This window comes from Variovorax sp. (genome assembly GCF_035634955.1).
GTDB lineage: Bacteria > Pseudomonadota > Gammaproteobacteria > Burkholderiales > Burkholderiaceae_C > Variovorax.
The window spans coordinates 55,461-111,487 of record NZ_DASQBZ010000021.1 but is presented as its reverse complement, the minus strand read 5'-3'; the positions used below and the strand labels follow the sequence as shown (position 1 = coordinate 111,487).

The 56,027-nt window shown below is 67.8% G+C and carries 54 protein-coding genes and 1 tRNA gene (1 of these 55 only partly in view); 38 read left to right on the top strand and 17 right to left on the bottom strand.

Going from position 1 to position 56,027, the window contains the following annotated elements; genetic code table 11:
* Positions 1–80: 80 nt before the first annotated feature.
* The 22 genes from pnp to VES41_RS11200 all read left to right on the top strand — a co-directional run bounded on the left by pnp (position 81) and on the right by VES41_RS11200 (position 20,913).
* On the top strand, positions 81–2,414 hold the full coding sequence (pnp, locus tag VES41_RS11305; protein ID WP_324816641.1) for a polyribonucleotide nucleotidyltransferase: 2,334 nt from the start codon (positions 81–83) through the stop codon (positions 2,412–2,414).
* A 104-nt stretch (positions 2,415–2,518) separates the two neighbouring features.
* Positions 2,519–3,526, top strand: a complete 1,008-nt coding sequence (locus VES41_RS11300) for an NAD(P)H-quinone oxidoreductase (protein ID WP_324816639.1) — start codon at positions 2,519–2,521, stop codon at positions 3,524–3,526.
* Positions 3,527–3,532: 6 nt separating this feature from the next.
* On the top strand, positions 3,533–4,312 hold the full coding sequence (gene tpiA / locus VES41_RS11295; RefSeq protein WP_324816637.1) for a triose-phosphate isomerase: 780 nt from the start codon (positions 3,533–3,535) through the stop codon (positions 4,310–4,312).
* Between the two features lie 28 nt (positions 4,313–4,340).
* On the top strand, positions 4,341–4,778 hold the full coding sequence (gene secG / locus VES41_RS11290) for a preprotein translocase subunit SecG (protein ID WP_324816636.1): 438 nt from the start codon (positions 4,341–4,343) through the stop codon (positions 4,776–4,778).
* 126 nt (positions 4,779–4,904) lie between these two features.
* Positions 4,905–4,989 (top strand) — tRNA-Leu (locus VES41_RS11285).
* A 55-nt stretch (positions 4,990–5,044) separates the two neighbouring features.
* Positions 5,045–5,404, top strand: a complete 360-nt coding sequence (locus tag VES41_RS11280) for an NADH-quinone oxidoreductase subunit A (RefSeq protein WP_324816635.1) — start codon at positions 5,045–5,047, stop codon at positions 5,402–5,404.
* 15 nt (positions 5,405–5,419) lie between these two features.
* A complete protein-coding gene (locus tag VES41_RS11275; RefSeq protein ID WP_068644562.1) occupies positions 5,420–5,899 on the top strand; it encodes a NuoB/complex I 20 kDa subunit family protein in 480 nt (159 codons plus the stop codon).
* A gap of 24 nt (positions 5,900–5,923) precedes the next feature.
* Positions 5,924–6,532, top strand: a complete 609-nt coding sequence (locus VES41_RS11270) for an NADH-quinone oxidoreductase subunit C (protein WP_324816633.1) — start codon at positions 5,924–5,926, stop codon at positions 6,530–6,532.
* Positions 6,533–6,548: 16 nt separating this feature from the next.
* Complete coding sequence (locus tag VES41_RS11265; RefSeq protein WP_324816631.1) at positions 6,549–7,802, top strand: NADH-quinone oxidoreductase subunit D; 1,254 nt, start codon at positions 6,549–6,551, stop codon at positions 7,800–7,802.
* Positions 7,799–8,338: an NADH-quinone oxidoreductase subunit NuoE gene (gene nuoE / locus VES41_RS11260; protein ID WP_414719099.1), complete on the top strand. Its 540-nt coding sequence runs from the start codon at positions 7,799–7,801 to the stop codon at positions 8,336–8,338. The genes VES41_RS11265 and nuoE overlap by 4 nt, the downstream gene beginning before the upstream one ends.
* Complete coding sequence (nuoF, locus tag VES41_RS11255) at positions 8,338–9,678, top strand: NADH-quinone oxidoreductase subunit NuoF (RefSeq protein ID WP_324816629.1); 1,341 nt, start codon at positions 8,338–8,340, stop codon at positions 9,676–9,678. Before nuoE ends, nuoF begins: the two co-directional genes overlap by 1 nt.
* Before the next feature lie 16 nt (positions 9,679–9,694).
* The gene (nuoG, locus tag VES41_RS11250) at positions 9,695–11,860 is read left to right on the top strand and encodes an NADH-quinone oxidoreductase subunit NuoG (RefSeq protein ID WP_324816628.1); all 2,166 of its coding nucleotides are present in this window, start codon (positions 9,695–9,697) and stop codon (positions 11,858–11,860) included.
* Entirely contained in the window at positions 11,857–12,933 is a 1,077-nt protein-coding gene (gene nuoH, locus VES41_RS11245; protein WP_324816626.1) for an NADH-quinone oxidoreductase subunit NuoH, read from the top strand. Before nuoG ends, nuoH begins: the two co-directional genes overlap by 4 nt.
* A gap of 17 nt (positions 12,934–12,950) precedes the next feature.
* Entirely contained in the window at positions 12,951–13,469 is a 519-nt protein-coding gene (gene nuoI, locus VES41_RS11240) for an NADH-quinone oxidoreductase subunit NuoI (RefSeq protein ID WP_324816624.1), read from the top strand.
* A gap of 38 nt (positions 13,470–13,507) precedes the next feature.
* A complete protein-coding gene (locus VES41_RS11235) occupies positions 13,508–14,170 on the top strand; it encodes an NADH-quinone oxidoreductase subunit J (protein WP_324816622.1) in 663 nt (220 codons plus the stop codon).
* A complete protein-coding gene (nuoK, locus tag VES41_RS11230) occupies positions 14,167–14,475 on the top strand; it encodes an NADH-quinone oxidoreductase subunit NuoK (RefSeq protein ID WP_324816620.1) in 309 nt (102 codons plus the stop codon). The genes VES41_RS11235 and nuoK overlap by 4 nt, the downstream gene beginning before the upstream one ends.
* A gap of 14 nt (positions 14,476–14,489) precedes the next feature.
* On the top strand, positions 14,490–16,523 hold the full coding sequence (gene nuoL, locus VES41_RS11225; RefSeq protein WP_324816619.1) for an NADH-quinone oxidoreductase subunit L: 2,034 nt from the start codon (positions 14,490–14,492) through the stop codon (positions 16,521–16,523).
* A 25-nt stretch (positions 16,524–16,548) separates the two neighbouring features.
* Positions 16,549–18,024 (top strand): NADH-quinone oxidoreductase subunit M, encoded by a 1,476-nt coding sequence (locus tag VES41_RS11220; RefSeq protein ID WP_324816618.1) that lies wholly within the window; start codon positions 16,549–16,551, stop codon positions 18,022–18,024.
* 27 nt (positions 18,025–18,051) lie between these two features.
* Positions 18,052–19,539 carry an NADH-quinone oxidoreductase subunit NuoN gene (nuoN, locus tag VES41_RS11215; RefSeq protein WP_324816616.1) on the top strand — a complete coding sequence of 496 codons (1,488 nt, stop codon included), beginning with the start codon at positions 18,052–18,054 and terminating at the stop codon, positions 19,537–19,539.
* A gap of 10 nt (positions 19,540–19,549) precedes the next feature.
* Positions 19,550–19,858 carry a DUF2818 family protein gene (locus tag VES41_RS11210; protein ID WP_324816614.1) on the top strand — a complete coding sequence of 103 codons (309 nt, stop codon included), beginning with the start codon at positions 19,550–19,552 and terminating at the stop codon, positions 19,856–19,858.
* Between the two features lie 4 nt (positions 19,859–19,862).
* A complete protein-coding gene (locus tag VES41_RS11205; protein ID WP_324816613.1) occupies positions 19,863–20,459 on the top strand; it encodes an NUDIX hydrolase in 597 nt (198 codons plus the stop codon).
* A gap of 10 nt (positions 20,460–20,469) precedes the next feature.
* A complete protein-coding gene (locus tag VES41_RS11200; RefSeq protein WP_324816611.1) occupies positions 20,470–20,913 on the top strand; it encodes a DUF1178 family protein in 444 nt (147 codons plus the stop codon).
* A 69-nt stretch (positions 20,914–20,982) separates the two neighbouring features.
* On the opposite strand, the gene VES41_RS11195 is transcribed toward VES41_RS11200, so the two are convergent.
* Entirely contained in the window at positions 20,983–22,791 is a 1,809-nt protein-coding gene (locus VES41_RS11195; RefSeq protein ID WP_324816610.1) for an ABC transporter transmembrane domain-containing protein, read from the bottom strand.
* 77 nt (positions 22,792–22,868) lie between these two features.
* Here VES41_RS11195 and VES41_RS11190 point away from each other — a divergent pair, with 77 nt between their 5' ends.
* The 10 genes from VES41_RS11190 to VES41_RS11145 all read left to right on the top strand — a co-directional run bounded on the left by VES41_RS11190 (position 22,869) and on the right by VES41_RS11145 (position 33,381).
* Complete coding sequence (locus VES41_RS11190; RefSeq protein WP_324816609.1) at positions 22,869–23,405, top strand: MarR family winged helix-turn-helix transcriptional regulator; 537 nt, start codon at positions 22,869–22,871, stop codon at positions 23,403–23,405.
* On the top strand, positions 23,402–24,943 hold the full coding sequence (locus VES41_RS11185; RefSeq protein ID WP_324816608.1) for an efflux transporter outer membrane subunit: 1,542 nt from the start codon (positions 23,402–23,404) through the stop codon (positions 24,941–24,943). Before VES41_RS11190 ends, VES41_RS11185 begins: the two co-directional genes overlap by 4 nt.
* A 39-nt stretch (positions 24,944–24,982) precedes the next feature.
* Positions 24,983–26,329, top strand: a complete 1,347-nt coding sequence (locus VES41_RS11180; RefSeq protein WP_324816607.1) for an HlyD family efflux transporter periplasmic adaptor subunit — start codon at positions 24,983–24,985, stop codon at positions 26,327–26,329.
* 21 nt (positions 26,330–26,350) lie between these two features.
* Positions 26,351–27,919 (top strand): DHA2 family efflux MFS transporter permease subunit, encoded by a 1,569-nt coding sequence (locus tag VES41_RS11175; RefSeq protein ID WP_324816606.1) that lies wholly within the window; start codon positions 26,351–26,353, stop codon positions 27,917–27,919.
* Between the two features lie 226 nt (positions 27,920–28,145).
* Positions 28,146–28,916, top strand: coding sequence for an ABC transporter ATP-binding protein (locus VES41_RS11170; protein WP_324816604.1), 771 nt, complete (start codon positions 28,146–28,148; stop codon positions 28,914–28,916).
* A 1-nt stretch (position 28,917) separates the two neighbouring features.
* Positions 28,918–29,628: an ABC transporter ATP-binding protein gene (locus VES41_RS11165; protein WP_324816602.1), complete on the top strand. Its 711-nt coding sequence runs from the start codon at positions 28,918–28,920 to the stop codon at positions 29,626–29,628.
* 92 nt (positions 29,629–29,720) lie between these two features.
* The gene (locus tag VES41_RS11160) at positions 29,721–30,917 is read left to right on the top strand and encodes an ABC transporter substrate-binding protein (RefSeq protein ID WP_324816601.1); all 1,197 of its coding nucleotides are present in this window, start codon (positions 29,721–29,723) and stop codon (positions 30,915–30,917) included.
* 120 nt (positions 30,918–31,037) lie between these two features.
* Positions 31,038–31,913: a branched-chain amino acid ABC transporter permease gene (locus VES41_RS11155; RefSeq protein ID WP_324816600.1), complete on the top strand. Its 876-nt coding sequence runs from the start codon at positions 31,038–31,040 to the stop codon at positions 31,911–31,913.
* Positions 31,914–31,929: 16 nt separating this feature from the next.
* Entirely contained in the window at positions 31,930–32,916 is a 987-nt protein-coding gene (locus tag VES41_RS11150) for a branched-chain amino acid ABC transporter permease (RefSeq protein ID WP_324816599.1), read from the top strand.
* A gap of 123 nt (positions 32,917–33,039) precedes the next feature.
* On the top strand, positions 33,040–33,381 hold the full coding sequence (locus tag VES41_RS11145) for a thioredoxin family protein (RefSeq protein WP_324816598.1): 342 nt from the start codon (positions 33,040–33,042) through the stop codon (positions 33,379–33,381).
* A 6-nt stretch (positions 33,382–33,387) separates the two neighbouring features.
* Here VES41_RS11145 and VES41_RS11140 read toward each other — a convergent pair whose 3' ends face one another.
* Positions 33,388–34,512: a lipocalin-like domain-containing protein gene (locus VES41_RS11140; protein ID WP_414719097.1), complete on the bottom strand. Its 1,125-nt coding sequence runs from the start codon at positions 34,510–34,512 to the stop codon at positions 33,388–33,390.
* Positions 34,463–34,750, bottom strand: a complete 288-nt coding sequence (locus tag VES41_RS11135; RefSeq protein WP_324816596.1) for a hypothetical protein — start codon at positions 34,748–34,750, stop codon at positions 34,463–34,465. Before VES41_RS11135 ends, VES41_RS11140 begins: the two co-directional genes overlap by 50 nt.
* A gap of 163 nt (positions 34,751–34,913) precedes the next feature.
* Here VES41_RS11135 and VES41_RS11130 point away from each other — a divergent pair, with 163 nt between their 5' ends.
* Positions 34,914–35,111, top strand: coding sequence for a hypothetical protein (locus VES41_RS11130; protein WP_324816595.1), 198 nt, complete (start codon positions 34,914–34,916; stop codon positions 35,109–35,111).
* 26 nt (positions 35,112–35,137) lie between these two features.
* On the opposite strand, the gene VES41_RS11125 is transcribed toward VES41_RS11130, so the two are convergent.
* From VES41_RS11125 to mutL, 5 genes are all read right to left on the bottom strand, one after another.
* Positions 35,138–37,711 carry an ABC transporter permease gene (locus tag VES41_RS11125; RefSeq protein WP_324816593.1) on the bottom strand — a complete coding sequence of 858 codons (2,574 nt, stop codon included), beginning with the start codon at positions 37,709–37,711 and terminating at the stop codon, positions 35,138–35,140.
* Positions 37,712–37,731: 20 nt separating this feature from the next.
* A complete protein-coding gene (locus tag VES41_RS11120) occupies positions 37,732–38,439 on the bottom strand; it encodes an ABC transporter ATP-binding protein (RefSeq protein WP_414719109.1) in 708 nt (235 codons plus the stop codon).
* Between the two features lie 11 nt (positions 38,440–38,450).
* Complete coding sequence (miaA, locus tag VES41_RS11115; protein WP_324816589.1) at positions 38,451–39,422, bottom strand: tRNA (adenosine(37)-N6)-dimethylallyltransferase MiaA; 972 nt, start codon at positions 39,420–39,422, stop codon at positions 38,451–38,453.
* A 37-nt stretch (positions 39,423–39,459) separates the two neighbouring features.
* Positions 39,460–40,371 carry an alpha/beta hydrolase gene (locus VES41_RS11110; RefSeq protein ID WP_324816587.1) on the bottom strand — a complete coding sequence of 304 codons (912 nt, stop codon included), beginning with the start codon at positions 40,369–40,371 and terminating at the stop codon, positions 39,460–39,462.
* 126 nt (positions 40,372–40,497) lie between these two features.
* Entirely contained in the window at positions 40,498–42,441 is a 1,944-nt protein-coding gene (gene mutL / locus VES41_RS11105; RefSeq protein WP_324816585.1) for a DNA mismatch repair endonuclease MutL, read from the bottom strand.
* A gap of 57 nt (positions 42,442–42,498) precedes the next feature.
* Between mutL and VES41_RS11100 the strand changes: the two genes are divergently transcribed.
* The gene (locus VES41_RS11100) at positions 42,499–43,176 is read left to right on the top strand and encodes a DedA family protein (protein ID WP_324816584.1); all 678 of its coding nucleotides are present in this window, start codon (positions 42,499–42,501) and stop codon (positions 43,174–43,176) included.
* 34 nt (positions 43,177–43,210) lie between these two features.
* Here VES41_RS11100 and VES41_RS11095 read toward each other — a convergent pair whose 3' ends face one another.
* The 7 genes from VES41_RS11095 to VES41_RS11065 form a co-directional block, all read right to left on the bottom strand.
* Entirely contained in the window at positions 43,211–43,531 is a 321-nt protein-coding gene (locus VES41_RS11095; protein WP_324816583.1) for a glycine zipper 2TM domain-containing protein, read from the bottom strand.
* A gap of 150 nt (positions 43,532–43,681) precedes the next feature.
* Entirely contained in the window at positions 43,682–44,437 is a 756-nt protein-coding gene (locus tag VES41_RS11090) for an enoyl-CoA hydratase/isomerase family protein (RefSeq protein WP_324816582.1), read from the bottom strand.
* Between the two features lie 2 nt (positions 44,438–44,439).
* Complete coding sequence (locus VES41_RS11085) at positions 44,440–45,261, bottom strand: enoyl-CoA hydratase (protein WP_324816581.1); 822 nt, start codon at positions 45,259–45,261, stop codon at positions 44,440–44,442.
* Complete coding sequence (locus tag VES41_RS11080; RefSeq protein ID WP_414719108.1) at positions 45,258–46,454, bottom strand: CaiB/BaiF CoA transferase family protein; 1,197 nt, start codon at positions 46,452–46,454, stop codon at positions 45,258–45,260. Before VES41_RS11080 ends, VES41_RS11085 begins: the two co-directional genes overlap by 4 nt.
* A gap of 49 nt (positions 46,455–46,503) precedes the next feature.
* Positions 46,504–47,565 (bottom strand): ABC transporter ATP-binding protein, encoded by a 1,062-nt coding sequence (locus VES41_RS11075; protein ID WP_324816578.1) that lies wholly within the window; start codon positions 47,563–47,565, stop codon positions 46,504–46,506.
* Positions 47,566–47,580: 15 nt separating this feature from the next.
* Positions 47,581–49,302, bottom strand: coding sequence for an iron ABC transporter permease (locus VES41_RS11070; protein ID WP_324816576.1), 1,722 nt, complete (start codon positions 49,300–49,302; stop codon positions 47,581–47,583).
* Positions 49,295–50,347: an ABC transporter substrate-binding protein gene (locus tag VES41_RS11065; protein ID WP_324816575.1), complete on the bottom strand. Its 1,053-nt coding sequence runs from the start codon at positions 50,345–50,347 to the stop codon at positions 49,295–49,297. Before VES41_RS11065 ends, VES41_RS11070 begins: the two co-directional genes overlap by 8 nt.
* Before the next feature lie 137 nt (positions 50,348–50,484).
* On the opposite strand from VES41_RS11065, the gene VES41_RS11060 reads away from it, so the two are divergent.
* From VES41_RS11060 to VES41_RS11050, 3 genes are read left to right on the top strand one after another with little or no spacing between them, the layout of a single operon-like run.
* The gene (locus VES41_RS11060; RefSeq protein ID WP_324816573.1) at positions 50,485–51,480 is read left to right on the top strand and encodes a quinone oxidoreductase; all 996 of its coding nucleotides are present in this window, start codon (positions 50,485–50,487) and stop codon (positions 51,478–51,480) included.
* A complete protein-coding gene (locus VES41_RS11055) occupies positions 51,477–52,235 on the top strand; it encodes a glutathione S-transferase family protein (RefSeq protein WP_324816571.1) in 759 nt (252 codons plus the stop codon). Before VES41_RS11060 ends, VES41_RS11055 begins: the two co-directional genes overlap by 4 nt.
* Before the next feature lie 56 nt (positions 52,236–52,291).
* The gene (locus tag VES41_RS11050) at positions 52,292–53,035 is read left to right on the top strand and encodes a GntR family transcriptional regulator (RefSeq protein ID WP_324816570.1); all 744 of its coding nucleotides are present in this window, start codon (positions 52,292–52,294) and stop codon (positions 53,033–53,035) included.
* A 12-nt stretch (positions 53,036–53,047) separates the two neighbouring features.
* Here the strand turns inward: VES41_RS11050 and VES41_RS11045 are convergent, their stop codons facing one another.
* Together VES41_RS11045 and tsaE are read right to left on the bottom strand one after the other, a co-directional pair.
* Positions 53,048–54,478, bottom strand: coding sequence for an N-acetylmuramoyl-L-alanine amidase (locus VES41_RS11045; protein ID WP_324816569.1), 1,431 nt, complete (start codon positions 54,476–54,478; stop codon positions 53,048–53,050).
* A complete protein-coding gene (gene tsaE / locus VES41_RS11040) occupies positions 54,475–54,978 on the bottom strand; it encodes a tRNA (adenosine(37)-N6)-threonylcarbamoyltransferase complex ATPase subunit type 1 TsaE (protein ID WP_324816567.1) in 504 nt (167 codons plus the stop codon). Before tsaE ends, VES41_RS11045 begins: the two co-directional genes overlap by 4 nt.
* 3 nt (positions 54,979–54,981) lie before the next feature.
* Here tsaE and queG point away from each other — a divergent pair, with 3 nt between their 5' ends.
* On the top strand, positions 54,982–56,027 hold the 5' portion of the coding sequence (gene queG / locus VES41_RS11035) for a tRNA epoxyqueuosine(34) reductase QueG (protein ID WP_414719107.1). The gene runs 4 nt beyond the window's last position; only the first 1,046 of its 1,050 coding nucleotides appear in the window; it begins with the start codon at positions 54,982–54,984; its stop codon lies beyond the right edge, outside the window.

Here is a 56,027-nt window from a genome sequence, read left to right as displayed (position 1 = left end):
GCTGGAATGGCATCGTGTTCTGGGCAAGCTGCTCCGGCCCCGCAGGCTCTTGCCGAGCCTGCCCACATCAAGGAGCAAACATGAGCCTCTTCAACAAAGTCACCAAGTCGTTCCAGTGGGGCGACAAGACGGTCGTCATGGAAACCGGCGAGATCGCCCGCCAGGCCGGCGGCGCCGTGGTGGTGGACATCGACGGCACCGTGGTGCTGGCCACGGTGGTCGCCTCCAAGAACCCGAAGCCGGGTCAGGACTTCTTCCCGCTGACGGTCGACTACATCGAGAAGACCTACGCGGCCGGCAAGATCCCGGGCAGCTTCTTCAAGCGCGAAGCCAAGCCCAGCGAGCTCGAGACCCTGACCAGCCGCCTGATCGACCGTCCGATCCGCCCGCTGTTCCCCGAGGGCTTCCTCAACGAAGTGCACGTGGTCGTCCACACGCTGTCGCTCAACCCCGAAGTCGACGCCGACATCGCCGCACTGATCGGCGTGAGCGCCGCCCTGTCGGTTTCCGGCATTCCCTTCAACGGCCCGATCGGCGCCGCGCGCGTGGGCTACATCAACGGCCAGTACGTGCTCAACCCCGGCAAGACGGCGCGCCTGGATTCGCAGATGGACCTGGTCGTCGCCGGCACCGAAGTCGCCGTGCTGATGGTCGAGTCCGAGGCGCAGCAGCTGTCGGAAGAAATCATGCTCGGCGCCGTGATGTTCGGCCACGAGCAGGCCCGCGTGGCCATCGAGGCCATCCACGCGCTGACCCGCGACGCCGGCAAGCCGATGTGGGACTGGCAGCCGCCGGCCAAGGACGAGGCTTTCATCGGCCGCGTCACCGCCCTGGCCGAGGAAAAGCTGCGTGCCGCCTACCAGGTGCGCAGCAAGCAGGGCCGCACCCAGGCGCTGCGCCAGGCCCAGGCCGACGTCCTGGCCGCGCTCGGCGCGTCGGGCGAGACGTTCGATGCCGTCAAGGTCGGCGACCTGATGTTCGAACTCGAAGCCAAGATCGTGCGCAGCCAGATCCTGGCCGGCGAGCCGCGCATCGACGGTCGCGACACCCGTACCGTGCGCCCGATCGAGATCCGCAATGCAGTGCTGCCGCGCACGCACGGCTCGGCCCTGTTCACGCGTGGCGAAACGCAGGCGCTGGTCGTCACGACGCTGGGCACCGAGCGTGATGCACAGCGCATCGACGCGCTGGCCGGCGAATACGAGGACAACTTCCTGTTCCACTACAACATGCCTCCCTTCGCCACCGGCGAAGTGGGTCGCATGGGCTCGACCAAGCGCCGCGAAGTCGGCCACGGCCGGCTGGCCAAGCGCGCCCTGGTGGCGGTGCTGCCGAAGAAGGACGAGTTCCCCTACACCATCCGCGTCGTCTCGGAGATCACCGAGTCGAACGGTTCCTCGTCGATGGCGTCGGTCTGTGGCGGCTGCCTGTCGATGATGGACGCCGGCGTGCCGCTGAAGGCGCACGTGGCGGGCATCGCCATGGGCCTGATCAAGGAAGACAACCGCTTCGCGGTGCTCACCGACATCCTGGGCGACGAGGACCACCTCGGCGACATGGACTTCAAGGTGGCCGGTACGACCAACGGCATCACCGCGCTGCAGATGGACATCAAGATCCAGGGCATCAACAACGAGATCATGCGCGTGGCGCTGGCACAGGCCAAGGAAGCGCGCATGCACATCCTGGGCAAGATGCAGGAGGCCATGGGCGAAGCCAAGACGGAGATCTCCAGCTTCGCGCCCAAGCTCTACACGATGAAGATCAACCCCGAGAAGATCCGCGACGTGATCGGCAAGGGTGGCTCGGTGATCCGCGCGCTGACCGAGGAGACCGGCACGCAGATCAACATCGACGAGGACGGCACCATCACCATCGCCGCCACCGACGGCGCGAAGGCCGAGGAGGCCAAGCGCCGCATCGAGCAGATCACCGCCGAAGTGGAAATCGGCAAGGTCTACGAAGGCCCGGTCACCAAGATCCTGGACTTCGGCGCGCTGATCAACCTGCTGCCCGGCAAGGACGGCCTGCTGCACATCAGCCAGATTGCGCACGAACGCGTCGAGAAGGTCACTGACTACCTGAGCGAAGGTCAGATCGTGAAGGTCAAGGTGCTCGAGACGGACGACAAGGGCCGCGTCAAGCTGTCGATGAAGGCGCTCGCGGAGCGCCCGGCCGGCATGCCCGAGGACGGGTATCGTGGCGACCGCGGCGACCGGGGTGATCGGGGTGATCGGGGTGATCGGGGTGATCGGGGCGATCGCGGTGATCGCGGCGAGCGCCGTGAACGCCCGCAGCGCGAAGACCGCCAGCCGCGCTTCGCCGGCAACGCCGGTGAAGCCCCCGAAGGCCCGGCCGGCGAGCAGCAGACGCTGCCGCGCAGCGAAGCCCATCCGGGCGAGCAGCAAGGCTGAAGCGGCGGGTCCCGTCGATTCGACGGGGCTGCGCGCATGCCTTCTTTGCCAACCCCAGGCCGCCCGCGCGAGAATCCGCCGGCGGCCTTGTCGCCAGAGAGATCATGAAAGCCATCGAGATTGCGTCCTATGGTGCACCCGACGTGCTGCGCCAGGTCGAGCGCCCGGATCCGACCGCGGGTGCCGGCGAACTGTTGATCCGCGTCGCTGCCAGCGGCGTGAACCGGCCCGACGTGCTGCAGCGCAAGGGCCACTACCCGGTGCCGCCGGGCGCCTCGGACCTGCCCGGTCTCGAAGTGGCCGGCGAAATCGTCGACGGCGACGCCGCTGCGATGCGCGAAGCCGGCCTCAAGGTCGGTGACCGCGTCTGCGCCCTGGTGGCTGGCGGCGGCTATGCGCAGCTGTGCGTGGCGCCGGTGGCGCAGTGCCTGCCGGTGCCCAAGGGCTGGAGCGACATCGAGGCAGCTTCGCTGCCCGAGACCTTCTTCACCGTGTGGAGCAACGTGTTCGACCGCGGCCGCCTGCAGAAGGGCGAGACCCTGCTGGTGCAGGGCGGCTCCAGCGGCATCGGCGTGACCGCCATCCAGCTTGGCAAGGCGCTGGGCGCGACGGTGATCGTCACCGCCGGCAGCGACGACAAGTGCGAGGCCTGCAAGCGCCTGGGTGCCGACCATGCCATCAACTACCGCGACACCGACTTTGCCGAGGAGGTCAAGCGACTCACCGGCGGCAAGGGCGCCGATGTGATCCTCGACATGGTTGCAGGCGACTACGTGGCGCGCGAAGTCACCTGCCTGGCCGACGACGGCCGGCTGGTGATCATCGCCATCCAGGGTGGCGTGAAGAGCGGGTTCGATGCCGGCCACGTGCTGCGCCGGCGCCTGACGATTACCGGGTCGACGCTGCGGCCGCGCCCGGTGGCCTTCAAAGGCGCCATCGCCAAGGCGCTGCGCGAGACGGTGTGGCCGCTTTTGGAGAGTGGCGCGGTGCGTCCGGTGATCCACAGCACGTTCGCCGCGGGCGGCGAGCCCACCGGCGCCAGCCAAGCCCACGTGCTGATGGAGTCGAATCAGCACATCGGCAAGATCGTCCTGGATTGGCAGGGGGCCTGACGACCCATGACGATGCACAAGAAAAAGCTGGTCGCCGGCAACTGGAAGATGAACGGCACCCTTGCCGCCAACGAGGCGCTGGTGAAGGCGCTGGTGGGCGGCCTGGACAGCCCGGCCTGCGACGTTGCCGTCTGCGTGCCTGCGCCGTACCTGTCCCAGGTTCAGTCGCTGGCCAAGGACAGCGCGATCGCGCTGGGCGCCCAGGACGTTTCCGCCCACGCCAGCGGGGCCTTCACCGGCGAGCAGTCGGCGGGCATGCTGCAGGAGTTCGGCGTGCGCTACGCCATCGTCGGCCATTCGGAGCGCCGCCAATACCACGGCGAGAGCGACGAGGCGGTGTCGGCCAAGGCGGCCATGGCGTTGCGGCATGGCATCACTCCGATCGTGTGCGTGGGCGAGACCCTGCAACAGCGCGAGGCGGGCCAGACCGACGAGGTCGTCAAGCGCCAGCTGGCCGCGGTGATCCATGACAACGGCCACTGCATCAGCGAGATCGTGGTGGCATACGAGCCGGTGTGGGCCATCGGGACCGGCAAGACCGCCACGCCCGAGCAGGCGCAGGCGGTCCACCATCTGCTGCGCGCCCAACTGCACCATGCGGCGGGCGACCATGCGGCAGGCATCCGCATCCTCTACGGCGGCAGCATGAATGCCGCCAATGCCGCGCAACTGTTGGCGCAACCCGACATCGACGGCGGACTGATCGGCGGCGCGTCCCTCAAGGCGCCCGACTTTCTGCAGATCATCGCCGCGGCGAACCAGGCCATGTCCGCGCCGCGCGCATGAGAGAAAAAGAAATCCGGAGTAAGAACGAATGAACGTGATGATGAATGTGCTGGTCGGCATCCAGATGCTGTCCGCCCTGGCCATGATCGGCCTGATCCTCCTGCAGCATGGCAAGGGCGCCGACATGGGCGCCGCCTTCGGCAGCGGCAGCTCCGGCAGCCTGTTCGGCGCCAGTGGCAGCGCGAACTTCCTGTCGCGCACCACGGCTGTGCTGGCGGTCGTGTTCTTCTGCTGCACGCTGGGCCTGGCCTACCTGGGCCATTCCCGCCCTGCCGCCGGCGGTGACAGCCTGCTCGAGCGCGCGGCGACCCAGCCGGCCGTGCCCGCGCCTGCGCCGGCCGCTCCCGCATCGGAAATTCCGTCGAACGCAGCGCCTTCCGCCGCGCCGGCGCCGGCCGATGCCACGAAGCCGGCAGGCGCCGCCGCCCCCGCGGCCGGCAGCGCCGACCAGATTCCGAGCAAGTGATGGTGTGATCTTGTGTGCAGTCGTGACGGAACGACTGTATTTCAGGGTAAACTCTAAAGCTGCCCGGAAAGCCAACGCCCAGAGTTAACACCTTGGGTCCTCATGCCATCCGGGCATACACAGACAGCCGTCGTGGTGAAATTGGTAGACACGCTATCTTGAGGGGGTAGTGGCGAAAGCTGTGCGAGTTCGAGTCTCGCCGACGGCACCAAATATCACTGGCAGGGAAGTCTTTCCTGCCAGTGGCAAGCGGTAAAGAACCCCCGATGACCCTCGATTCCTATCTCCCCGTCCTCTTGTTCATCCTGGTCGGAGTCGGTGTAGGAGTCGCACCGCAGCTCATCGGCTTCCTCCTGGGCCCCAATCGCCCGGACGACAAGAAGAACTCCCCATACGAATGCGGCTTCGAGGCTTTCGAAGATGCCCGCATGAAGTTCGATGTGCGCTACTACCTGGTCGCCATCCTCTTCATCCTGTTCGATCTTGAAATTGCATTTCTCTTTCCCTGGGCAATCGCGCTCAAGGAAATCGGCGCCGTCGGCTTCTGGGCCATGATGATTTTCCTGGCCATCCTCGTCGTGGGCTTCGTCTACGAGTGGAAGAAGGGCGCGCTGGACTGGGAATGACGAGGAACTACGCAAATGGCCATTGAAGGCGTCCTGAAGGAAGGCTTTGTCACCACCACGTACGACACGGTGGTGAACTGGGCCAAGACCGGCTCTTTGTGGCCGATGACATTCGGCCTGGCATGCTGTGCCGTCGAGATGATGCACGCGGGCGCTGCCCGCTACGACATCGACCGCTTCGGCATGCTGTTCCGCCCGAGCCCGCGCCAGTCCGACCTGATGATCGTGGCCGGCACGCTGTGCAACAAGATGGCGCCGGCGCTGCGCAAGGTCTACGACCAGATGCCCGAGCCGCGCTGGGTCCTGTCCATGGGGTCGTGCGCGAACGGCGGCGGCTACTACCACTACAGCTATTCGGTGGTGCGCGGCTGCGATCGCATCGTGCCCGTCGACGTCTACGTTCCCGGGTGCCCCCCGACGGCGGAAGCGCTGCTGTACGGAATCATCCAGTTGCAGCAGAAGATCCGCCGCACCAACACGATTGCGCGCGCCTGAGGGCCCCGCGCAAGGATGCCGATGATGAGCGATTTCGCAATTTCCCCCGAGGCCCTGCAGGCCACCCTCACCGAGGTGCTTGGCGCCAAGGCCAAGCGCGTGAGCGTGGCGCTGGGCGAGGTCAGCGTGGTGGTCGGCGCTGCCGACTACCTCGAGGTCGCGCGCATGCTGCGCGACGCGCCCGGCTGCCGCTTCGAGCAGCTGATCGACCTGTGCGGCATGGACTATTCCAGCTGGCGCGATGGCGAATGGGATGGCCTGCGCTTCGGCGTGGTCAGCCACCTGCTGTCGGTCAGTCTCAACCAGCGCGTGCGCCTGACGGTGTTCGCGCCCGACGACGACCTGCCGGTCGTCGATTCGGTCAGTGCCGTTTGGAACGCCGCGGTGTGGTTCGAGCGCGAGGCCTTTGACCTGTACGGCATCGTGTTCGAAGGCCACGAAGACCTGCGCCGGATCCTGACGGACTACGGCTTCATCGGCCACCCCTTCCGCAAGGACTTCCCGGTCTCGGGCCATGTCGAGATGCGCTACGACCCCGAGCAGCGGCGCGTGATCTACCAACCGGTGACCATCGAGCCGCGCGAGGTCACGCCCCGCGTGATTCGCGAAGACAACTACGGCGGTCTGCACTGACCCGCGGCTGAGCTCAATGGCTGAAATCAAGAACTACACACTCAACTTCGGTCCGCAGCATCCTGCAGCCCACGGCGTGCTGCGCCTGGTGCTGGAACTCGACGGCGAAGTCATCCAGCGCGCCGATCCGCACATCGGGCTGCTGCACCGTGCCACCGAGAAGCTGGCCGAGACGCGCACCTTCATCCAGTCGCTGCCCTACATGGACCGGCTGGATTACGTCTCGATGATGAGCAACGAGCACGCCTACTGCCTGGCCATCGAAAAAATGCTCGGGCTGGAAGTGCCGCTGCGCGCGCAGTACATCCGCGTCATGTTCGCCGAGATCACCCGGCTGCTGAACCACTTGCTGTGGCTCGGCGCGCACGGCCTCGATTGCGGCGCGATGAACATGCTCATCTACTGCTTCCGCGAGCGCGAGGACCTGTTCGATCTGTACGAGGCGGTGTCCGGCGCGCGCATGCATGCGGCCTACTTCCGCCCGGGCGGCGTCTACCGCGACCTGCCCGACAGCATGCCGCAGTACAAGGCAAGCAAGATCAGGAACGCCAAGGCGATCGCCAAGCTCAACGAGAACCGCCAGGGCTCGATGCTCGACTTCGTCGACGACTTCTGCAAGCGTTTCCCGAAGATGGTCGACGAGTACGAGACGCTGCTCACCGACAACCGCATCTGGAAGCAGCGCACCGTCGGCATCGGCGTGGTTTCTCCCGAGCGCGCGCTGAACCTGGGCTTCACCGGCGCCATGCTGCGCGGCTCGGGCGTCGAATGGGATCTGCGCAAGAAGCAGCCGTACGACGTGTACGACCGCATGGAGTTCGACGTCCCGGTGGGCAAGACGGGCGACTGCTACGACCGCTATCTGGTGCGTGTCGAGGAGATGCGCCAGGCCAACCGGATCATTGCGCAATGCTCGACCTGGCTGCGCAACAATCCGGGGCCGGTGATCACCGACAACCACAAGGTGGCCCCGCCTTCGCGCGAATCCATGAAGGCCAACATGGAAGAGCTGATCCACCACTTCAAGCTCTTCACTGAAGGCTTCCACGTGCCGCCGGGCGAGGCCTACGCGGCGGTGGAGCACCCGAAGGGCGAGTTCGGCATCTACCTCGTGAGCGACGGTGCCAACAAGCCGTACCGACTGAAGATCCGTGCGCCCGGCTTCGCCCACCTGGCGGCCCTGGACGAGATGTCGCGCGGCCACATGATCGCCGATGCCGTGGCCGTGATCGGCACCATGGACATCGTGTTCGGCGAGATCGATCGATGAGTGAACACATGAATACCGACCAGGCCAGCACCCAGGCGCCGCTGTCGGCGGCGACGCTCGAGCGCTTTGCGCGCGAGGTGGCCAAGTACCCGCCCGGCCAGCAGCAGTCCGCCGTGATGGCCTGCCTGGCGATCGTGCAGCAGCAGGATGGTTTCGTGAGCGTCGCGCGTGAGCGCGAGGTGGCCGAGTACCTCGGCATGCCGCCGATCGCCGTGCACGAGGTCACCACCTTCTACAACATGTACAACCAGCAGCCGCTGGGCAAGTTCAAGCTCAACGTCTGCACCAACCTGCCGTGCCAGCTGCGCGATGGCCAGCGGGCGCTGCATCACCTCGAGAGCAAGCTGGGCATCCGCATGGGCGAGACGACCGCCGATGGCCTGTTCACGCTGCAGCAAAGCGAATGCCTCGGCGCCTGCGCCGACTCGCCGGTGATGCTCGTCAACGACCGCACCATGTGCAGCTTCATGAGCGACGACAAGCTGGACCAGTTGGTCGATGGCCTGCGCGCCAGCGTCGAAGGAAAAGCGTCATGATGAGTGCCGAACAAGTCCTGGCCCAGTTCCAGGCGACGGGGGTGCAGACCTGCTTCCATGATCGCCACATCGAGCCGCAGATCTATGCCGGGCTCGACGGCACCAACTGGCGCCTGGCCGACTACGAGGCGCGCGGCGGCTACAAGGCGCTGCGCAAGATCCTGACCGAGGGCCTGACCCCCGACCAGGTGATCGCCGAGGTCAAGACCTCCGGCCTGCGCGGCCGTGGCGGCGCGGGTTTCCCGACCGGCCTGAAGTGGAGCTTCATGCCGCGCCAGTTCCCCGGGCAGAAGCACCTGGTGTGCAACTCGGACGAGGGCGAGCCGGGCACCTGCAAGGACCGCGACATCCTGCAGTTCAACCCGCACATCGTGATCGAGGGCATGGCCATCGCTGCCTACGCGATGGGCATCAGCATCGGCTACAACTACATCCACGGCGAGATCTTCCAGACCTACGAGCGCTTCGAGGAAGCCCTGGAAGAAGCCCGCGCCGCCGGCTATCTCGGCGACAAGATCATGGGCAGCGGCTTCAATTTCCAGCTGCATGCCGCGCATGGCTTCGGCGCCTACATCTGCGGCGAGGAAACCGCGTTGCTCGAGTCGCTCGAGGGCAAGAAGGGCCAGCCGCGCTTCAAGCCGCCGTTCCCGGCCAGCTTCGGCCTCTATGGCAAGCCGACGACGATCAACAACACCGAGACCTTCGCCGCGGTGCCCTGGATCATCAACAACGGCGGCCAGGCCTACCTTGAATGCGGCAAGCCGAACAACGGCGGCACCAAGATCTACTCGGTCTCGGGCGACGTCGAGCTGCCGGGCAACTACGAAGTGCCGATGGGCACGCCGTTCGCCAAGCTGCTCGAGCTCGCCGGCGGTGTGCGCAAGGGTCGTACGCTCAAGGCGGTGATCCCGGGCGGTTCGTCCGCGCCGGTGCTGCCGGCTTCCATCATGATGGAATGCACGATGGACTACGATTCCATCGCGAAGGCCGGCTCCATGCTGGGCTCGGGCGCGGTCATCGTGATGGACGACAGCCGCTGCATGGTCGAGTCGCTCAAGCGGCTGTCGTACTTCTACATGCACGAGTCCTGCGGCCAGTGCACGCCGTGCCGCGAAGGCACCGGCTGGCTCTGGCGCCTGGTCGACCGCATCCACCGGGGCGAGGGCAAGGCCACCGACATGGACCTGCTCAACTCGGTGGCCGACAACATCCAGGGCCGCACCATCTGCGCATTGGGCGATGCCGCCGCGATGCCGGTGCGCGCCATGATCAAGCACTTCCGGCACGAGTTCGAGGCAATGATCCCCGGCTACGTTCCCAAGGCAACGGCCAAGGTCTGAGACCGGAAAAGAACCCATGGTTGAAATCGAACTCGACGGCAAGAAGGTGGAAGTCGCCGAAGGCAGCATGGTCATGCATGCGGCCGACAAGGCAGGCACCTACATTCCACACTTCTGCTATCACAAGAAGCTTTCCATCGCGGCCAACTGCCGCATGTGCCTGGTCGACATCGAAAAGGCACCCAAGCCGATGCCGGCCTGCGCCACGCCGGTCACGCAGGGCATGATCGTTCGCACCAAGAGCGACAAGGCGATCAAGGCCCAGCAGTCGGTGATGGAGTTCCTGCTCATCAATCACCCGCTCGACTGCCCGATCTGCGACCAGGGCGGCGAATGCCAGCTGCAGGACCTGGCCGTGGGCTACGGCGGCTCGTCCTCGCGCTACGACGAGGAAAAGCGCGTCGTCTTCCACAAGGACGTGGGTCCGCTCATCAGCATGGAAGAGATGAGCCGGTGCATCCACTGCACCCGCTGCGTGCGCTTCGGCCAGGAAGTCGCCGGCGTGATGGAGCTGGGCATGTCGCACCGCGGCGAACATTCCGAGATCGAGACGTTCGTCGGCGACTCGGTCGACTCCGAGCTGTCGGGCAACATGATCGACATCTGCCCGGTCGGTGCGCTGACGAGCAAGCCGTTCCGATACAGCGCCCGCACGTGGGAGCTGTCGCGCCGCAAGTCGGTGAGCCCGCATGATTCCACTGGCGCCAACCTGATCGTGCAGGTCAAGGGTGGCCGCGTGATGCGCGTGGTGCCGCTCGAGAATGAAGACGTCAACGAGTGCTGGATCGCCGATCGCGACCGTTTCTCCTACGAAGCGCTCAACGGCCCCGAGCGCCTCACGCAGCCGATGCTCAAGCAGGGCGGCCAGTGGCAGGCCGTCGACTGGCAGACCGCGCTCGAATACGTGGCCAATGGACTCAAGCAGATCAAGGCCGACCACGGCGCCGCCAGCATTGGCGCGCTGGTGAGCCCGCACAGCACGCTGGAAGAGCTGATCCTGGCCGGCCAACTGGTGCGCGGACTGGGCAGCGACAACATTGATCACCGTTTGCGCCGGGCGCAGTTCGGCGCCGACGAGGGCGTGCGCTGGCTGGGCACTTCCATCGCCTCGCTGTCGACCCTCCAGCGCGTGCTGGTGGTCGGCAGCAATCTGCGCAAGGACCATCCGCTGTTCGCGCAGCGCATCCGCCAGGCGGTGCGCAAGGGCGGGGCGCTCAGCGTGATCACCTCGCAGGACCTGTTCGCCGACCGCGACGCCTGGGCCATCCAGGTGGCACAGGCTGCCGTGGTCGAGGCAGATCAATGGGTTTCCGTGCTCGGCCGCGTTGCCGCCGCCGTGGCGCAATCCAAGGGCGTGGCCGCGCCGTTGGCTGGCGTCGAAGCGGATGACGCCGCGCGCGCCGTTGCCGATTCGCTGCTGGCCGGCGAGCGCAAGGCGGTGCTGCTGGGCAATGCCGCGGCGCACCATGCGCAGGCCGATGCGCTGCTGGCGCTGGCCAACTGGATCGGCGCCGAGACCGGCGCCACGGTGGGCTACCTGACCGAAGCCGCCAACACCGTGGGCGCGCAGTGGGTGGGTGCTCAACCTCAGCGTGACGGCCTCAATGCCGCGCAGATGCTGGCAGGCGGCCTCAAGGCCGCGCTGCTGGTCAACGTCGAGCCCGCGTTCGACGCGGCGGGCGGCGCGGCTGCCGCCGACGGCGTGGCCAAGGCGCAGATGGTCGTGACGCTCAGCCCCTTCAAAGCCAATCTCGACATCAGCGACGTGCTGCTGCCGATCGCGCCGTTCTCCGAGACTCCGGGCACTTTCGTCAACGCCGAAGGCCGCGTGCAGAGCTTCCACGCGGTGGTCAAGCCCATGGGCGAGACCCGGCCGGCATGGAAGGTCCTGCGCGTGCTCGGCAACCTGCTGGGGCTGTCCGGCTTCGAGTATGAGAGCACGGCTGAAGTGCTCCAGGCAGCCGGCGTGGCCGGCCAGGTGCCTGCCAGCCGTCTGGGCAATGCCACCGCGGCCGCGCCGGCGCTGGTCCAGCAGCCTCAGCCCGCTCCGGTGGTTGCAAGCATCTATCAGCTCGACGGCATCGTGCGACGTGCGCCTTCGCTGCAACTGACGGCCGATGCGCGCCGCGCCCGCCAGGCAGGTGCTGCCGCAGGCGCCAACGCCGAGGAGGCCCTGGCATGATCGACTCGATCTACGGCTTCGGCCAAGGCCTGGCTTCTGCAGGCTGGTGGACCGGTATCGCGTGGCCCGTCATCTGGACGCTCATCAAGATCGTCATCGTGGTCATCCCGTTGATGCTGGCGGTGGCCTACCTGACGCTGTGGGAGCGCAAGGCGATCGGCTTCACGCAGATTCGCGTGGGTCCCAACCGCATCGGCCCGATGGGCCTGCTGCAGCCCATCGCCGATGCGCTCAAGCTGATGACCAAGGAGATCATCGCGCCGACGGTGGCCAACAAGGGCCTGTTCTTCCTCGGCCCGATCATGACCATCATGCCGGCGCTCGCCGCGTGGGCGGTCATTCCCTTCGGCCCCGATGTGGCGCTGGCCAACATCAACGCCGGTCTGCTGTTCGTGATGGCCATCACTTCGCTCGAGGTGTATGGCGTGATCATCGCCGGCTGGGCGTCGAACTCGAAGTACGCCTTCCTGGGCGCGCTGCGTGCCTCGGCACAGATGGTGAGCTACGAGATCGCCATGGGCTTCTGCTTCGTGGTGGTCCTGATGGTGACGGCCAGTCTCAACATGACCGACATCGTGACCAGCCAGGGCAAGGGCCACTTCGCCTCGATGGGCGTGGGCTTCCTGTCGTGGAACTGGCTGTCGCTGCTGCCCATCTTCCTCGTGTACTTCATCTCCGGCCTGGCCGAGACCAACCGCCACCCCTTCGACGTGGTGGAAGGCGAGTCGGAAATCGTCGCCGGCCACATGATCGAGTACTCGGGCATGAGCTTCGCCATGTTCTTCCTGGCCGAGTACGCCAACATGTGGCTGGTCTCGATCCTGTGCGTGGTCATGTTCCTCGGCGGCTGGCTGCCTCCGTTCGACTTCCTCTCCTTCATCCCGGGCTGGATCTGGCTGGGCATCAAGACCTTCTGCGTGGTCACGATGTTCCTCTGGGTTCGCTCGACGTTCCCGCGCTTCCGCTATGACCAGATCATGCGCCTGGGCTGGAAGATCTTCATTCCGGTCACCCTGGTGTGGCTGGTGGTGGTCGGTGCCTGGATGCAGACCCCCTTCAACATCTGGAAATGACGGGAAGAACAACCATCATGTCCACGAATTCAAGCATTGCTGCCGCCCCGTTCTCGCTGAAGGACTTCCTCTCGTCCTTCATGCTCGTCGAGCTGTTCAAGGGGCTTGCCGTGACCGGCAAGTACGCCTTCAGCCGCAAGATCACGGTTCAGTTTCCCGAGGAAAAGACGCCTCTGAGCCCGCGCTTTCGCGGCCTGCACGCGTTGCGCCGCTATGAGAACGGCGAAGAGCGCTGCATCGCCTGCAAGCTGTGCGAGGCCGTCTGCCCGGCGCTGGCCATCACGATCGAGTCGGACGTACGCGACGATGGTTCGCGCCGCACCACGCGCTACGACATCGACCTGACCAAGTGCATCTTCTGCGGGTTCTGCGAAGAGAGCTGCCCGGTCGATTCCATCGTCGAGACGCAGATCTTCGAATACCACGGGGAAAAGCGCGGCGACCTGTACTTCACCAAGGACATGCTTCTCGCCGTGGGTGACCGCTACGAGCCCGAAATTGCCGCCGCCAAGGCGGCCGACGCCAAGTACCGCTGACGCGGACCGGCCCTGTCCCCACAAGAAAACGCTCGACCATGGACGTCACGACCGGCCTGTTCTACCTATTTTCAGCGGTGCTGCTGTTCGCAGCCTTCCGCGTCATCACCGCGCGCAACCCCGTGTATTCGGCGCTGTACCTGGTGCTTACCTTCTTCCAGGCGTCGGCCATCTGGCTACTGCTTCGCGCCGAATTCCTCGCCATCACGCTGGTGCTGGTCTACGTTGGCGCGGTGATGGTGCTGTTCCTGTTCGTCGTCATGATGCTGGACATCGACGTCGCCGGGCTGCGCCAGGGGTTCTGGAAGCACTTCCCGCTGGCAGCGGCCGTTGGCGCGGTCATCGCGCTGGAGATGGCCGCCGTGCTGATGGGGGGCTTTCGCATGGATGGCGCACCGCGTGGCGCCGCGCTTGCAGCAGCCCCGGGCGCATCGAACACGCTCGAACTGGGCAAGCTGCTCTACAGCGAATACCTGTATCCGCTCGAGGTTGCCGCGGTGATCCTGCTGGTCGGGATGATCGCCGCCATCGCGCTGACGCTGCGCAAGCGCAAGGACAGCAAGGCCATCAACCCGAGCGACGCCGTGCGCGTCAAGGCACGCGACCGCGTGCGCGTCGTCCAGATGCCGGCCACGCGGGCCGCCCAGAGCGCACCGGCCGAAGCCGCCGCCGATCCGGCACAACCGGGAGCAAAGGCATGACCCTCTCACTCGGACACTTCCTCTCGCTCGGCGCGATCCTGTTCGCGCTGTCGGTGATCGGCATTTTCCTGAACCGCAAGAACCTGATCATCCTGCTGATGGCGATCGAGCTGATGCTGCTCGCCGTCAACATCAACTTCGTGGCCTTCTCGTACTACCTGGGTGACATGCACGGACAAGTCTTCGTGTTCTTCATCCTGACGGTGGCGGCCGCCGAGTCCGCGATCGGGCTGGCGCTGCTGGTGCTGCTGTTCCGCAACCGGTCGACCATCAACGTCGACGAGCTCAACGCGCTCAAGGGCTGAGAGGCAAGACATTCATGAGCGCAACCCTGTCTGCATCCACCCTGCTGGCCGTTCCGCTGGCACCCCTGGTCGGCTCCGTCATCGCCGGAATCTTCGGCACCAAGTTCGGCGGCAACCTGCTGGGCCGGCGTGCCTGCCACTCGGTCACCATCCTTGGCGTGGCGATCGCCTTCGTCATCTCCGCAATGACGCTCTTCAGCGTTGTCGTCGACGGTGCCCGCTTCAACGCCACCATCTATGAATGGATGATGGTCGGCGGCCTGAAGATGGAGGTCGGCTTCCTGGTCGACGGCCTCACCGCGATGATGATGTGCGTCGTCACCTTCGTCTCGCTGATGGTGCACATCTACACCATCGGCTACATGGAGGAAGACGAGGGCTACAACCGTTTCTTCGCCTACATCTCGCTGTTCACCTTCTCGATGCTGATGCTCGTCATGAGCAACAACATGCTCCAGCTGTTCTTCGGCTGGGAGGCGGTGGGCCTGGTGTCGTACCTGCTGATCGGCTTCTGGTACACCAAGCCGACGGCGATCTTCGCCAACATGAAGGCCTTCCTGGTCAACCGCGTGGGTGACTTCGGCTTCATCCTGGGCATCGGCCTGCTGGCCGCCTACGCCGGCTCGCTCAACTACGGCGAGGTGTTCGCCAAGCGCACCGAGCTGGCGGGCCTGACCCTGCCGGGCACCGACTGGATGCTGCTGACGGTGGCCTGCATCTGCCTGTTCATCGGCGCCATGGGCAAGAGCGCGCAGTTTCCGCTGCACGTGTGGCTGCCCGACTCGATGGAAGGCCCGACCCCCATTTCCGCGCTGATCCACGCCGCCACCATGGTGACGGCCGGCATCTTCATGGTGGCGCGCATGTCGCCCCTGTTCGAGCTGTCCGACACGGCGCTGTCGTTCGTGCTGGTGATCGGCGCCATCACGGCGCTGTTCATGGGCTTCCTGGGCATGATCCAGAACGACATCAAGCGCGTGGTCGCGTATTCCACGCTGTCGCAGCTGGGCTACATGACCGTGGCGCTGGGCGCGTCGGCCTATTCGGTCGCGGTGTTCCACCTGATGACGCACGCCTTCTTCAAGGCGCTGTTGTTCCTGGGAGCGGGCTCGGTCATCATCGGCATGCACCACAACCAGGACATCCGGTGGATGGGCGGCTTGCGCAAGTACATGCCGATCACCTGGATCACCTCGCTGGTGGGTTCGCTGGCGCTGATCGGCACGCCGCTGTTCTCGGGCTTCTACTCCAAGGACAGCATCATCGAGGCGGTGCACGAGAGCCACCTGTGGGGCTCGGGCTTTGCCTACTTCGCGGTGCTGTCGGGCGTGTTCATCACGGCCTTCTACTCGTTCCGCATGTACTTCCTGGTCTTCCACGGCAAGGAACGCTACGACCAGAACCCCGACGCCCATCACCATGATGCGCACGACGAGCCCGATCATGGGCATCACGACGAGCACGCGAAGCCGCACGAGTCGCCGTGGGTGGTGACGCTCCCGCTGGTTCTGCTGGCCATCCCGTCCGTGATCATCGGCTACTTCGCGATCGACGCGATGCTCTACGGCGAGTTCTTCAAGGATTCGATCTTCATCGACGCGGCGCGCCACCCGGCGATGCACGAGATGGAAGAGGCCTTCCACGGCCCGATGGCGATGGCGCTGCACGGACTGACCGCCTGGCCGTTCTGGCTGGCCCTCGCCGGCGTGGTGGCGGCCTGGTACATGTACCTGGTCAACCAGGCGGTGCCCGAGGCGATCGCCCGCGCCTTCCGTCCCGTCTACGTGCTGTTCGAGAACAAGTACTACATGGACTGGTTCAACGAGAACGTCATCGCGCGTGCCGCACGCGGCCTGGGCCTGGGCCTGTGGAAGGGCGGCGACCAGGGCCTGATCGACGGCGCGCTCGTCAACGGGTCATGGAAGCTGGTCGGCCGCGTGGCCGGCGTGGTCCGCCGCTTCCAATCGGGTTTCATCTACCACTACGCATTCGCCATGCTGCTCGGCGTGTTCGTGCTGATGTCGTATTTCGTATGGTTCAAGCGATAAGCGGCGGCGCTGGAGAAAAAGAAAAATGGGTTTGCTGAGTCTTGCCATCTGGTTGCCGATCGCCTTCGGCGCCGTGCTGCTCGCCTTCGGTCGCGACGACCGCGCGCCGCTGGTGCGCTGGATCGCGCTTGCCGGTTCGCTGTTGAGCTTCATCGTCACCATCCCGCTGTACACCGGCTTCCAGCTGGGCACGGCGGCGATGCAGTTCGTCGAGCGCGCCCCCTGGATCGCGCGCTTCAACATCAACTACCACCTGGGCGTGGATGGTCTGTCGTTGTGGTTCGTGCTGCTGACGGCGTTCATCACCCTGATCGTCGTGATCTCCGCCTGGCAGGTGATCACCGAGCGCGTCAACCAGTACATGGGCGCGTTCCTGATCCTGTCGGGCCTGATGATCGGCGTGTTCACCGCGCTCGACGGCGTGCTGTTCTACGTGTTCTTCGAAGCCACGCTGATCCCGATGTACCTGATCATCGGCATCTGGGGCGGTCCGAACCGGATCTACGCGGCCTTCAAGTTCTTCCTGTACACGCTGCTGGGCTCTCTCCTGCTGCTGGTCGCGCTGATCTACCTGTACAACGCGGCCGGTGGCAGCTTCGAGATCCTCGACTGGCACCAGGTCAAGCTCAGCGCCCACGCGCAGACGCTGATCTTCTTCGCCCTGTTCGCCGCATTCGCGGTCAAGGTGCCGATGTGGCCGGTGCACACGTGGTTGCCGGACGTGCACGTCGAGGCGCCCACCGGCGGCTCCGCGGTGCTGGCAGCGATCATGCTCAAGTTGGGCGCGTACGGCTTCATCCGGTTCTCGATGCCGATCGCGCCGGATGCCGCCCACGAATGGGCATGGCTGATGATCGCGCTGTCGCTGATCGCGGTGATCTACGTCGGCCTGGTCGCGCTGGTGCAGCAGGACATGAAGAAGCTCGTGGCCTATTCGTCGGTGGCGCACATGGGCTTCGTCACGCTGGGCTTCTTCATCTTCAACGAGCTGGGCGTGGCCGGCGGCATCGTGCAGATGATCGCCCACGGCTTCGTCTCGGGCGCCATGTTCCTGTGCATCGGCGTGCTGTACGACCGGGTGCATTCGCGTCAGATCGCCGACTACGGCGGCGTGGTCAACACCATGCCGAAGTTCGCCGCCTTCGCGCTGCTGTTCGCCATGGCCAACTGCGGCCTGCCGGCTACCGCGGGCTTCGTGGGCGAGTGGATGGTGATCCTGGGTGCCGTCAAGGCCAACTTCTGGATCGGCCTGGGGGCCGCGACCGCGCTGATCTTCGGCGCCGCCTACACGCTGTGGATGTACAAGCGCGTATATCTGGGCCCGATCGGCAACGATCACGTCAAGGAACTGACGGACATCAACGGCCGCGAATTCCTGATGCTGGCCCTGCTGGCGATCGCGGTGCTGTGGATGGGTATCGATCCCAAGCCCTTCACCGACGTGATGGATGCCTCGGTGTCCGAGCTGCTGCGCCACGTGGCGATCTCCAAGCTCCCCTGACGGCCGTGTGACGAACAAGAGAACGAGATGATTGACAAACTCAGCTGGATCGCGGTCTACCCGGAGGTCGTGCTCCTGGTCATGGCCTGCATCATTGCGCTGGTCGACCTGGCGGGCACCGATGCGCGCCGCACCCGCACCTATGTCCTGACCCTCCTCACGCTGGTGGTGGTCGCGTTCCTGACCGGCGCCAACGCCGTCGCGGGCAAGACCATCTTCGGTTTCGGCGGCATGGTGGTCAGCGACCCGATGGGTAACTGGCTCAAGTGCTTCGCCACCCTGGCGCTGATGGTCACGCTGGTCTATGGCCGACCCTATGCGGCGGACCGCGAGATGCTGCGCGGCGGCGAGCTGTTCACCTTGAGCATGCTCGCGCTGCTGGGCATGTTCGTGATGATCTCGGGCAGCAACTTCCTGCTGATCTATCTGGGCCTGGAACTGCTGACGCTGTCGAGCTACGCGCTGGTCGCCCTGCGCCGCGACAACGTCCTGGCGAGCGAGGCGGCCATGAAGTACTTCGTGCTCGGCGCGCTGGCCAGCGGCTTCCTGCTGTATGGGCTGTCGATGGTCTACGGTGCCACCGGCACACTCGACGTCAACGAGGTCTACAAGGTCATCGCCAGCGGCTCGGTCAAGCACCAGGTGCTCGTGTTCGGGCTGGTGTTCATCGTGGCCGGCCTGGCATTCAAGGTGGGCGCGGCGCCGTTCCACATGTGGGTGCCGGACGTCTACCACGGCGCGCCCACTGCGATCACGCTGATGATCGGTGCGGCGCCGGAACTGGCCGCCTTTGCGATCATCATCCGCCTGCTGGTGGAAGGCCTGCTGCCGCTGGCCATCGACTGGCAGCAGATGCTCACGGTGCTGGCTGTCGCCTCGCTGCTGGTGGGCAATTTCGCAGCCATTGCGCAGACCAACCTCAAGCGCATGCTGGCCTATTCGACCATCGCGCAGATGGGCTTCATGCTGCTCGGCCTGGTGGCCGGCGTGGTCAACGACAACACGTACAACGCCCAGTTCGCCTACAGCGCCGCGATGTTCTACGTGATCACCTACGTGCTGACCACTCTGGCGAGCTTCGGCATCATCCTGCTGCTGGCCCGCGAAGGCTTCGAGAGCGAGGAGATCACCGACCTGGCCGGCCTCAACCAGCGCAGTCCGCTGTATGCCGGCGTGATGGCGATCGCCATGTTCTCGCTGGCGGGTATCCCGCCGCTGGTCGGCTTCTACGCCAAGCTGGCCATCCTGCAGGCGCTGATTGCCTCGGGCCAGGCCTTCTACGTCGGCCTGGCCGTGTTCGCGGTGCTGGCTTCGCTGGTCGGTGCGTTCTACTACATCCGCGTCGTCAAGGTCATGTACTTCGACGCGCCGGTCACGGCTGCCACCGTGTCGGCCCCCCGCGACGTGCGCACGGTGCTGACGCTCAATGGTGCGCTCATCCTGGTGCTGGGCATCGTCCCGGGCGGCCTGATGACGCTGTGCGCCAACGCCATCGTGGCCACGCTGGCCACCTGAAGCCCGCGGCGTGACGTCGCTGAATGCGTCGGTCTGGCTGGTGCTGGTGCTTGCACTCGTGGCGGCCAACCTCCCGTTCGTCAACGAGCGGCTGTTCGGCGTGATACCGCTCGGCCCGGCGCGCAAATTGCTCGCCGTGCGCCTGGGTGAACTGGTCGTCCTGTTCTTCCTGGCCGGCGGCGTCGGGCTGCTGTTCGAGCGGCGGCTGGGCCAGATCTATCCGCAGGGCTGGGAGTTCTACGCGGTCTCGGCCTGCCTGTTCCTGGTGCTGGCGTTTCCCGGTTTCACCTGGCGCTACCTGCTCAAACATCGGAACTGAAACCATGAACGACGACGCACACCTGAGGGAAGAACGTACCGACGGCCAGGTGCTGTTCAAGGGGCATTTCCTTGAAGCCCGGCGCGACACGGTCCGCCTGCCGGACGGCCACAGCGCCACGCGCGAATACGTGGTGCATCCGGGCGCTGTCGTGGTGGTGCCGCTGCTGGACGACGGGCGCGTCGTGCTGGAGCGCCAATACCGCTATCCGGTCGAGCGGGTCATGGTGGAGTTCCCGGCCGGCAAGCTGGACGCGGGCGAGGACCCGCTGGCCTGCGGCCAGCGCGAACTGCTCGAGGAAACCGGCTACCGCGCCGCCGAGTGGGCCCATGCAGGTGCGATGCACCTGGCGGTTGCCTATTCCACCGAGATCATCCACATCTACTTTGCCCGCGGCCTGACGGCCGGCGAGCGGCAACTGGACCATGGCGAGTTCCTGGACGTTTTCGCCGCGCCGGTCGAAGAAGTGCTCGGCTGGTGCCGCGATGGCACCCTGACCGACGCCAAGAGCCTGACGTGCGCCCTGTGGCTGAGCCAGCACCTGTCCGGAGCATGGCCACTCGAATGGAAGGCGGTGCCGCCGGGCACTCACGCGGGATAATCGCCCCACCATGAAGGTTCTCAACCTCAAGTGCTCGCACGGCCATGCCTTCGAGGGCTGGTTCGCATCGAACGAGGCGTTCGACGAACAGCAGGGGCGCGGCCTGGTCGAGTGCCCGCTGTGCGGCGACAAGTCCATCGCCAAGCAACTGTCGGCGCCGCGCCTGAACCTCGGGGCGGCCCGGCCCGACGCCGCGCCCGCTCAGGCGTCCGAGGGCGACGTCCAGACGCAGTTGCAGGCGCGCTGGATGAATGCCATGCGCGAACTCATGGCCACGACCGAGGACGTCGGCGAGCGCTTCGCCAGCGAGGCGCGGCGCATCCATCACGGCGAGGCGCCAGAGCGCGGCATTCGCGGCCAGGCATCGCGGGAGGAATCCGAGGCGTTGGCCGACGAGGGCATCGCCGTCATGCAGATCGCCTTGCCGAAAGCCCTCAAGGAAACCCTTCAATAGGCTTCGGCCGCGAGGCTCTGCCGGTGCCGGTCGTGCCGCCGAGATGCCGGTGACCGGCGCCGCGCGCGCTCAGACGCTGAACTGCAATGCGGCCAGGCGCGCGTACACGCCCCGTTGTGCCACCAGCTCGGCATGCGTGCCTTGTTCGACGATGCCGCCATGGTCCAGCACGACGATCCGGTCGGCCTTCTGTACGGTCGCCAGCCGATGCGCGATGACCAGGGTGGTGCGATCCTTCATGGCCGACTCAAGGGCGGCCTGCACCATCCGTTCGCTTTGCGCGTCGAGTGCGCTGGTGGCCTCGTCGAGCAGCAGCAGCGGCGCGTTCTTGAGGATCGCCCGCGCGATGGCGATGCGCTGGCGCTGCCCGCCTGACAGGCGCACCCCGCGCTCGCCCAGGAAGGTGTCGTAGCCCTCGGGCAGCGCCCGCAGGAACTCGTCGGCAAAGGCGGCCCGCGCGGCGGCGTGCACTTCCTCGTCGGTCGCTTCCGGGCGCCCGTACCGGATGTTTTCCAGCGCGCTGGCCGAGAAGATCACCGCGTCCTGCGGCACCAGGCCGATGTGCTCGCGCAGGTCCTGCAGGGCCAGTGCGTCCAGCGGCACGCCGTTGATGCGGATACCGCCTTGCTGCGGGTCGTAGTAGCGCAGCAGCAACTGGAGCACGGTGCTCTTGCCGGCCCCGCTCGACCCGACCAGTGCGACCGTCTCGCCGGCACGCACCTCCAGGCTGAAATCTCGCAATGCCGCCGTTTCGGGGCGGGAAGGGTAGTGGAACGTCACGCCCTCGAACGCCAGCGCGCTGCCGCCGCTGCCCGCAGGCAGTGCGCGCGGATGGGCCGGCGAACGGATGTCCGACTGCGCATGCAGCAATTCCATCAGCCGTTCAGTGGCGCCGGCGGCGCGCAACAGGTCGCCATAGACTTCGCCCAGTACGGCTGCGGAACTGGCCAGGATGATCACGTAGACCACCGTCTGCCCCAGGTGCCCGGCGGTGATGTCGCCATGCAGCACCGCCTGCGTGCCCTGGTAGAGGCCCCACAGCAGCGATGCCGAGGTGGCGATGATCACGAACGCCACCAGCACCGCACGCGCCTTGGCTCGCCGGACCGCGGTGCCGAATGCGCTGCGGGTCGAGGCCTGGAAACGCTGCGCTTCGCGGGCCTCGGCGGTATAGCTCTGCACCACCGGAATCGCATTGAGAACCTCGGCGGCGATGGCGCTGGCGTCTGCCACACGGTCCTGGCTGGCGCGCGACAGTCGCCGCACCCGGCGACCGAACCACATGGTCGGCACCACGATCAGGACGAGGATCAGCAGCACCTGCATCATGACCAGAGGGTTCGTCCAGACGAGCATGGTGAGGGCCCCCACGCCCATCACCGCGTTGCGCAGCCCCATGCTGAGGGAAGAACCCACCACCGTCTGGACCAGTGTGGTGTCGGTGGTGATGCGAGAGAGCACCTCGCCAGTCTGCGTGGTCTCGAAGAAGGCCGGGCTTTGCCGCAGGACGTGGGCGTAGACCGCATTGCGCAGGTCCGCGGTGACCCGCTCGCCCAGCCAGCTGACCGTGAAGAAGCGTGCAGCCGAAAACAGGCCGAGGGCGACAGCCACCGCGAACAGTTCGAGAAAGTGGTTGCCCAGTGCCATCACCTGGGTGCCACGGTCGCCGCTGACGAGGCCGCCGTCGATCAGGCCCCGAAGCGCGATGGGAAACACCAGCGTCGTGACCGCCGCCAGCACCAGGAATAGGCAGGCCAGGCCGATCTGCAGGCGATAGGGCCGCAGGAAGGGGAAGAGCCCGGACAGGGCGCGGGAGGAGCCCTTGCCAGCGCGTTCGCGGGCCGGGGAAGAGGAAGTCACAGGAGCAATGGCGGCCATCGCCGGCATTTTAACCAACGGATGCCGCCACAAAGACGGCCTTGACAATAACTGCCGAGGCAACTAATATACGGGTCATGACTGATGGGAACAACCCGCAAGACACCTCACCGCCGGATGGCGCCGCTCTGAAGCCGATCGATTTCTACACCGCGGAAAACTACCGCGCTGATGAAAGCATCGGTTACATGATGAAGCGCATCCTTTCGGCCCTGTCGCAGACGGTCGAGCTGACCATCTGCGAACCTGGCCGCCCGACGTACCCGCAGTGGGTGCCGCTGCACAAGCTTCATGTCGGCGACGCCAGCACGGTGGCCGAACTGGCGCGCGAATGCGGGCTGGACGCCGGCGCCATGACCCGCCTGCTCGACCGCCTCGAGGCCAAGGGCCTGTGCCGCCGCGTGCGGTCGGTGTCCGACCGCCGGGTGGTCAACATCGAGCTGACGGACGAGGGACGCCATGCGGCCGAAGAAGTGCCGCGCTTCCTGTCGCGTGTGCAGAACGAGTACCTGGCGGGGTTCACCGTCGAGGAATGGCAGCAACTGAAGGGCTACCTGCGCCGCATGCTGGCGAACGCGCAGGCGATCAACGCCCGTGGAGATAAGCAAGAATGAACTTCGACACGTATTCGGAACCCGGGCGCCGCCGCATGACGGTGCTCGCCGCTTCGCTGGCGCTGGCCGTGGCCGCTCTGGCGGGCTGCGCCGACATGTCCGGCATCGACTCGCAGGCCAAGATGCGCGACGCCGCCTCGGTCGGCCTGCAGGATCCTTCGTCCGCCGCAGCGGGCGCCTCCCGCGTGAGCGACATCGCCAGCGCCGAGATCGATGCCCAGTGGTGGCGCGCCTTCGGCGACCCGCAACTCGATGCGCTGATCGACCAGGCCGTGCAGGGCAATCCCGATCTGGGCGTGGCCCGGGCCCGGCTGGCGAAGGCGCAGTCCGCGATCGACGTCGCCCATTCGGCCAGTCTGCCCCAGGTCAATGCCAACCTGGGCATGACACGCCAGAAATTCAGCGAGAACTACACCGTGCCCGAGCCGCTTGCCGGCGCGGTCATCAACAGCGGCTCGCTCACGCTCGACGCCGGCTGGGAGCTGGACTTCTTCGGCAAGAACCGTGCGGCCGTGGCCGCTGCCGTCGGCGCGAGCAATGCCGCACAGGCCGAGGAAGCCGCCGCGCGCATCCTGCTGTCCGCGCGCGTCACCCAGACCTACATCGGGTGGGCGCGCCTGGAGGCACTGCAGACGGTGGCACGCCGCACCCTTGCACAGCGCGAGGAAAACCTCAAGCTGGTGCAGGACCGCGTCAGCGCCGGTCTGGATACGCGGCTGGAGCTGCGCCAGAGCGAGGCCGGCCTGCCCGAGGCTCGCCAGCGCATCGAGGCCCTGGACGAGCAGATCGCCATTGCGCACCACGCGCTGGACGCGCTGGTGGCCCAGCCCGGTGCCACGGCGAAGCTGCAGGCGCCCCAGCTTGACAAGTTCAGCGCGCCTGCCCTGCCTGCGCACATCCCGGCTGACCTGCTCGGGCACCGCGCCGACGTCGTGGCTGCACGCTGGCGCGTCGAGGCCGCCACCCAGGACGCGAGCTACGCCAAGAAGCTGTTCTATCCCAACATCGACCTTGTCGGCTCGGTCGGCTACCAGGCGCTGGGCGTGGACAAGCTGCTCAATGTCTCGAGCCTGATGTGGAGCTTCGGCCCGGCGGTGCGCCTGCCGATCTTCGAAGGCGGCAAGCTGCGCGCCAACCTGCGCGGCAAGGACGCCGACCTGGACGCGGCCATCGAGAGCTACAACGGTACCGTGCTGGATGCCGTGCGCGACGTCTCCGACCAGGTCGTCTCGGTCAAGTCGGTGGTGCGCCAGCAGGAACAGCAGCGCCTGGGCCAGGAGGCCGCCGAAGGCGCCTACGACCTCGCCGTGCAGCGCTATCGCGCCGGCCTGGGCACCTATCTGGACGTGCTGACGGCCGAGAACAGCGTGCTGGCGCAGCGCCGCGACCAGGTCGACCTGGCCGCCCGCGCCCTGACCACGCAGGTGGGCCTGGCGCAGGCACTGGGCGGCGGCTACCGGCCGCAGCCCGGCGACACCGCGCAGGCGCAAACCTCGCCTCAGGCCGCCAACACCTCCGCCACCCCCTTGCAGCGCTGATCGGATCAGCCCGAAACGAATCACAGGAAGAAAAGCATCATGACCGACTCCCAATCCGGAGCGCCCGCCGCCGAACCCGCGGGCAATGGCAAGCGCCGCAAGGCGCTGACGGCGCTCGCCGCCGTCGTGGTCCTGGCCGGCGCAGGCTGGGGCGCGTACGAGTGGCTGGTGGCCAGCCACTACGAGACCACGGACAACGCCTACGTCCAGGGCAATGTGGTGCAGATCACGCCGCAGATCGCCGGCACGGTGATGAGCATCGGCGCCAACGAGACCGACTACGTCAAGTCGGGCCAGACGCTGATCAAGCTCGACCCTGCAGACGCGAAGGTGTCGCTGGAACAGGCCGAGGCAGCACTGGCCCAGACGGTGCGCCAGACGCGCACGCTCTATATGAACAACGGCTCGCTGGCGGCGCAGGTCGCGCTGCGCGAATCGGACATCGTCAAGGCCAGGTCCGACATCGCGCGGGCCGAGGATGACCTCAAGCGCCGCAAGGCCCTGTCGGGCAACGGCGCGGTGTCGAAGGAAGAACTCAACCACGCCGAGACGGCGCTCGCCAACGCCAAGAGCGCCCTGGCGGCGGCTCAGGCCGGCGTCACCGTGGCGCGCGAGCAGCTTGCGAGCAACAAGTCGCTCACCGAAGGCACCAGCGTGGCCGAGCACCCGGGCGTGCTCGCCGCCGCCGCCAAGGTGCGCGAGGCCTACCTGGCCACCCAGCGCGTGAACATCGTGGCCCCGGTCGACGGCTACGTGGCCAAGCGCACCGTCCAGCTCGGCCAGCGCGTGGCCGCCGGCACACCCATGATGTCGGTGGTGCCGCTCAACCAGGTGTGGGTGGACGCGAACTTCAAGGAAGTGCAGCTGCGCAACATCCGCATCGGCCAGCCGGTCAAGCTCACCGCCGACATGTACGGCGGCAAGGTCGAGTACACCGGTCACGTGGCCGGCCTCGGCGTGGGCACCGGCTCGGCCTTCGCGCTGCTGCCGGCGCAGAACGCGACCGGCAACTGGATCAAGGTGGTGCAGCGCGTGCCCGTGCGCATCGAGCTGGACAACAAGGACCTGAAGGCCGACCCGCTGCGCGTGGGTCTGTCGATGGACGTCGAGGTCGACGTGACCGACAAGAGCGGCACCATGCTGGCCGAGACGCCGCGCGCCGCCAGTGCGACGCAGACGGACGTCTACGCCAACGCCGACCAGGGCGCCGACGCCGAGGTGGCCCGCATCATCGCCGCCAACCTGGGCGACAACCCGGCGAAGGCCGCCGCCGCGCCCGGCGCGGCGTCCAACAAGAGCGAGAGCGCGCCCGCGCGCGGCAAGGCGCACGGCGCATCGCCGCTGCATGGCACCTCCGCGCACCCGGGCGAAGTCAACCCGTCCTGATCGAATCGCACGCCAGAGTCGATGTCTTCTCCCGCCAACGTCAACGCCTACGTCCCGCCGCCGCCGCTGGAAGGTTCGGCGCGCGTGTGGGGCACGGTGGCCCTGTCGGCCGCCACCTTCATGAACGTGCTCGACTCGTCGATCGCGAACGTGTCGCTTCCCGCCATCTCGGGCGACCTGGGCGTCAGCGCGACGCAGGGCACCTGGGTCATCACCAGCTTCGCGGTGGCCAACGCCATCGCCGTGCCGCTGACCGGCTTCATGACGCAGCGCTTCGGCCAGGTCCGCCTGTTCGTGGCCAGCATCCTGCTGTTCGTGATCACGTCGTGGCTGTGCGGCCTGGCGCCCAACATGACCTCGTTGATCGCCTTCCGGGCGCTGCAGGGCTTCGTGGCCGGGCCGATGATCCCGCTGTCGCAGACGCTGCTGCTGTCGAGCTATCCACGCGCCAAGGCCGGCATGGCCATGGCGCTGTGGTCCATGACGACGCTGGTCGCGCCGGTGATGGGGCCGCTGCTGGGCGGCTGGATCACCGACAACGTCTCCTGGCCCTGGATCTTCTACATCAACATCCCCGTCGGCATCCTGGCGGCCATCGCCACCCTGGCGATCTACCGTACCCGCGAAAGCCCGACCCGGCGCGTGCCGATCGACACCATCGGGCTGTCCCTGCTGGTGCTGTGGGTGGGCTCGCTGCAACTGATGCTCGACAAGGGCAAGGAACTCGACTGGTTCCATTCCACCCAGATCGTCGCCCTGGCGGTGGTGGCGGTGGTGTGCTTCCTGTTCTTCCTGATCTGGGAGCTGACGGACAAGCACCCGGTCGTCGACCTGTCGCTGTTCAAGCGTCGTAATTTCTGGACCGGCGCGGTGGCCACTGCCATCGCCTACGGCCTGTTCTTCGGCAACGTGGTGCTGCTGCCGCTTTGGCTGCAGCAGTTCATGGGTTACACCGCCACCCAGGCCGGCATGGCGATGGCGCCGGTGGGGCTGCTGGCGATCGTGCTGTCGCCCATCGTCGGCATGACGGTGGGCAAGGTCGACGCCCGGCGCTACGCGACCTTCTCGTTCCTGGTGTTCGCGCTGGTGCTGTGGATGCGCTCGCGCTTCAACACGCAGGCCGACTTCATGACCATCATGATCCCCACATTGGTGCAGGGCGTGGCCATGGCGTTCTTCTTCATCCCGCTGGTGACCATCACGCTGTCGGGCCTGTCGCCCGACCGCATCCCGGCGGCCTCCGGCCTGTCGAACTTCCTGCGCATCACCGGCGGCGCGATGGGAACGTCGATCACTACGACGCTGTGGGAAGACCGCGCAACGCTGCACCACGCGCAACTGGTGGAGTCGGTCACCCACGGCAGCCACGCGACCAGCAGTGCATTGGCCGGCCTCGGCAGCGCCGGTCTCGACTCCGGGCAGGCGCTGGCGCAGGTCAACCAGCTGGTGACCCAGCAGTCGTTCATGCTGGCGACCACCGACATCTTCTACGCGTCGGCGGTGCTGTTCCTGTTCCTGATCCCGCTGGTGTGGCTGTCGCGTCCGCAGCGTGGTGCAGGGGCGAGCGACGCGGCGGCCGGCGCGCACTGACGCCTTCCGGCCGAGGCAACTGTCGTCCGGATGACAGAGCCGGGCGGCGCAGGTGTCGCGGGAAATGCACAGGTTGCGCCGTTGCAGCGCAGCATCCGCATTTGCCCCGATAGGAAAGTGCAACAACACGCCACAACAATGCATTCCGCCGTCGCGCCCTCTGCGCGCCGGCGGAACGCATGAACCACCTTCCAGCCTCCCGCATTCTTCAAGGCGCGCCCACGAGATGAGTGACATCATTCTCGAGACGCGCCAGCTCACCAAGGAATTCAAGGGCTTCACTGCCGTCAGCCGGGTGGATCTGAAGGTGGAGCGCGGTGCCATTCACGCGCTCATCGGGCCGAACGGGGCGGGCAAGACCACCTGCTTCAATCTGCTGACCAAGTTCCTCGAGCCGACCTCGGGCACGATCCTGTTCAACGGGCAGGACATCACGCGCGAGCGGCCGGCGCAGATCGCGCGGCGCGGCATCATCCGTTCATTCCAGATATCGGCGGTGTTCCCGCACCTGACGGTGCTCGAGAACGTGCGCCTGGGCCTGCAACGGCGGCTGGGCACTGCCTTCCATTTCTGGAAGAGCGAGAAGACGCTCACGCCGCTCAACGCACGCGCGCTGGAACTCCTGGCGCAGGTGGGCCTGGAAGATGCGGCACAAGAAGTGACCGTGAACCTGCCCTATGGCCGCAAGCGCGCGCTCGAGATCGCCACCACGCTGGCCATGGAGCCCGAGCTCATGCTGCTGGACGAGCCGACGCAGGGCATGGGCCACGAGGACGTGCACCGCGTGGCGGACCTGATCAAGCGCGTCTCGGCCGGGCGCACCATCCTGATGGTCGAGCACAACATGAGCGTGGTGGCGGACATCGCGGACACCATTTCGGTGCTGCAGCGCGGCGCGGTGCTGGCCGAAGGCAGCTACGCGCAGGTCTCGGCCGATCCGCGGGTGATGGAAGCCTACATGGGCACCACTGAAGGCCAACTCGAGGGAGCCCACTGAAATGGCAGCGCCCGCACTCGAGATCCGCGACCTGCACGCCTGGTATGGCGAGTCGCATGTGCTGCATGGCGTCGACATGGTCGTCCAGCCGGGAGAGGTGGTCACGCTGCTGGGCCGCAACGGCGCCGGGCGGACCAGCACGCTGCGCGCCATCTTGGGCCTGACCGGCAGCCGCAAGGGCCACATCCAGATCAACGGCGTCGAGACGATCGCGATGCCGACGCACCGCATCGCCCACCAGGGCGTGGGCTACTGTCCGGAGGAGCGCGGCATCTTCGCCAGCCTGTCGGCCGAGGAGAACCTGCTGCTGCCGCCGGCACTCAAGGGTGCGGGGCAGGGCATGTCGGTGCCGGAGATCTACGAGATGTTCCCCAACCTGTCGGAACGCCGCCACAGCCCGGGCACGCGCCTGTCCGGCGGGGAGCAGCAGATGCTCGCGGTGGCGCGCATCCTGCGCACGGGCGCGCGCCTGCTGCTGCTCGACGAAATCTCCGAAGGCCTGGCGCCCGTGATCGTCCAGGCGCTGGCGCGCATGATCCATACGCTGCGGGCCAAGGGCTACACCGTCGTCATGGTCGAGCAGAACTTCCGCTTCGCCGCGCCCCTGGCCGATCGCTTCTACGTCATGGAGCACGGCCGCATGGTGGAGACGTTCGGCGCCCGTGAACTCGAGGCCAAGATGCCGGTGCTGCGCGAGTTGCTCGGCGTCTAGGCGGCAAGTCCATTCAACAAGCAGATGCGCCGGTGCGGTGCGTTCCAAAGATTCATCAACCGCTTCCCCATCCATCACAGAGGAGACTCCACATGAAGCGCAATCTCAAAGCCCTGGTCCTTGTCCTGGGCGCCCTCGGAATGGCCAGCCACGCCGTGCAGGCGCAGGAGAAGGTCGTGATCGGCTTCGAGACCGACATGTCCGGCCTGTACGCCGACCTCGAAGGCAAGGGCGGCGCGACGGCCATCCAGATGGCCATCGACGACTTCGGCGGCAAGGCCCTGGGCCAGCCGATCGAGTTGCTGACCGCCGACCACCAGAACAAGGCGGACATCGGCGCATCGAAAGCGCGCGAGTGGATCGACACCGCCGGCGCCACCATGATCTTCCACGGCTCGACCTCGAGCGTCGGCCTGGCCGTCGCCAAGGTGGCCTCGGAGAAGAAGCGCGTGTTCTTCACCAACGGCACCGCGACCTCGGCGCTGACCAACGAGCAGTGCAGCCCGTACATCGTGCACTACGCTTACGACACGGTGGCGCTGGCCAAGGGCACCGGCGCGGCGGTGGTCGAGACGGGCGGCAAGAGCTGGTTCTTCCTGACGGCCGACTATGCCTTCGGCTACGCGCTCGAGGCGGACACCACCAAGGTGATCAAGGCCAAGGGCGGCGAGGTCAAGGGCAGCGTGCGTGCGCCGCTCAACGCTTCGGACTTCTCGTCCTTCCTGCTGCAGGCGCAGAGCTCGGGCGCGCAGGTGCTGGGCCTGGCCAACGCCGGTGGTGACACCGTCAACTCGATCAAGGCGGCCAAGGAATTCGGCATCGACAAGAGCATGAAGCTCGCCGGCCTGCTGGTGTTCCTGACCGACGTCAAGAGCCTGGGCCTGCAGGCTACGCAGGGCCTGCTGCACACCACCAGCTGGTACTGGGACCTCAACGACGAGACGCGCAAGTGGGCTGCGCGCTACGAAGCCAAGACGGGCAACAAGCCGACCGACATCCAGGCGGCCGACTATTCCGCGACCATGGCCTACCTGAACGCCGTGAAGGCCGCCGGCACGACCGATTCCGACAAGGTGATGGCCCAGCTCAAGAAGACGCCGATCAACGACTTCTACGCCAAGGGCACGATCCGCCAGGACGGCCGTATGGTGCACGACATGCTGCTGGTCGAGGCCAAGAAGCCCAGCGAGTCCAAGGGCCCGTGGGACCTGCTGAAGGTGATCAAGACCATCCCCGGCGACCAGGTCTACACGACCAAGGAAGAAAGCAAGTGCGCGCTGTGGAAGTAGCGTAACGATGAAAGGGCCGCCTTCCGGCGGCCGGCCTTCCCGCGCGGCGGCTGCCGCAGCGCCCGCAAGGGCCTGCGGCGGCGCCCCGCCGAACGACAAGACTGCTTTGCCTGCGCACCCATGAACATATCCATGCCCGCCTTGCTCAGCCAGCTCCTGCTGGGGCTGGTCAACGGGTCGTTCTACGCGATCCTCAGCCTCGGGCTGGCGGTGATCTTCGGCCTGCTCAACGTCATCAACTTCGCGCATGGCGCGTTCTTCATGATGGGCGCCATCGCAACCTGGATGGCGATGACCTATTTTGGCGTCAGCTACTGGGTGATGCTGATCGCCGCGCCAATCCTGGTCGGCTTGTTCGGGATGCTGGTCGAACGCGCGCTGCTTCGCTGGATCTACAAGCTCGACCACCTCTACGGGCTGCTGCTCACGCTCGGCATCACGCTGCTGCTGGAGGGCGGCTTCCGTTCGGTCTACGGTGTCTCGGGCCTGGCCTACAGCGCGCCGGAGCAATTGCGCGGCGCCACCAACCTGGGCTTCATGTTCCTGCCGAACTACCGTGCCTGGGTCGTCGTGGCGTCCCTGGTCGTGTGCTTCGCCACCTGGTGGGCGATCGAGAAGACCCGCCTGGGCGCCTACCTGCGCGCGGGCACCGAGAACCCGCGGCTGGTGGAGGCCTTCGGCGTCAACGTGCCGCTGATGGTCACACTGACCTACGGCTTCGGTGTCGCATTGGCGGCCTTCGCCGGCGTGCTGGCCGCCCCGGTGATCCAGGTGTCGCCGCTGATGGGCCAGAACCTGATCATCGTCGTCTTCGCCGTGGTGGTGATCGGCGGCATGGGTTCGATCATGGGCGCCATCCTGACCGGGTTGGGCCTGGGCATCATCGAAGGGCTGACCAAGGTGTTCTATCCCGAGGCTTCGTCCACGGTCGTGTTCCTGTTCATGGTCGTGGTGCTGCTGCTGCGCCCGGCCGGCCTGTTCGGCGCCGACAAGTGAGCGCGAGACAAGATTCATGAAGAAGCTATCCCTCGCACTCTACGCACTGCTGCTGCTTGCGCTGCTGGCTGCCCCGTTCATCGGCTTCTACCCGGTGTTCGTGATGAAGCTGATGTGCTTCGCGCTCTTCGCATCGGCCTTCAACCTGTTGCTGGGCTATACGGGCCTCCTGTCCTTCGGCCATGCGGCCTTCTTCGGCGGCGCCGCCTATGCGGCCGGGCATTCGATGAAGGTGTGGGGCCTCTCGCCGGAGCTCGGCCTGGTCATGGGTACCGCCGTCGGTGCGCTGCTGGGGCTGGTCTTCGGCTGGCTGGCCATTCGCCGCCAGGGCATCTATTTCGCCATGATCACGCTGGCGCTGGCCCAACTCGTCTATTTCATCGCCCTGCAGGCACCCTTCACCCATGGCGAAGACGGCTTGCAGGGCATCCCGCGCGGAAAGCTCTTCGGACTGCTCGACCTGCGCGACGACCTGACGCTGTACTACGTCACGCTGGTCATCGCCGTGGCGGCGTTCCTGCTCATCGCGCGCACCGTGCATTCGCCCTTCGGCCAGGTGCTCAAGGGCATCAAGGAAAACGAGCCGCGCGCGGTCTCCCTGGGCTACGACGTCAACCGTTTCAAGCTGCTGGCCTTCGTGCTGTCGGCGGCCATCGCTGGGCTGGCGGGTTCGCTCAAGGCCCTGGTGCTTGGCTTCGCCACGTTGTCGGACGTGTACTGGTCCACCTCCGGCAGCGTGATCCTGATGACGCTGGTCGGAGGTCTCGGTACATTGTCCGGGCCGCTGGTGGGCTCGGCAGTGGTCGTGCTGGTGGAGAACAAGGTCGGCGACTTCGGCGAACTGATGGCGTCGCTGACTCATGTCGCCTGGTTCCGCACGCTGGGCGAGTCGGTCACCATCGTCACCGGCCTGATCTTCGTGGTGTGCGTGCTGGCGTTCAGGCGCGGCATCATGGGCGAGGCCATCGCCTTCTTCGAAAGGCGCCGCACGCGCGGCGGCTGAGGGGCGGCGCCCGCGCCGCGCGACGACACGCACGCTGGCTCCCGGCCTACCGCGCCCGCGCGGGCCCGCGGCGATAACCGGAACCGGGCTACGCTTGGCGCAGCCATGAACGGAGTAGAAAAAATGAGTTCTGCCGAATACGCCAACGTGGACCTGACGCGGGCCGACGTGGATGCGCGCCGGGGAAACACCGTGCTGGAGTTCGGTGCCAACTGGTGCCCGATCTGCCAGGGCGCGCAGCCGCTGATCGAACAGGCGCTGCAGGGGCGCAACATCGACCGGATCAAGGTCGAGGACGGACCGGGCAGGCCGCTCGGCCGTTCGTTTCGCGTGCGGCTGTGGCCGACGCTCGTGTTCCTGCAGGACGGCGTGGAAGTCGCGCGCGTCGTGCGGCCGAATGCCCCGGACGACATCGCCGGCGCGACGGCGCGCATGGCCGCGTCGGCGCAGCCGCCGGCCGCCTGAGCCCGCCTACATCCGCAACGCCTGCACGTAGCCCGTCATCTCCAGGTACCCGCGCCCGACACGCCGGCCCTGCGCGTCGAGCAGGTCGCACAGGCCTTCCCAATAGACCGTGCCGGTGGAGCCTCTGCTGTCGAGCTCCTGATCGTCGAGCAGCGCGCGCACGGCGAAGCGCCCGGCCGGCGTCAGGACCGACCATTCGACCGGATACTGCGCCTGCGTGGCCGGGCTCTGCCAGCGGCGCACAGGCTCGAACCGGACCTCGTCCGGGCCGAACGCCCGCCGCTGCCCGGCCGCGCTGCGAAAGCTGCCGCCTGCCCAAAGCGCCGCACCGCCGCGGTCGCGCATGACGAAGGCCATCAGCGCGCTGCCGTCATCGAGGTTCATGCCGATCCAGTCCCAGCCCACGGCGCCCGGCGGCAGGTAGCCGTCGCTCCACTCGTGGTCGAGCCAGGCGCGCCCCTGCACGGCGAATTCGCGGCCATCGATCTGCAGGCGGCCACTCGCGGCGAGTTGCGGTTCGCTGTAGTAGTTGCTGAAGGCCTGCGGCTGGGGCCCCTTGCGCGAATGTCCCGCCTCGCCTTGCAGCAGCGGCGGCTGCGTGGGGGCGAAGTCCAGCGCCAATGCGAAGCCTTCGGCCGGGAGCCGCGCCGCGTAGCGGCCGCTGGCCGGATCGCGGTTGAGCCGCCAGTCGCGCAGTTGAACGTCGGTGTCGCCTTCGCTGGCGGAAGCGACACCCATGCCCGCGCGTGCGATGCGCTGGTCGTGCGACTGCCTGCGCGCCTGCAGGTCGGTGACGGCGGCATGCGCAAAGATCAGCTGGCGTGCCGCGAACGCCGAGCGCAGCGACTGCGTGGCCTGCACGCGCGAGCGAAAGAAAGTCAGTTGAAAGCCGAAGGCGCCTTGCGCGTTCGACGCATAGCCGGTGATGTACCACCACTCCGTGCCGAACTCGGGATGACTGCCGAAGTCGCGCGGGAACGCCAGTGCCGTCGCCGGCCGGGGCGTTTCCTGTGCACGCGCAACGGGCAACGCCTGCAGGACGCTGGTGCCTGCGAGTGCCAGCAGCAGGCGCCGCCGGGCTTCACTGCCGCGGCGCGGCGCTGCAGTAGGCGTTGAAATTCTCGGTGGCAAAGCCTTCCTTCCTGGCGAGTTCCCAGGGGCGTTCGCAACGCCCGGCGTGTTCGCACCACTGGTAGCCGGCCGAAGCCATGCAGCCGTGCGAGTCGCGATCCGCGCCGACGCGCGCGCCGGCTGAAGCGGCGGGTGCATTGTTGCCCGTCGCGCAGGCCGCAAGCAGGCTGGCGCCCAGCAATGCCAGCGCGGCACCTGCCGTGCGCAAGCACCCTGGAGTGATTCGATGAGACTTCATGACGTCATTGTCCTCCAGTGCCGAGCGTGCCCGGCGCGCAGCGCAGTCGCGAAAATTTATCTTGCCGCGCGGTCATCCGCAGGCGTGCAAAGGCGTTGAGCATAGTGACCGGCCTCACTTCAACGGTTGCCGGTTTTCTCAACCCCACACCCCACCTCATCCCATGAAGCGCATTCTCATCTCCCTCGTCGCCGCCGCATTCGCACTTGCCGCAGGCGCCTCCTTTGCACAAGCCCCGGCACAGCCCGCCAAGTCCTCGCACACCGCTTCGAAGAGCAAGACCACCAAGCACGCATCGCACAAGAGCGGCAAGAAGCACGCCGCTGCCAAGAAGTCTGCCAAGGCTCCGGTCGCAAGCTGACGCGCACGGAGGGCGCCGCAGCCTTCCTACCAATCTTCTTTCACTGCGAGCACCGCATCGCTGCCGGCCGCGGCGCGGCCCGACAGCCAGGCCGACAGCGTGCCGGCCATCACCACGGCAGCGCACAGCGCGGCCAGGCGAAGCCAGGGAACGGCAAGATCCATGGTCCAGTGAAAGCTCTGTGGATTGACCACGTACACCAGCACGAGCGAGACCGCCAGGCCGAGCGCCAGCCCGGCGAGTGCGCCCACGGCCGTCCACGCCGCGCCTTCGCCGGCCACCACGCCGAGCACTTGCGCGCGGGTGAAGCCCAGGTGGGCCAGCAGCCCGAACTCGCGCCTGCGCGCGAGCACCTGCGCGCTGAAGCTGGCCGCGATGCCGAACAGCCCGATGCCGATGGCCACGGCCTGCAGCCAGTAGGTGACGGCGAAGCTGCGGTCGAAGATGCGCAGCGAACTCGCACGGATGGCGCCGGCCGCGCTCAGTTCGATGGCCTCCGCACTGCCGAGGCGACGGGCCGCCAGCGCGCGCAATGCGGCGATCGCGCTCGCTTCCGAAGCGCCGTCGGCAAGCCACACGGCAATGTCGCTGACGGCGTGTTCGCCGGTGAGCCTTTCGAAGTCGCGCGCCTCCAGCGTGATGGCGCCGAACTGCCGCACGTAGTCACGCCAGACACCGGCGACGAAGAAGCGCGGCGGCGGTCCCCCGTCGGCCGGCGCGAAGGCACGCGCGAGTGGCGCGAACTCGTGCCCGGGCCGCGCGGCGTACAACTCGACCATGGCCTCGCTGACATAGATGCCGATGGCCCCCGGTGGTACAGGCCGCGCGCTGCCCACCAGCGGCAGCGTGCCGGCCGCGTCGCCGTCGAACGTGCGCGCGATCAGGGTCACTGCCGGACGCGTGCTGTCGAGCAGCAGCGAGCGTGTTCTGAGAGTGCCGGTGCGGGCCACACCGGGCAAACCGGCCACGGCCTGCACGAAGGCCGGGTCGAAGGCCGCCGCGTCCAGTGACCCGGAGGCGCTGGCGCCGCTGCCGGCCGCGCGGACATACAACTGCGCCGGCAGCACCGCGTCGAGCCAATGCGCCACGGAATCGCGAAAGCTCGCCACCATCACCGTCAACGCCACGGCCAGGCTCAGACTGGCGACCACGCCGCTGACCGCCACCGCGGCGGTGCCGCGCATGCGGCGCGCGCGCTCCAGCGCGAGCATCGGCAGCAGATGACCGGCAATCCTGGGCGCCAGCCGGTCGTACAGCACCTGGATCAACACCGGCAGCGTTGCGATGCCGCCGACCAGCAGCAGGCCCACGGCAAGGTAGGCGGCCACGGGGACACCGGCGACCGGCGGCGCCAGCGCAAGCAGGCCGCCGGCGATCATCAGCAGCAGCCCGAGCCAGCGCGACAGCCGCGACCCCGCAGCCGCCTGCGTCGCGCCCAGGCCCTTGAGCGTCTGCGCCTCGGGCAGCGCCTGTGCCGCGCGCGCCGGCCACCAGCCGCCCACCAGTGCCGCCAGCAGGCCGAGCAGCCCATACGCCAGGGCCGCCGGCGCGCTGAAGTGCAGCGTCGGCCGGACGCCGGGGAAGTAGCCGCCGCCAAGGTCGCCGGCAAGCAGGCGCAGCGCGAGCGCGGCCAATGCCGTGCCCAGGGCGAGCCCGGCCAAGCTGCCGGCGGCGCCGAGCACGCCCGATTCGAGCAGCACCAGTTGCAGTCGCTCGCGCGGCGTGAGGCCGAGCACGCCCAGCAGCGCGAACTGCTGCGCCCGCTTGGCCACGCTCAGGGCCAGCACCGAGAACACCAGGAAGGCGGCGGTGAACAGTGCCACCAGGGCCAGCACCGTCAGGTTGACGCGATAGGCGCGCGACAGGTTGCTCACGCGTTCAGCGGAATCGCCCGGCTCTGCGACGCTCATGCCCGGCGGCCAGTCGGCCTGGCTCTCGAGCGAGCGCACGAAAGTGGCGCGATCGGTGCCGGGTCGCAGGCGCAGGTCGATGCGGCCGAGTCGCCCCCACGTGGCGAGCAGGTCCTGCGCCGCGCCGATGTCGAGCACCGCCAGGGCAGCGCCGCCGGCGGTCACGTCGCCGGCGATGGCCAGCACATGCTGACGCCCGCCGGCCTCGACCTCGATCCGTGCGGCCTGCGCACCGACGATCTCGCGCGCGGCGGCGTTGAGGAACACTTGGCCCGGAGACAGCACCGCCATTCGGTCGGCGCCGGCGGACAACTGCGGCATCAGGCCCGGCGCGACGCGGCCCACCGCCAGTGCATCGATGCCGATCAGCCGCAGCGGCTTGCGCACGCCGTCGTGCAGCAGTTGCACCTGGGCTTCGAGCACCGGGCTGGCCAGCGCCACCTCCGGCCGCGACGCCACGCGCGCGAACAATTGCTCGTCGAACGTGCCCTGCGCCGCGCGCAGTTCCAGGTCGGGCTGGCCGTTGACCGAGCGCACAGCGCCGGCGAACTCGTCCAGCGCCGAAGCATTGATGAGTTGCACCGAGAAGGCCAGGGCAACGCCCAGCATCACGGCGATCACCGCGGCGCTGCTGCGCCAGGGATGGTGACGCAGTTCGCGCCATGAGAAGGTCCTGAGCAGCGCGAGCATGGCCGGTGCGCCTGGCGTGCTCAGGCGCGCTCGATGCCGGCGGCGCGCAGGTGCAGCACGCGGTCGGCACGCGCCGCGGCGGCTTCGGAGTGCGTCACCAGCACCAGGGCGGCGCCATGCGCGCGCGTCTGGCCGGCCAGCAGTTCCATCACCCGCGCGGCGGTGGCGGGGTCGAGGTTGCCGGTCGGCTCGTCGGCCAGCAGCAGCGCCGGGCGGTGCACCAGCGCCCGCGCGATGGCCACGCGCTGGAGTTGCCCGCCGCTCAGCTGCTGCGGCAGCCGCGCGCCGGTGCCGTCGAGACCCACGGCCTCGAGCATCGCGGCCACGCGCGCCGGGTCCGGCCGGCCCAGGAGCAGCAGCGGCAGCGCCACGTTCTGCGCCACGTCCAGGTGCGGCAGGACATGGAAGGCCTGGAACACGAAGCCCACCGTCTGCCGGCGCCACAGCGCACGCTGGCGCGCGTCGAGCGTGCCCAGGTCGGTGCCGTCGTGCGTGATGCGCCCGGCGTCCCAGTGGTCCAGGCCCGCCATGCAGTTGAGCAGGGTGGACTTGCCCACGCCGGATTCGCCGACGATGGCGACGAACTCGCCCGGCGCCACGTCGAGCGACACGTTCTGGAACACCGCGGCATCGCCGTAGCGCTTGGCGAGGTCGCGCACCGCGAGGCCGCGCGCATTCGTCGCCGCCGCGGCCGGGCCGGCCGCGGCGCCCGGGTCGTGATCGCGCATCGGGTCGGCCTTCATGGCGACTGCAACCTTCCTTGGCGCAGCCAGGCGAGTGCTTGCGCAAGCACCTGGTCCTGTGCATCCGGCGCGCTGGCCTCGACGACATGTCGCTGCGCCATCGAGCGCAGCCACGTGATCTGCCGCTTGGCCAGCTGGCGCGTGGCGGCAATGCCGCGTTCGCGCAGCTCCTGCGCCGGCCAGTCGCCTTCCAGCGCCTCCCATGCCTGCCGGTAGCCGACGCAGCGCATCGAGGGCAGGCCGGCATGCAGGTCGCCGCGCGCACGCAGGCGGCGCACCTCGTCCATCAGTCCGGCCGCGAGCATGGCGTCGAAGCGCATTGCGATCCGTTCGTGAAGCCACGACCGCTCGGCCGCTTCCAGCGAGATCAGCGCAATCGGCGCGGCCTGCGCGGCGTCCGGCGCCTTCGTGGAATGAAAGCTCGACAACGGCCGCCCGCTGGCATGCCATACCTCCAGCGCGCGCTGGATGCGCTGGCTGTCGTTGGGCGAAAGTCGGGCGGCGGTGGCGGCGTCGACGTCGGCAAGGCGCCGGTGCAGCGCCGGCCAGCCGAGTTCGGCCGCATCGCGCTCGATGCGCTTGCGCAGCTCGGGGGTGGCCTGCGGCATCTCGTCGATGCCGTGGACCAGCGCATTGAAGTAGAGCATGGTCCCGCCCACCAGCAGCGGCAGGCGGCCGCGGTCGCGGATCTCGCCCATCAGGCGCGTGGCGTCGCGCACGAAGGCGCCGGCGTTGTAGGCCTCGGTCGGCTCGCGGATGTCGATCAGGTGGTGCGGCACCTGCGCCAATTCGGCGGCGCTCGGCTTGGCCGTGCCGATGTCCATTCCGCGGTAGACCAGCGCCGAGTCGACACTGACGATCTCCACCGGCAACACCCTTGCCAGGGCCAGCGCCGCTGCCGTCTTGCCGCTGGCAGTGGGGCCGGCGATGCCGAGCCAGGATGCGGCGGGAACAGGGCGGGAAGACATCCGCCCGAGATTAACAAAGCGGGCAAGAGCCTCCTGCTCAGCCGGGCAAGCGGGCCGGCGCCCGCGCCTGGACCGGGGCGGGAACGGCCTGGCCGGGGTTCGGGCTGAGCTGGAACAACTGGGCGAGGGCGTCGCGGTATTGCTCGTGACCGACCGAGTTGGTCGTGAAGTGCGAGCCGCCTTGCACCAGCACGAACAACTTGGGCGCGGCGGCGGCCTCGTAGAGCTTGCGGCCGAGCTCGGGGCGAATCAGGCTGTCGAGCGACCCGTGCACCACGAGCAGCGGCGAGCCGATCTGCTTGACCCGCGCCACCGAGTCGAACGGCTGGGTGATGAGCGGGCGGAACGGCAGCCAGCCCCACTTGAACGTGCTGACGACATCGGCGATGGAACTGAACGTGCCTTCAACGATGGTGCCGCTTTCGTCGTTCACCCGCGAGGCCAGCTCGATGCCGATGGCGCCGCCCAGCGAATGGCCGAAGATGTAGCGCTGCTGGTTGGGGTGGTGCGTCGCCAGCCAGCGCCAGGCGGCCAGCGCGTCCTCGGCCGCGGAGGCTTCCGAGGGAAGTTCGTTGGTACTCTTGCCGAAGCCCCGGTAGTCCACCGCCAGCACCGCGAAGCCCAGCTCATGCATGCGCTGCATGCGCGGCGCCGAGCCGGCCACGTTGTAGCGCGCGCCATGCAGGTACAGCAGCACCGGCGTGGCGGGCGACTGCGGTGCCTTGCCGCCGAGCCACAACCCATGCAGCCTGACGGATGCGCCGCCACGCTGCGGCGTGTAGTCGATCCAGACCTCGTCCATGTCCGAGGCCAGGTCGGCAGAATTGCCCCAGCTGCGGTCGCTCGGCTGAAAGATCCACTCGCGCTGGTGCGAATCCAGCGACGAGCAGCCGCCCGCCAGCGCGGCGGACAGCAGGACGGACAGTGCGACAAGGGACCAGCGTTTCATGCGAGGGAGGATGGCGCGGACAGAGCTTACGTGTAGGACGAAAGTCCGACACCGCGCGAGGAATTTACACGCAATGCGTGTGCCAGCGCGACGCGCCTCGCCATGAAACCGAGCACTACGCCCGGATCAGCGCCCGCGCATGAACAGCGCGTCCAGTTCGCGCACCGACAACTGCCGCCAGGTGGGCCGCCCGTGGTTGCATTGGTCGGAGCGCTCGGTCGCCTCCATCTGCCGCAGCAGGGCGTTCATCTCGTCGATCGTGAGCCGGCGGTTCGCGCGCACGGCGCCATGGCAGGCCATGGTGCCGAGCAACTCGTTCTGCGCGCGCTGGACCACGGTGGTGGCGTCATGCTGGGCCAGTTCGGCCAGCACGCCGCGCGCCAGTTCGACTGCATCACCGTCGGCCAGGGCGGCCGGCACGGCCCGCACCGCCAGGGTGCGCGGCGAGAAGGGGGTGATCTCCAGTCCCAGTGTGGGCAGCACCGCGGCGCAGGCCTCGACCGTGGCCACTTCCTGCGGCGTCGCCGCGAAGGTGGCCGGGATCAGCAGCGGCTGGCTGGCGATGGCCGCACCGTCCAGCTGAGTCTTGAGCCGCTCGTACACGATGCGCTCGTGCGCTGCGTGCATGTCGACGATGACGAGGCCCTGCGTGTTTTCCGCCAGGATGTAGATGCCCTGCAGTTGCGCCAGGGCGCGGCCGAGCGGCCATGCGCCGGTGTCGACGGGGGGCGGGGCGGCGCCGGGGTCGGTAGCCGCGGCTGGCCGATTTCCGGTTGCGTCGATCGAGGAGGGTGCCAAGCCGGCGCCTGCCGGAAGCGGCACCACTGCGGCCGGCGCCGACGTCCGGACCGGCCAGAGCGCGTCGCCGTCGCCCCAGCCCTGCCGCTCGGCGGCGAAATGCAGGGCCGACTGCGGCCAGGCGCGCGGCTGTTGCACTGGCGCAGGTGTGGCCACCGGAGCCGGCGTGCCCACGGCTGGCGGTGCCTGCCCCGGCACCGGGTCAACCGGTTGCTGCCCGGCGCGCGGCGCGGCGAGTGCGTCCTCGATGGCATGGCGCACCGCCTGGTGGACTTCGCGGCTGTCGCGAAAGCGCACTTCGATCTTGGTCGGATGCACGTTGACGTCGACCCGTGCCGGATCGATCTCCAGGTACAGCGCATAGACCGGCTGGCGCTGGCCGTGCAGCACGTCCTCGTAGGCGCTGCGAGCGGCATGCATGAGCACCTTGTCACGCACGAAACGCCCGTTGACGTAACAGAACTGCTGGTCGCCCCGGGCGCGCGCGGCGTCCGGGATCCCGGCGCGGCCGCGCATCCGCAACTCGCTGCCGTTGGCCGCGCGCATCACGTGGTCGACCGCGACGCTGCGCAGGGCGAAATCCTCGCCAAGCACGTCGGCCAGGCGCGCATCGAGCGAGGACGCCGGGCGCCATTGCTCGACCAGCTTGCCTTCGTGCCACACCGCAAAGCCGACCTCGGGCCGCGCCAGGGCGTGGCGCCGCACGGCTTCGACGCAATGGGCCAGCTCGGTGGCGTCGGTCTTGAGGAACTTGCGTCGCGCGGGAGTGGCGAAGAAGAGTTCGCGAACTTCGACCGTCGTGCCGGCCGCGCGGGCGATCGGACGCAGCTCTCCGGAGCGGCCGTCGAGCGACCAGCCACCGCCGTCGACGGCGTGCACGCTGCGCGAATGAAGGCTCAAGTCGGCAATGGAATGGATGGCCGCCAGCGCTTCGCCGCGAAAACCCATGGTGCCCACCGTCTCGAGATCGTTCAGGCTGGCGATCTTGCTGGTGGCGTGCCGGCGCAGCGCCAGCACGAGTTCTTCTGCGGGGATGCCGTGGCCGTCGTCCTCCACCGAGATCAGGCGCACGCCGCCGGCCAGCAGGCGCACCACAATCTGCCGCGCGCCAGCGTCGAGCGCGTTGTCGACCAATTCGCGCACCACGGAGGCAGGGCGCTCGACCACCTCGCCGGCCGCGATCTGGCTGACCAGTTCGTCGGGCAGTTCGAGAATCGGCCGACGCGTGGCCGCAGCGGGGGAGGAAGCGGGTGAAGAGGAAAGGGCGCTCACTGCGGCATTCTAGGAGCGAGGGCGCCCCCGCCGCGCGCATCCGGATAATGGCCGTCCATGGAAATCATCGCCTTTCTCGTCGACTTCATCCTGCACGTCGACAAGCACCTGGAAGCCTTCGTCGTCAACTACGGTGCGTGGGTCTATGCGCTGCTGTTCCTGATCGTCTTCGTCGAGACCGGCGTTGTCGTCATGCCGTTCCTGCCGGGCGACTCTCTGCTGTTCATCGTCGGCGCTCTGGCCGGGGCGGGGCTGCTGAACTTGCCGCTCGCTTGCGCGGTGCTGCTGGCGGCCGCGATTCTGGGGGATCAGTGCAACTACAGCATCGGCCGCTACTTCGGGCCGAAGGTATTCCAGTGGGAACAGTCGCGCTTTTTCAACCGGCGCGCATTCGACCAGGCCCATGCGTTCTACGAACGCTACGGCGGCATCACCATTGTGCTGGCGCGCTTCATGCCGTTCATCCGCACGTTCGCGCCTTTCGTGGCCGGCGTGGCGCAGATGAGCCGGGCCAAATTCAGTGCCTACAACGTCGGTGGCGCGATTCTGTGGGTGATGGGCATTGCCACCGCGGGCTATTTCTTCGGCAACCTGCCGTTCGTGCGGCAGCACCTCGAGAAGTTCATCTGGGCGCTGATCATCGTGCCGGGCCTGATTGCCATCTATGGCGCATGGCGTGGGTCGCGAGCCAACCGGGGCGCGACGGCCGTCGGCCCGTCGGCACCCGAAGCCTGAGCGGCTGCGATCAAGCAGCCGCTGCGCTACAGCGTCAGTAGCTCGGCCCGTACGGCGCGCCCGGACGCTCGTAGTAGCCGCGTTGGTAGCCAGGCGCGTACCCCGGTTGGGTCTGGTAGTAGCCGCCGCGGTTGTAGTCGTTGCGACGGCCGATCTCGTTGCCAATCAATGCGCCGGCCGCTGCACCGCCAACGGTCCCGATGGCGTTGCCGCCGCTGACCGCGTTGCCGACAGCGCCGCCGACCACGGCGCCGCCCACGGTGCCGATCTGTTGGCCGCTCGGGCCTGTGGCACAGCCGCCCAGGGCCAGGGCAGCTGCGGCAGCGGTAGAGGCGATCAAGAGTCGTGCATTCATGATGGAATCTCGTTGCTGGGATGGCTTCCATCTTGGGCGCCGGGGCTGGCCGACGCTGTAGGAGCGTGACGGCGCGTCCTGTGCGCCGTAGCGGGACAGCCGGCGTGGGAGCGGTGCCGCTGCAGCGGTCCGCTCGACGCCGTCAGCCCTTCAGCGGCCCTGGAATCGGGGAGTGCGCTTCTCGGCCCAGGCGGCCTGGCCTTCCCGCAGATCCTCCGAACCCATGACGCGCGCAATATCGGCGCGCAGCGCCTGGGGATCGAGTTCGCCGCGCGCGATGGCGTTGAGATGGCGCTTCATCCCTTCGAGCGCGAGCGGTGCCATGCCGGACAAGGTGGCACACAAGCGATTCGCCTCGTCGTCGAGTGCCTCCGGCGTCACCAGGTGGGTGAGGAATCCGATGGCCTTCATCTCGTCGCCGTCGATGCGCTCGGCCGTCAGGAACAGGCGCTTGGCCGCATTGAGCCCGAGCCGGCTGACGTAGCGCTCGAGCCCGCCGCGATAGAAGTGCAGGCCCAGCCGCGCGGCCGGCATGAACATGTCGATGCCATGTGCGCCGAGCCTGAAGTCGCAGGCCAGCGCGAGATCGGTGGCGCCGCCATAGACGCCGCCCTGCATCACCGCAACGGTGACCGGTCGCGCATGCTCGAGCGCATTGACCGTTCCTTCGAAATCGACCGGACGCTCGCCGCCGATCTGCCCGATGTCGTAGCCGCTGCAGAAGTACTTGCCGCCGGCGCGCAGTTCGAGCACCTGTACTTCGGCAATGGCATCCACGCTCCGGATGTGGGCGGCCAGAACGGCCAGGTCTTCCGGGCTCAGCCGGTTGGCCTGCGCCGGCCGGCGCAGCGTGATGGTGGCGACGCGCCCTTGCACCGCCAGTTCGGGAACCCCCGCGTCATTCATCGTCATTGCCCCTTGAACACGGGTGTGCGCTTTTCCATGAAGGCGCGCCGCCCCTCGCGGTAGTCTTCGCTGTCGAAGCATTGTTCGACCAGGCGCGCGATCGCGTGGGTATCCGGCGCAGGAGCGCCATTCTCGAACAGCCGCAGCGCGGCCTTGGCCGCGCGCACCGTCAACGGTGCATTGCCGGCGACGCTGCGAGCGTAGTCGTGTACGGCCGGTTCGAGTTGCGGCGGCGGCAGCACGCGGTTGACCAGGCCGACCCGCAGCGCCTCGTGCGCGTCCAGCAGGCGGGCGCTGAACAGCATGTCCTTGGCCACCGACGGGCCGACCAGCCTGGCCAGCGTGGCCAGGCCTTCGTAGTCGTAGCCCAGGCCGAGCCGCGCCGCGGGAATGCCCAGCCGCGAGGTCTCCGAAGCGAGGCGCAGATCGGCGGTGAGCGCCAGCGCAAGTCCGCCGCCGACGCAGTAGCCGTCGATCATGGCGATCAGCGGCTTGTCGAGCCGGGCCAGCGCCTGGTAGCCCTGCGCGGCGATCAGGCCGTACTGCGCCTTCTGCTCGGCATTGGCGCGCTGCGTCTCGAACTCTGAAATGTCGGCGCCGGAGGCGAATGCCTTTCCGCCCGCGCCGTGCATCACCACCACCCGCACGCCAGCGTCCTGCGCGAAGGCGTGGGCCGCCTGCGCGATGGCCTGCCACATGTCCAGCGACAGCGCATTGCGCCGCTGTGGATGGTTGAAAGTCAGCCAGCCGATACCGTCTTCGATGGCGGCCAGCACGCGGCCGGTGCCCAGGGGCAGGTTCTGGCGGGTCGTCGCAGGGTTCATCCCACCGCTCCCTGGGCGCGCAGGTGTGCCACGTCGTCGGGGCCGTAGCCGAGTTCGGCCAGAACCTCGTCGGTCTGTTCGCCCGGGTCCGGCGCCGCATGGTGGAACGCCGCCGGATGCGGAAAGGCCGAGAGATTGATGGGCGAGCGGATCAGGTTCACCTCGCCCAGCACGGGGTGGTGCGCGGGCCGTGTCATGCGCAGATGTCGCACCTGCGGATCCTCGAAGGCCTGGCCGATGTCGTAGACCGGGCCGCAGGGGACGCCGGCCGGATTGAGGCGCGCTTCCAGCTCGCGTGCGGTGTGCCGGCGCGTGAGTGCGTTGATCCGGGCGTCCAGCGCGCGCCGGTTCGTCATGCGCAACTCGGCGGTGCAATAGTCCGGGTCGTCCAGCAGCTGGCGCCCGTCCAACTCGGTACACAGTGCACTCCACATCTTCTCGGTGCTGGCGCAGATGTTGACCTGGCCGTCGCTGGCGTCGTAGGTGCCCATCGGGACCTGGGTCGGATGGGCATTGCCCTCCTGGCCGGCGACCTGGCCGGACACTGTGTAGCGTGCGCCCTGGAAGTCCAGCTTGTTGAGCATGCCCTCGATCAGCGAGGTGTGCACCCACTGGCCTTCGCCGGTGCGCTCGCGGTGCAGCAGGGCCAGCAGGATGCCCTGGCCCAGGAACATGCCTGCGGTGGTGTCGGAGATGGCGATTCCGGTGCGCACCGGCCCGCGCCCGGGTTCGCCCGTGACCGAACTCAGGCCGCTCATACCCTGCACGATCTGGTCGACGCCGGGCCGGTCGCAATAGGGCCCGTCCTGGCCGAAGCCCGAGATGCTCGCCAGGATGATGCGCGGGTTGATCGCCTTCAACTGGTCGTAGTCCAGCCCGAGACGCTTCTTGACGACGGCGCGGAAGTTCTCGACCACCACGTCGCTGCGCTCGATCAGGCGGCGCAGCACCTCGCTGCCCTCAGCGCGCTTGATGTCCAGGCACAGGCTGCGCTTGTTGCGATGCAGGTTCTGCTCGTCGGAGCCGCGGCGTCGCCCGGTGACCGAACTGCGCAGCGGCGCCGGCGCGTCGATGCGCGTGACGTCGGCGCCCCAGTCGGACAGCAGCCGCACCGCCGCCGGCCCGGCGCGCGCGATCGTGAGGTCCAGCACGCGGTAGCCGGACAGCGGTAGGGTCGTGTTTGCCATTGGCAGCTCTCGGATGTGGTTCGTGCGTTCGCTCATGACGATGGCGCGGCGGCCTTCAGCTCACCAACGCCACCCCCCGCGGATCGATTGACAGAAGGGATTCGTGGCCGACTTCGAGCACATGCGACGGCGGCGCATGCACGCGCAGCGGCTCGCCGCCACCGGCCGGCCGGACGACGTAATCCCAGTACTCGCCGAGGTAGGTGCGCGAGACCACCGACACGGGCCCCATCGGCAGCATGTCGGCCGGCGGCTGGCCGAGGCTGAGGGACTGCGGCCGGATCGACACGCGCCGGTCTCCGCCGTCGCTCGCCGCCGCCATGTCCAGCGGAATGCCGGTGCCGAAGCCGTTGAGCACCACGCAACCGTCGCCCAGCGCGCCTTCGAGCAGGTTGGTCTGCCCGATGAAGCTGGCGACGAACCGCGTGCGCGGCCGGTTGTAGAGGTTCCAGGGCGTGTCGATCTGCTCGAGCCGCCCCAGGTTGAGCACCGCGATGCGGTCCGAGATGGTCATCGCCTCGGCCTGGTCGTGGGTGACGTACACGGTGGTGAAGCGGAACTCGTCGTGCAGCCGGCGGATCTCGCCGGCCATCTCCTCGCGCAGGTTGGCGTCGAGGTTGGACAGCGGCTCGTCGAGCAGCAGCACCTCGGGCCTTACCGCCATCGCGCGCGCCAGCGCCACGCGCTGCTGCTGTCCGCCGGAGAGTTCGGCCGGGTAGCGCTGCGCGAGCGGCCCGAGCTTGACGATGTCGAGCATCTCGTCGACGCGGCGGCGCATCTCGCGCGGCTCGACGCGGCGCACCTTCAGGCCGAAGGCGACGTTCTCGGCCACGGTCATGTTCGGCCAGATGGCGTAGCTCTGGAAGATCATCGACATGCCGCGCTGCTCGGGCGGCACCGTGCGGCCGGCCCGCGAGACTTCGCGCTCCTCGACCATGATGGTGCCGTCGCTCAGGTCGACAAAGCCGGCGATCATGCGCAAGGTCGTGGTCTTGCCGCAGCCCGAAGGGCCCAGCAGCGTCACCAGTTCGCCCTGCTGCAACTGGATGCTCAGGTCGTCCACCGCCGCCACCGGGCCATAGCGCTTGGATACGTTCTTGAGTTCGAGCTTGATCATCTGGGTTTGTCTTTCCTAGCCGCGGCGCAGCATGAAGTCGCGTCCGGCGATGCGCATGCCGACGGCGACCACGACGGTCACGATGGCCACCAGCACCACGCCCATCGCCGCCAGCGCCTCGTAGTTGCCTTGTTCGCTCAGGTCCAGCGTCAGCACGGACACCACGCGCGAGGCCGGGCCGGTGAGGAACACCGCGGTCGACAGTTCCTTGGTGCAGATGACGAACACCAGGATGAACACGCCGGCCAGCGTCTTGCGCAGCAGCGGCATGACGACCTGGCGCATCACCGTGATGCGGTTGCCGCCCAGGATGCGCACCGCCTCTTCCAGCTCGGGGTTGAGCGAGCGCACGGCGGCGCCGCAGGCCGTCACCGCGATCGGCAGGAAGCGGGTGACGAAAGCTACCACCACCAGCGCTCCGGTGCCGTACAGCGAGAACGGCGGGCCGGCGTACGCTGCGTACAGGCCGATGGCGATGATCAGGCCCGGCACGGCGACAGGCGCCAGCGCAAGGAATTGCACCAGCGCAGGGGCGGGCGTGATGCGGCGCTGCGTGGCATAGGCCACGCAGATGCCCATTGCCACGCAGACCAATGCGGCCGAGGCTGAGTACGCGACGGTGTTGAACAGTGCCGAGCGCACCGTGAGCTGCTCGAAGAAGATGGCATGGAAGTTCGACAGCGTCAGGTTGCCGGCCGCCAGGCCCCGGCCCCATGCCTTGGACAGCGAGGCCAGGACGAGGATGGCCATCGGCACCACGACGCTGAGCGCGCAGATGAGGGTCGAGTAGCCCAGCAGCAGCCATTTCCAGGCCCCGGCATCGAACGGCCGGCGCTCCCCGCCCTTGCCGGACACCGATACGTAGCCCTTGCGCGACAGCAGCGCACGCTGCAGGTAGAGCATCACCACCGTGAGCACGAGGATCGGCATCGAGAACGCGGCGGCCTGCTCGATGCGCAGGGGGTACTGAAAGAACGAGACGATCTGCGTGGTCGCCAGGTTGATGCCCGCCGGGATCGCGATCAGCGCCGGCGTGCCGTACAGCGCGATGGTCTCCAGGAAGATCAGGATGCCGGCGCCGACGATGGACGGCAGCGCCAGCGGCAGCGTCACCCGTGCCAGGGTGTTGAATCGACCCGACCCGTGAATGGCCGCGGCGTCCTCGAGCTCGGTCGAGATCAGGTCCAGCGCCGACTTGGTGAACACGTACACCAGCGGATAGGTGTAGAGCGCGATGACGAACGCCAGGCCCCAGAAGCTGAATACGTTGAACGGCCCCTCGGTACTGCCGAAGACGGCCATCCACAGCCGGTTGATCCAGCCGGCATTGGGCCCGGCCAGCAGGATCCAGGCGATCGCGCCCAGGAAGTTCGGCATGACGAACGAGGCCAGCGCCGCCATATGCGTGAAGCCGCGCCCGGGCATGTTGGTGCGCGAGACGGCCAGCGCCAGCGGCACGCCCAGGGCCAGCGATATGGCCGTCACCGCCGCGCCGAGGTAGAGCGAGTTCAGCAGCGCCTGCAGGTGGCGTGCGCGCCCGAGGGCGCGGACGTAGCTGTCCAGCGACAGGCTTCCGTCGGCGCTGTGCAGGCTGTCCCACAGGAGCCGCAGGATCGGGTTGGCGACCAGGAAGATCAGCAGCAGCACCAGCGATCCGAACAGCCAGACCGACAGGTCCGGCCTGCGCGAGAGGTGCCGGACGTGCGGCGCGGCCGGGGCCAGGGCGGCTTCAGACACCGAAGGCGTCCTTCCACAGCTCGACCACCTCCGGCAGGTCGTCGCGCATCTGTCTTGGCGTCGGCGCGAGTTGGTTCTTCAGTTCGCCCAGGGCCGGCAGGCCGCCCGGCGGCTTCAACCCGGTGCGAAGCGGAATGCCGAATTCGGCGCGGCCGAGCTCGACCACGTCGTCGCTGCCGATCAGCCACTCCATGAACAGCCGTGCAGCGTTCGGATGCCGGCTGTCGGCCATGATCGCCGAGGGCGATGCCACCAGCACCGGGCCTTCCCTGGGTACCGCCCAGCCGATCGGGTTGCCCTTGGCGCCCACGCGCGCGGCCAGCGTGATCGGACCGGCGGACACCGAGCGCTCGCCCGACGTGACCGTGGTCACCGTGTCGATGGTGGAGCGGCCGACCTGCGGCTTGTTGGCCGCCAGCTTCTTGAACCAGCCCTCGCCGTAGAGCTTGCGCATCTCGATGGCCCACGCGCCTGCGGCGCCGCTGAAGCCGGGATGGGCGACCGACGCCAGGCCCTGCCACTTCGGGTCGAGCAGGTCGTTCCAACTCGTCGGCGCCTGGCCGCCCGGCACCTTCTGCGTGTTGTAGACCAGCCCCATCATGAAGGCGCTGGTGGCGTGGTAGTAGCCGTCGGCATCCATCTCGCGCAATTGCCGGTCGATCAGCGCGGTGGACGGCGGCGTGTACTTCAGCAGCAGCTTGCGCGCCTTGAGGTCCAGGTAATGGGCGAGGTCGGTGGAGGTGAACACGTCGCACGCCGGCGTGCCGGCCTTGAGGTCCTGGTTGAGGCGCTGGAATGCCACCTGCGCCGTCGTGCGCACCACGTTCACCTTGATGCCCGGATAGCGTGCAGTGAAGGTGCGGCCCATGGTTTCGGCGAGCTCCGACGGGTAGGGCACGGAATACCAGGTCAGTTCGCCTTCCTTCCTGGCCGCCTCGTAGACCGCCGACATGTCGGGGGCGGCGGTCACCGCAAAAGCGCGCATGGACGGGGCGGCAAGACCGGCGGCGGCGAGCATGCCGAATTGCCTTCTTCTCAGCTGCATGAGTGTCTCCAATTGGTTGTCCGGGTGCGCTGGCAGTGTATGGGCGAGCCACAAAAATATGTAGATAGGGTTTATTGGTATACGTAACGCAGTTTAGAAAATACATATTCAGGAGAACGAAGCTCCGGCCCCGCGCCATGAAAACCACTGCCATTCACATGCGCCGACACGGCGGCCCCGAAGTACTGGAGGTCGTCCAGGTGGACGTCCCGCCGCCCGGTCCCGGCGAGGTGCGCATCCGCCAGCGGGCCATCGGCCTTAACTTTGCGGACATCTACCAGCGCAAGGGGGCCGCCGGCCCGCAGGCGCCGGCCGTCTTCCCGGTCACGCCGGGAGCGAACGGCGCCGGGGTGATCGAGTCGGTCGGCGCCGGCGTATCGGGGCTGCGCGTGGGACAGTCGGTCGCCTACGTTCAACCGGGCGGCTACCAGGTGCTGCGCAACGTGCATGCAGCGCGCGTGGTTGTGCTGGACGGCGCCGTGCCGGTGGAAGAGGCCGGCGCCAACCTGCTGCGCGGGCTGACGGCGGAATACCTGCTGCGACGCCTGTACGCGGTGAAGGCAGGCGACTTCGTACTGGTGCACGCCGCAGCCGGCGGCATGGGTGTGGTGCTGGCGCAATGGGCACGAGCGCTGGGCGCGACCGTCATCGGCACGGTGGGCTCGCCGCAGAAGATGGCCGTTGCCGAGGCCCATGGCTGCCACCACGTGATCGACTACCGCCAAGAGGATTTTTCTGCCCGAACGCTGGCGATCACCGGCGGCGAGGGCGTGGCCGTGGTGTACGACGCCGTCGGGCGCGACGTGTTCCTGCCGTCGCTGCGGTGCCTCCGGCCGCGCGGCATGGCCATCAACTACGGCACCGCGTCCGGCGACGTCGAGGCGTTCGACCTGCAACTGCTGCATGCTAGATCGCTCACCGTCTGCCGGCCCACGCTGCGCAGCTTCATTGCCGAGCCGGACGAATTGCAGCAGGCGGCCGCGGCCCTTTTCGCCGTCGTCCGTGCCGGCCAGGTACGGCTCGATGTCGGCTCGCGCTTCGGCCTGCTCGACGTTCAGCGTGCGCACCGCGAACTCGAAGGCCGGATGACCACCGGCGCGCCGGTACTGATGGTCGGGGACGACCTTTCATGATGAAGCTGTTTCACGGCTGGCTGTCCAGCGCCTCGCGCCGGGTGCGCCTGTGCCTGGCCGAAAAGGGCGTGCCCTACGAAAGCATTCCGATCGACATGAGCCGGCAGGAGCAGCACAGCCCGGCATTCCTCGCGATGAACCCGAACGGCGTGGTGCCGGCCCTCCTGATCGCGCCCGGGCGCCCGCTGCACGAGAGCTCGACCATCTGCGAATACCTGGACGAGGTTCATCCCGAACCGCCGCTGCGGCCGCACGACCCGTACCAGCGCGCCGTCATGCGCAACTTCGTGCGCTGGACCGACGAGCGCGCACTGCCCAGGCTGCTGATCCTCAACTGGTCGCAGGCATTGCAGCCGGTGGCCAGCCAGTGGACTGCCGAGCAGTTGCGCGAAAGGCTCGACCGCATTCCCACCGCCGAGCGTCGCGAGGCGTGGCTGCGTATCGCGCGGCGCCCTTACACGCAGGAAGAGAAGGACGAAGCCCTGGCCGGGCTGGTCGGCCTGCTGGACAAGATGGAAGCCATGCTCGGGCCGGCGCCGTGGCTGGTCGGCGCGTCCTATTCGCTGGCCGACATCGCGGCGGTGCCCTTTGTCGCACGGCTCGAGGAACTGGCGCCCGACCAGTTGCTGCCCGCGACGCGGCCGCGCGTGCACGGCTGGTGGCAGGCCGTGCGCGAGCGGCCGGCCTTCGCCATGGCGCGCATCGAGCGCTTCGACGAGGCGCTGCGCAGCCGAGCGGGCGGCCCTGGGGCATGAGCATGGCGCGCCGCGCGCCGCGAAGCTCCTATCATCGCGAACACAGACACATCCACATGGCAAGCACACCACGCATCAGCCTCAGTGAACGGATTCGCGAAGCCCTGGAGGCGGAGATCCTTTCGGGCAAGCTAGACGCCGGCTCGCGCATCGACGAGCAGCAACTCATGGAGCGCTTCGACGTTTCGCGCACGCCGGCCCGCGAAGCCATCCTGCAACTCATCTCGGCCGGGCTGGTCGCCACCGTGCCACGTCAGGGCGCCGTCGTCGCCACCCTGTCGCTGCCCGAGTACATCGCCATGCTCGAGATCCTGATGGCGCTCGAAGGGCTGGCGGCCCGCCTGTCGGCGCGCCGCATGCCCGCGGTGCAGCGGCGCGAACTGGAGCAGGCGCACGAGGCATGCCGGCGCGCGGCCGAGCTCGACGACGCAGAGGCCTACGGCAGCGCCAACCGCGCGTTCCACGAGATCATCTACGACGGCAGTCTCAACGACGTGCTGGCGCGGCAGTTGCGTGCCATGCGCCTGCGCATGCGGCACCCGCAACGCTCGCTGTTCGACCGGCCGAACCGCATCCGCCATTCCCTGGCCGAGCACCAGACCATCGTCGCGGCCATCCTGGCCGGGGACGAAGATGCGGCCTTCAAGGCCATGACGGACCACATCTCGAGCGGCGGCAACGTGTACGCCGACGCCATCGCGAGCATGCCGCCGGGCCGGGCCATCCCACCGGCGATGCCGCCCGCCGGTGCTGCCCAGCCGGCGAAGGGCCGAAGGACGAAGGTCAGGCAGAGCGCCTAGGGCGCACCAGCGCTACAACTGCCGGCTGCGTGCCAGCGGCGGGTTCTGCGCGAAGTAGCGCTCGATGCCGCGCATCAGCGCATCGGCCAGGTCTTCCTGGTAACCGGTGGTGCGCAGCTTGGACTCTTCATCGGGGTTGCTGATGAAGGCCGTCTCGACCAGCACGCTGGGGATGTCCGGCGCCTTGAGCACCGCGAAGCCGGCCTGCTCCACGCTGCCCTTGTGCAGCCGGCCGACGTTGCGGATCTCGCCCAGCATGGCGCTGCCCAGCTTCAGGCTGTCGTTGATCTGCGCCGTGGTGCTCATGTCGAGCATGGCGCGCTGGACGTGCACGTCCTGCTCGCCCAGGTTGACGCCGCCGATCTTGTCGGCCTCGTTCTCCTTGTTGGCGAGCCAGCGTGCGGCACTGCTCGAGGCACCGCGCTGGCTGAGCGCGAAGACGCTGGCGCCGCGCGCGTCCGGGTTGGTGAAGGCGTCGGCGTGGATGCTCACGAACAGGTCGGCCTGCACCCGGCGGGCCTTCTGTACACGGACGTGCAGCGGCACGAAGAAGTCGGCGTCGCGCGTGAGGAACGCGCGCATCGGGTTGCCGCCGACACTGGCGCGGTTGATGCGGTCGCGCAGGCGCATGGCCACCTGCAGCACGATGTCCTTCTCGCGGGTGCCGCGCGGTCCGGTGGCGCCCGGATCTTCGCCGCCGTGGCCGGGATCGAGCGCCACGATGATGATGCGGTCGGTCCGTGACGCGGTGGCCGCTGCGCGCGGCGCAGCCACGGTGGGCGGTGGCGCCGGCCGTGGCGTGGCCAGGGCCACCGAGGGCGGCAGCGGCGGATTGACGGGCACCGAAGGCGCCATCGGTGCGCCGGGCATCGGCAGCGGATGGCCTTGCTGGCTGGCCAGCCAGTCCTCGAGTGGATCGCCCGACTTGCCCGGGGTGGGGCGGCCGTAGGCCGTGGCCGGCGCCGATGCCTTGGCGGTGGCGGGTGCGTCGCGCAGGCGCTCGGCGATCAGCGCCTCCATCGGGTCGACCGGGTTGGCCGGGTACAGGTCGAGCACCAGCCGGTTGCGGTAGGCCGCCACCGGTGCCAGCGTGAAGACCTGCGGCGCCACGACCTGTTTGAGGTCGAACACCAGGCGCACCACCTCGGGCGCGAACTGGCCCACGCGCACGCCGTTGATGTAGGGGTCGTCGGAGCGGATCTTGCCGACCAGCTCGCGCAGCTTGGTGTCGAGGTCGATGCCCTCGATGTCCACCGCCAGCCGCGGCGGATTGCCGACCGTCAGCTGGCGCGTCTGCAGCCGGTTGTCGGATTCGATGGTGACGCGCGTGTAGTCCTCGGCGGGCCACACGCGCACGGCGAGGATGGTCGCGCCCCGGGCGATGTGCTGGCGCCCGAGCAGCAGCACAAGGCTTCCGGCTTGCAGCAGGGAACGGCGCTTCATGCGGCGCCGCCTTGCAGCAGCCGGGCGCCGCGGATGCTGTTGGCTTGCAGGGTAACGGTTCGCGTTTCGTCACTCATCGCTTCAATTTTAATAGCAAGATCCTCAATCGGAACGTGGTTTGCAGCCTTTTCGGGCCATTCGGCGAGTTTGAGCCCGGGGCCGGCGAAGATGTCGCGAAAGCCCGCGTCCTCCCATTCGCGCGGATCGTTGAAGCGGTAGAAGTCGAAGTGATGCACGGCCAGGCCGCCCGCTGCGACGTGCGGCTCGACCACCGCGTAGGTCGGGCTCTTGATGCGGCCGCGCACGCCCACGGCGTGCAGCAGGTGGCGCACGAAGGTGGTCTTGCCCGCCCCCAGGTCGCCCTGCAGCGATATGTACGCATCGGCAAGCTCGGGGTGGGCGGCGATGGCGCCGGCCAGGCGGGCGGCGAATTCGCGCGTGGCGGCCTCGTCGGGCCAGTGGCGCGTTTCTACAATCGGCAAGTGATCGGCAGCAAGCAACTGATGTCCCGTGTGAATGCGCTGGCGGGCGCGCTCGGATTCTCCCAAATCGGAGTGGCCGGCGTCGACCTGTCCAGCGCGGAAGACGGATTGATGCAGTGGCTGGCCCAAGGGTTCCATGGGCAGATGCACTACATGGCCGCGCACGGCCTGCGCCGCGCCCGCCCGGCCGAACTGGTTCCGGGCACCGTCAGCGTGATCACCGCGCGCATGGACTACCTGCCCCGCGACACGCCGCAGGACTGGCAAGCCGTCGAGTTCGCCCGGCTCGGGCGGCCGGGCGAGGGCGTGGTGTCGCTGTATGCCCGCGGCCGCGACTATCACAAGGTGATGCGCGCGCGCCTGCAGAAGCTGGCCGACGGCATCGCCGCCGAGATCGGTCCGTTCGGCCACCGTGTGTTCACCGATTCCGCGCCCGTGCTCGAGGCCGAACTCGCCTCTCGCAGCGGCCAGGGCTGGCGCGGCAAGCACACGCTGGTGCTGGACCGCGCGGCGGGTTCGATGTTCTTTCTCGGCGAAATCTACGTTGACCTGGCGCTGCCGCCCAGCGACGCCGTGAGCCCCCATTGCGGCACATGCAGCGCCTGCATCGACGCGTGTCCCACCGGCGCCATCGTGGGACCGCATCGGCTGGACGCCCGGCGCTGCATCTCCTACCTCACCATCGAGCATCCTGGCGCGATCGACCCGCAGTTGCGTCCGCTGATGGGCAACCGAATCTACGGCTGCGACGACTGCCAGCTTGCCTGCCCATGGAACAAGTTCGCCGGCAGGAGCAGCCTGCCCGACTTCGACCCGCGCGAAGGACTGGCCGGCAGCGCGCTGGCCGAACTGTTTGCCTGGAGCGAGGACGAGTTTCTGCGCCGTACCGAAGGCAGCGCCATCCGCCGCATCGGCCATGAGCGCTGGTTGCGCAACATCGCGGTCGCGCTGGGCAATGCCCTGCGTGCCGGAGACGCCGCGGCGCGGCCGGCGCTGCTCGCGCGCGCGCAGGACGCCGGCGCACTGGTGCGCGAGCACGTGGCGTGGGCCCTGGCGCAGCAGCAGCC

Excerpts from the sequence above, each read along its gene's own strand:
- pnp (WP_324816641.1), top strand. The coding sequence starts at position 81 with ATGAGCCTCTTCAACAAAGTCACCAAGTCGTTCCAGTGGGGCGACAAG.
- VES41_RS11300 (WP_324816639.1), top strand. The coding sequence starts at position 2,519 with ATGAAAGCCATCGAGATTGCGTCCTATGGTGCACCCGACGTGCTGCGC.
- tpiA (WP_324816637.1), top strand. The coding sequence starts at position 3,533 with ATGACGATGCACAAGAAAAAGCTGGTCGCCGGCAACTGGAAGATGAAC.
- secG (WP_324816636.1), top strand. The coding sequence starts at position 4,341 with ATGAACGTGATGATGAATGTGCTGGTCGGCATCCAGATGCTGTCCGCC.
- VES41_RS11280 (WP_324816635.1), top strand. The coding sequence starts at position 5,045 with ATGACCCTCGATTCCTATCTCCCCGTCCTCTTGTTCATCCTGGTCGGA.
- VES41_RS11275 (WP_068644562.1), top strand. The coding sequence starts at position 5,420 with ATGGCCATTGAAGGCGTCCTGAAGGAAGGCTTTGTCACCACCACGTAC.
- VES41_RS11270 (WP_324816633.1), top strand. The coding sequence starts at position 5,924 with ATGAGCGATTTCGCAATTTCCCCCGAGGCCCTGCAGGCCACCCTCACC.
- VES41_RS11265 (WP_324816631.1), top strand. The coding sequence starts at position 6,549 with ATGGCTGAAATCAAGAACTACACACTCAACTTCGGTCCGCAGCATCCT.
- nuoE (WP_414719099.1), top strand. The coding sequence starts at position 7,799 with ATGAGTGAACACATGAATACCGACCAGGCCAGCACCCAGGCGCCGCTG.
- nuoF (WP_324816629.1), top strand. The coding sequence starts at position 8,338 with ATGAGTGCCGAACAAGTCCTGGCCCAGTTCCAGGCGACGGGGGTGCAG.
- nuoG (WP_324816628.1), top strand. The coding sequence starts at position 9,695 with ATGGTTGAAATCGAACTCGACGGCAAGAAGGTGGAAGTCGCCGAAGGC.
- nuoH (WP_324816626.1), top strand. The coding sequence starts at position 11,857 with ATGATCGACTCGATCTACGGCTTCGGCCAAGGCCTGGCTTCTGCAGGC.
- nuoI (WP_324816624.1), top strand. The coding sequence starts at position 12,951 with ATGTCCACGAATTCAAGCATTGCTGCCGCCCCGTTCTCGCTGAAGGAC.
- VES41_RS11235 (WP_324816622.1), top strand. The coding sequence starts at position 13,508 with ATGGACGTCACGACCGGCCTGTTCTACCTATTTTCAGCGGTGCTGCTG.
- nuoK (WP_324816620.1), top strand. The coding sequence starts at position 14,167 with ATGACCCTCTCACTCGGACACTTCCTCTCGCTCGGCGCGATCCTGTTC.
- nuoL (WP_324816619.1), top strand. The coding sequence starts at position 14,490 with ATGAGCGCAACCCTGTCTGCATCCACCCTGCTGGCCGTTCCGCTGGCA.
- VES41_RS11220 (WP_324816618.1), top strand. The coding sequence starts at position 16,549 with ATGGGTTTGCTGAGTCTTGCCATCTGGTTGCCGATCGCCTTCGGCGCC.
- nuoN (WP_324816616.1), top strand. The coding sequence starts at position 18,052 with ATGATTGACAAACTCAGCTGGATCGCGGTCTACCCGGAGGTCGTGCTC.
- VES41_RS11205 (WP_324816613.1), top strand. The coding sequence starts at position 19,863 with ATGAACGACGACGCACACCTGAGGGAAGAACGTACCGACGGCCAGGTG.
- VES41_RS11200 (WP_324816611.1), top strand. The coding sequence starts at position 20,470 with ATGAAGGTTCTCAACCTCAAGTGCTCGCACGGCCATGCCTTCGAGGGC.
- VES41_RS11195 (WP_324816610.1), bottom strand. The coding sequence starts at position 22,791 with ATGGCCGCCATTGCTCCTGTGACTTCCTCTTCCCCGGCCCGCGAACGC.
- VES41_RS11190 (WP_324816609.1), top strand. The coding sequence starts at position 22,869 with ATGACTGATGGGAACAACCCGCAAGACACCTCACCGCCGGATGGCGCC.
- VES41_RS11185 (WP_324816608.1), top strand. The coding sequence starts at position 23,402 with ATGAACTTCGACACGTATTCGGAACCCGGGCGCCGCCGCATGACGGTG.
- VES41_RS11180 (WP_324816607.1), top strand. The coding sequence starts at position 24,983 with ATGACCGACTCCCAATCCGGAGCGCCCGCCGCCGAACCCGCGGGCAAT.
- VES41_RS11175 (WP_324816606.1), top strand. The coding sequence starts at position 26,351 with ATGTCTTCTCCCGCCAACGTCAACGCCTACGTCCCGCCGCCGCCGCTG.
- VES41_RS11170 (WP_324816604.1), top strand. The coding sequence starts at position 28,146 with ATGAGTGACATCATTCTCGAGACGCGCCAGCTCACCAAGGAATTCAAG.
- VES41_RS11165 (WP_324816602.1), top strand. The coding sequence starts at position 28,918 with ATGGCAGCGCCCGCACTCGAGATCCGCGACCTGCACGCCTGGTATGGC.
- VES41_RS11160 (WP_324816601.1), top strand. The coding sequence starts at position 29,721 with ATGAAGCGCAATCTCAAAGCCCTGGTCCTTGTCCTGGGCGCCCTCGGA.
- VES41_RS11155 (WP_324816600.1), top strand. The coding sequence starts at position 31,038 with ATGAACATATCCATGCCCGCCTTGCTCAGCCAGCTCCTGCTGGGGCTG.
- VES41_RS11150 (WP_324816599.1), top strand. The coding sequence starts at position 31,930 with ATGAAGAAGCTATCCCTCGCACTCTACGCACTGCTGCTGCTTGCGCTG.
- VES41_RS11145 (WP_324816598.1), top strand. The coding sequence starts at position 33,040 with ATGAGTTCTGCCGAATACGCCAACGTGGACCTGACGCGGGCCGACGTG.
- VES41_RS11135 (WP_324816596.1), bottom strand. The coding sequence starts at position 34,750 with ATGAAGTCTCATCGAATCACTCCAGGGTGCTTGCGCACGGCAGGTGCC.
- VES41_RS11130 (WP_324816595.1), top strand. The coding sequence starts at position 34,914 with ATGAAGCGCATTCTCATCTCCCTCGTCGCCGCCGCATTCGCACTTGCC.
- VES41_RS11125 (WP_324816593.1), bottom strand. The coding sequence starts at position 37,711 with ATGCTCGCGCTGCTCAGGACCTTCTCATGGCGCGAACTGCGTCACCAT.
- VES41_RS11120 (WP_414719109.1), bottom strand. The coding sequence starts at position 38,439 with ATGCGCGATCACGACCCGGGCGCCGCGGCCGGCCCGGCCGCGGCGGCG.
- miaA (WP_324816589.1), bottom strand. The coding sequence starts at position 39,422 with ATGTCTTCCCGCCCTGTTCCCGCCGCATCCTGGCTCGGCATCGCCGGC.
- VES41_RS11110 (WP_324816587.1), bottom strand. The coding sequence starts at position 40,371 with ATGAAACGCTGGTCCCTTGTCGCACTGTCCGTCCTGCTGTCCGCCGCG.
- VES41_RS11100 (WP_324816584.1), top strand. The coding sequence starts at position 42,499 with ATGGAAATCATCGCCTTTCTCGTCGACTTCATCCTGCACGTCGACAAG.
- VES41_RS11095 (WP_324816583.1), bottom strand. The coding sequence starts at position 43,531 with ATGAATGCACGACTCTTGATCGCCTCTACCGCTGCCGCAGCTGCCCTG.
- VES41_RS11090 (WP_324816582.1), bottom strand. The coding sequence starts at position 44,437 with ATGAATGACGCGGGGGTTCCCGAACTGGCGGTGCAAGGGCGCGTCGCC.
- VES41_RS11085 (WP_324816581.1), bottom strand. The coding sequence starts at position 45,261 with ATGAACCCTGCGACGACCCGCCAGAACCTGCCCCTGGGCACCGGCCGC.
- VES41_RS11075 (WP_324816578.1), bottom strand. The coding sequence starts at position 47,565 with ATGATCAAGCTCGAACTCAAGAACGTATCCAAGCGCTATGGCCCGGTG.
- VES41_RS11065 (WP_324816575.1), bottom strand. The coding sequence starts at position 50,347 with ATGCAGCTGAGAAGAAGGCAATTCGGCATGCTCGCCGCCGCCGGTCTT.
- VES41_RS11060 (WP_324816573.1), top strand. The coding sequence starts at position 50,485 with ATGAAAACCACTGCCATTCACATGCGCCGACACGGCGGCCCCGAAGTA.
- VES41_RS11055 (WP_324816571.1), top strand. The coding sequence starts at position 51,477 with ATGATGAAGCTGTTTCACGGCTGGCTGTCCAGCGCCTCGCGCCGGGTG.
- VES41_RS11050 (WP_324816570.1), top strand. The coding sequence starts at position 52,292 with ATGGCAAGCACACCACGCATCAGCCTCAGTGAACGGATTCGCGAAGCC.
- VES41_RS11045 (WP_324816569.1), bottom strand. The coding sequence starts at position 54,478 with ATGAAGCGCCGTTCCCTGCTGCAAGCCGGAAGCCTTGTGCTGCTGCTC.